The organism is Alcaligenes sp. Me129 (assembly GCF_050487245.1).
Taxonomy (GTDB): domain Bacteria; phylum Pseudomonadota; class Gammaproteobacteria; order Burkholderiales; family Burkholderiaceae_B; genus Alcaligenes; species Alcaligenes phenolicus.
The window spans coordinates 1-55813 of sequence record NZ_JBKQGX010000021.1; the positions used below are offsets into that span (position 1 = coordinate 1).

Consider the following 55813-nt stretch of genomic DNA (forward strand, 5'->3'; position numbering starts at 1 on the left):
TTTTGGAAAAGAAAAAAAAAAAATTCTTTTTTATAACAGTGTTTGGTTCCCACCCCGAAAAACCACTTAAAAAAAAAAGAAAAGAGGGGGGGGGGGGGGGGGGGGGGCGTCCCCCTCAAGGCCTTATTGTCTGTGTGGGACATGCCTGTTCAGGACGTGCCTGTTCAGGACATGCCTGTTCAGGACATGCCTGTTCAGGACATGCCTTGTCAGGACGAGTGGCTCGCACAGGATCTGCTTGTTTCGGTCTGTCTTGCGCAGTTGCTTGGTGCGCTGTGTCATCAAGAACTGGCTAGACAAAATAGAGGCTTTGCGCGTTGCTTTAATCCTTTGATGGGGTTTACACAGCAGTCTGGCAAAGTCTGCATCAATATCCCGGTTTTGCTCGTGCTATTTCACGCAATACGCGCAGCATGGACGGCCTGAGAGGGAACGGAATTAATCATGATAGCGTCATCAGAAACTATGGCGCCGCCGCCCTTGGTTCCGGTGCTGGCGATCGTCGGAGTCGGTTTGATTGGCGGCTCTTTGGCTCTGGCGCTCAAGCGCTCCGGGGCGGTAGGAAAAGTGCTGGGCGTAGGTCGGCAGCTGAAAAGCTTGCGACGTGCCCAAGAACTGGGCCTGATCGACGAGGTCGCCACGCTTGAGCAAGCCGCGCAGCAAGCGGACCTGATTGTGTTGGCTACGCCTATCGGGGCCATGGCCTCGGTATTGAAAACCTTGCGACCCCATCTGCGTGACGACACCTTGATCAGCGACGCAGGTAGCACCAAGGTCGATGTGGTCAGTGTGGCGCGTGATGCGCTGGGTGATCGTATCAGCCAGTTTGTTCCCGGCCACCCCATCGCCGGTGCGGAGACCGTAGGTCCCGAAGCGGCGCGTGCTGATCTGTATGACGGTCGCAACGTCATCTTGACCCCCCTGGAAGAAAACAGTGCCAGCGCACGCGAGCGTTTGATTGCCGTGTGGGAGGCTTGCGGGGCGCGTGTCATGTTGATGGACCCGGCTACGCATGACGAAGTGCTGGCATCGGTCAGTCATGTGCCGCACTTTTTATCCTCGGTTTTTATGTGGCAGGTGGCCTCCAGTGCCAACTCGGATCAGCGCTTTGCCTTGGCAGGAACTGGCTTTCGGGACTTCACCCGCATTGCAGCCGGATCAGCCGAAGTGTGGCGCGACATTTTTCTGAGCAACCGCGAGGCTGTCTTGGGCCAATTGCAGGAAGTACGTCAGGCCCTGGATCAGGCCGAGCAGGCTTTGCAGGACCAGGATGGTCAGGCTTTATACGAATTTTTAGAGCGTGCTGCCTTGGCGCGCCGTTTTTGGGCAAGTAGGAGTGGTTTGCAATGAGCCAAAGCGACAGTCTTGTTTTGAACCCCGTCAGCCGCGCTAGCGGACAACTGCAATTGCCAGGGTCCAAGAGCATTTCTAATCGAGCCCTGTTGTTGGCCGCCTTGGCTCAAGGGCAAACACGCCTGGAAGGCTTGCTGCATTCGGACGATACCCGCGTCATGATGGCCGCTCTGCAGCAAATGGGCGTGGCTGTGCAGGACCTGGGGCAGGGCACGGTAGTGATCGACGGTGGGGTTCCTTTTGCGCATCGCGATGCGGATCTGTTTTTGGGTAATGCCGGTACGGCTTTCCGCTCCTTGACCGCTGCTTTGGGCTTGATGGGTGGTCGCTTCAACCTTAGCGGTATTGCTCGCATGCACGAGCGCCCCATTGGGGATCTGGTGGATGCGCTGCGCAGCCTGGGAGCTGAGGTGCAATATCTGGGGGCAGAGGGATATCCTCCCTTGGCGATTGGTGAGTTGGTACAGGCTGATCAGCGTCGTGTGTCGGTGAAAGGCTCGGTATCCAGCCAGTTCCTGACAGCCTTGTTAATGGCCGCTCCCTTGTTGACTGCTCGTACGGGCCAGCCTTTGCGTATCGAGGTGGAAGGGGAGTTGATCTCTCAGCCTTATATTGAAATCACGCTGGCCATGATGGCGCGTTTCGGTGTGCAGGTGGAGCGCGACGGCTGGAGCAGCTTTACTGTCCCCGCCGATGCGGCTTATGTCAGCCCCGGCTTGTACGTGGTGGAGGGCGATGCCTCGTCCGCTTCGTATTTCATTGCTTTGGGAGCTATTGGCGGTGGCCCGCTACGTATTCAGGGCGTGGGTACAGAAAGTCTGCAAGGCGATATTCAGTTTGCGGATGTGGCCCAAGCCATGGGTGCTCGTATCGAGCGTCATGCCAATGAGCTGATCGTTTCTGGTCAGTGCGTAGCCAAGGGCGACAAGCTCAAGGCCTTTGATCTGGATTTCAACCATATTCCTGACGCCGCCATGACGGCAGCTGCCATGGCCATGTTTGCTGATGGTCCTTGCACCTTGCGCAATATCGCCAGCTGGCGCGTGAAGGAGACAGACCGTATTGATGCCATGCAGGCCGAATTGCGCAAGCTGGGGGCAACAGTAGAATCCGGGCCGGACTGGCTGACTGTGCATCCTATTGCCGCCGATCAATGGCGTTCGGCCAGCATCGAAACGTATGATGACCACCGCATTGCCATGTGTTTTTCACTGGCCAGCTTTGGCCCGGTGCCGGTCACCATTCTGGATCCCGGCTGTGTCAGCAAGACGTTCCCCGAGTATTTTTCTGTTTTTGAACAATTGGTGCAGGCATGACAGAGCAGAGCATTCCCGTCATAACCATTGATGGCCCTACCGCTTCCGGTAAAGGGACGATTGCTTCCCTGGTCGCGCAGCGGCTGGGCTGGCATACGCTGGACAGCGGTGCCTTGTATCGCCTGACCGCCTTGTCCTGCCTGCGTCGCGGCGTGGATGTCCAGGACGAGGCCCAGGTCCAGCATGCGGCCCAGAGCCTGAACGTGCAGTTTGACTACCCCCATATCTACATGGATGGCGATGACGTCAGCGACGCCATTCGCCAGGAAGAGGTAGGAAATCTGGCCTCTCAGGTGGCGGCCTTGCCTCTGGTGCGTGAGGCACTTTTGCAACGGCAGCGGGATTTTCGCGTTGCCCCCGGTTTGGTGGGCGATGGGCGCGATATGGGCACAGTTGTGTTCCCGGACGCACCTTTAAAGATATTTTTGCTGGCAGATGCGGAGGTGCGGGCCCAAAGACGCTGTAAACAGTTGAGCGAAAAGGGTATTTCTGCTAATCTTACGAGTCTTTTGGCGGACTTGCGTGCGCGCGACGAACGTGATCGTTCTCGAGCTCATGCTCCGCTTGTGCCTGCGCCGGGTGCCCACATTGTGGATTCTTCCCAGCTCAGCATCCAGGAAGTTGTAAATAAGGTGCTCGACCTTTGGTCGGGCATTGCGGTCCCGACAGCCTAATCCCGTGCTGATCGGGCTTTGTTCACTCCACCGGGTTCTGCCTGGTGTGTTTTTTATGGCCATTTTGGCTAACGGATTGATTTAATGTCCACTAACCTTCACACAGACGCAACGGGCGGCGAAAGCTTTGCCGATTTGTTTGCAGAAAGCATTAAAAACCAAGACCTGAAAAGCGGCGAAGTTATCTCCGCCGAGGTTCTGCGTATTGACCACAACTACGTTCTGGTCAATGCTGGCCTGAAGTCCGAAGCACTGATCCCTCTGGAAGAGTTCCTGAACGATCAGGGCGAACTGGAAGTTCAAGCTGGTGACTTTGTTTCCGTGGCAATCGACGCCTTCGAAAACGGCTACGGTGACACCATTCTGTCCCGCGACCGCGCCAAGCGTCTGTCGGCCTGGTTGTCCCTCGAGCAAGCGCTTGAGTCCGGCGAACTGGTCAACGGTACCATCACTGGTAAGGTCAAGGGCGGTCTGACCGTCATGACCAACGGCATCCGCGCCTTCTTGCCCGGTTCGCTGGTTGATCTGCGTCCTGTCAAGGACACCACGCCATACGAAGGCAAGACCCTGGAATTCAAGGTCATCAAGCTCGATCGCAAGCGTAACAACGTCGTGTTGTCGCGTCGCGCTGTGCTGGAAGCCTCCATGGGCGAAGAGCGTCAGAAACTGCTGGAAACCCTGTCCGAAGGCGCTATCGTCAAAGGTATCGTCAAGAACATCACCGATTACGGTGCGTTCGTGGATCTGGGCGGCATCGACGGTCTGCTGCACATCACCGATATGGCATGGCGCCGTGTTCGTCACCCATCCGAAGTTCTGCAGGTGGGTCAGGAAATCGAAGCCAAGGTCCTCAAGTTCGATCAGGAAAAGAGCCGCGTCTCCCTGGGCGTCAAGCAGCTGGGCGAAGATCCATGGATCGGTCTGGCACGTCGCTACCCACAAAACACCCGTCTGTTCGGCAAGGTTACCAACCTGACCGACTACGGTGCATTTGTTGAAGTGGAAGACGGTATCGAAGGTCTGGTTCACGTATCCGAAATGGATTGGACCAACAAGAACGTTGACCCACGCAAGGTTGTGACCTTGGGTGAAGAAGTCGAAGTCATGGTTCTGGAAATCGACGAAGATCGTCGTCGTATCTCCTTGGGCATGAAACAGTGCCGTGCCAACCCATGGGAAGATTTCGCCATCAACTTCAAGCGCGGCGACAAGGTTCGCGGTGGCATCAAGTCCATCACCGACTTCGGCGTGTTTGTTGGCCTGCCTGGCGGCATCGACGGTCTGGTTCACCTGTCCGACCTGTCCTGGTCCGAGACTGGCGAAGAAGCCGTTCGCAACTTCAAGAAGGGCGACGAAGTTGACGCCGTGGTTCTGGGCATCGACACCGACAAAGAGCGCATTTCCCTGGGTATCAAACAGCTGGAAGGCGATCCGTTCAACAACTTCGTAGCAACCTACGACAAGGGTGCCGTGGTTAGCGGCGTCGTCAAGTCCGTGGAAGCCAAGGGTGCTGTTGTAACTCTGTCGCTGGACGTTGAAGGCTACCTGCGCGCCTCCGAGATCTCCTCGGGCCGTGTTGAAGATGCCACGACGGCTCTGAAAGAAGGTCAGGAAATCGAAACCATGATCTTGAGCGTGGATCGCAAGACCCGTTCGATTCAGTTGTCCATCAAGGCTCGTGATACCGCCGAAACCGCTCAATCCATGGCCCGCCTGACCGAAGCCAGCGCTTCGTCCGGTACGACCAATCTGGGTGCTCTGCTGCGTGCCAAGCTGGACCAGCAGCAACGTGACGACGGTTAATCAGCGTGACAAAGTCTGAGCTGATCGCGTTGTTGGCCAGCCGCTATCCGCAGCTGGCTCTGCGCGATATGGATTTCGCCGTGAAAACGGTTTTGGATTCTATGACCCAGGCCCTGGCCAGTGGTCAACGGATCGAAATCCGAGGGTTTGGCAGCTTTTCGCTCTCTACCCGCTCGCCGCGGGTAGGGCGCAATCCCAAATCGGGTGAAAAAGTGATGGTGCCTGGCAAACAGGTGCCGCACTTCAAAGCCGGCAAGGAATTGCGCGAGCGAGTCGATTCTGTCTTTCTCGAGCAAGAGCAAATCGAAGCAGACGACCAGTCGTCTGCCTTCGAGCAGCTCAATGCGAGAGTCCGTCACGGTTAAGACCTACTTGCATACTGATTACACAGGCCCTTTTCAGGGCCTGTTTTGCGTGTGCGCTAAATTCCGCTTGCACGTACAATCAGACATTATAAAAACACTGTTGGAGCCCTAAAAATGCGCTATCTAGTCTGGGTACTGCGTCTGCTCGTTTTTGTGATCGTGCTGCTGTTCGCACTGAAAAACACGGAACCGGTGCAAGTCAGCTTTTTCGCCGAGCATATTATTCAAGACGTTCCGCTGATCGTCGTAATGCTGGCCGCGTTTATTTTAGGTTTGGTGTTGGGGCTGCTTTTGATGGTGGGCGCGGTGATGCGCCGCCGTCGCGAGGTCAACCGCCTGCGCCGCGAAATGGACCGTCTGCAAGACAGACTGGAGCAAGCGCAGCAATCGCCCGTGAATACGGCTGCTGTGGCGCCCGAGACCGTCGCCCCGCTGGCGCCTTTGTAAGTCCTTGGAGTAAACAGTGGATTTTGAAACCTGGTGGTTGGTTTTTGTACCAATTCTATTTGCCTTGGGCTGGGTCGCCGCGCGGGTGGATTTTCGGCAGATGATGTCCGAAACTCGCACCTTGCCGGACTCCTATTTCAAGGGTTTGAACTTCCTGCTCAATGAAGAGCCGGATCGTGCCATTGACGCCTTTGTGGAAGTGGCCAAGCTGGACCCCGAAACCACCGAGCTGCACTTTGCACTGGGTAGCCTGTTTCGCCGTCGTGGTGAAATGGAGCGCGCCATCCGAGTGCATCAAAGTCTGCTGTCGCGCGCTGATCTGCCGGTTGCAGATCGTGAAAATGCCCAGTTTCAGATTGCCCAGGATTTCCTGAAAGCTGGCATGCTGGACCGGGCCGAGGCCGCTTTTGAAGCGGTGCGTGAAACGCGCTTTGCTATTCCGGCCATGCGCGCCTTGATCCGTATTTATGAGTCCGAGCACGATTGGCCGCGTGCCATTGAAGCGGTGCGCCGTTTGCGTGCCTTGGTCGATGAGCCTGTGCCGCAACTGGTGCATTACCAGTGTGAGCAGGCTGAAGGGGCGTTGCAAGGCAAGCAGCCTGATTTTGAACGGGCTGCCAAAGCTTTGGACGAGGCGGATAATGCCATTCGCAAGCTGGGCACGGGCCAAGGCATGTATGCTTCTCAGGCGCGGGTTGCCGGTTTGCGTGCTCGTGTGGCGCGTATGCAAGGCCAGAGCGAGCAGGAGCGGGCTTACCTGGTTTCCATTTTGAGCAGCGCGCCTGAATATGTGGGCCTGTACGCGACCGAGCTGCTGGACAGTTACCGCAAGCTGGGTCGGGGCGAAGAGGGCGTTGCCATGCTGCGCAGTCATTATCAGCAGCATCCCAGCCTGGATATTTTCAATGTGCTGTTCCGTGTTCTGCGCGAACAGGAAGGCCATTTGCAGGCTTGGGCGTTTGCCCGTGATGCCTTGCGTGCCCATCCTTCTTTATTGGGTCTGGACAAGATGCTGGAAGTTGAACTCCAGGATCAAGGGCAGGGCAAGGAAAGTACCGAAGGCGCGGAGGCTGTCGGTGTCGATCAGATTATTGCAGGTGCGGATTTAAGCCTGCTGCGTTCCTTGATACATCGTCACACCCAGCGTCTGGATCGTTATTCCTGCAGTTCTTGCGGTTTTGAGGCTCGCCATTTCTATTGGCAATGCCCCGGCTGCAACTCCTGGGAAACCTATGCCCCTCGCCGTCTGGAGGAGCTGAAATGATGACTTTTCCTGGTGAAGCCGTCGCGGCCAGCCGTGTGCTGGTCGTGGGTGACGTCATGCTGGACCGTTACTGGTTTGGCGATGTGGATCGTATCTCCCCCGAAGCACCCGTTCCTGTGGTCAAGATGGGGCGGGTAGAGGACCGTCTGGGTGGTGCCGCCAACGTGGCACGCAATATTGCCGCTTTGGGTGCCCAGGCCAGTCTCTTGGGCGTGATTGGGCAGGACGAAGCGGGCAAGACTGTGCGTGAACTGGCTGAAGCGGACCATGTTCAGGCGCATTGGGTGCAAGATCCGGTCATGCCCACATCGCTGAAGCTGCGCGTGCTGGGGCGTCAGCAACAATTGCTGCGTGTGGATTTTGAAGAAAGCCCGGCCAGCAGCGCTTTGGATCAGTTGCAGCAAAACATGAGCGACTTACTGGATCAGCATCAGGTGCTGGTCTTGTCGGACTATGCGAAAGGCGCTTTGGCCCAGGTAGAAAGTTTGATTGCGTTGGCACGATCGAAGAACATTCCTGTTCTGGTCGATCCCAAAGGCAAAACCTACGAGCGCTATCAAGGGGCCACTATTCTGACGCCGAATCGTTCGGAAATGCAGGAAGCCGTGGGCGCCTGGAAAGATGAAGATGATTTGATGCGACGCGCTCAAGATTTGCGTCGCAAGCTGAATTTGGAATGCTTGCTGATTACCCGTTCCGAACAAGGGATGACCTTGTTCACCGAGCAGGGGCGTGAGCATGTGGATGCGCAGGCACAAGAGGTGTTCGATGTCTCGGGTGCCGGGGACACGGTATTGGCAACGCTGGCGGTGATGCGAGCGGCGGGTCTGGACTGGTTGCAGGCCATGCGCTGGGCGAACCGCGCGGGTGGTATCGTGGTCGGAAAATTGGGTACGTCCATTGTGACGGCAAAGGAATTGGCATGATCGTAGTGACCGGTGGCGCTGGCTTTATTGGCAGCAATTTGGTGAAAGGCCTGAACCAGCAGGGTGTGACTGACATTCTGGTGGTGGACGACCTGAGCGATGGCGACAAGTTCGTCAATCTGGTGCATGGCCAAATTGCCGACTATATGGACAAGGACGATTTCCGTGCCCGGTTGGCGCGCGACGAGTTCTCCAATATTGAAGCTGTGTTGCACCAGGGCGCATGTTCGGATACGACCGAGCGCAATGGTCAGTTCATGATGGACAACAACTACCGCGTGACGCTGGAAATCTTCGAGTACTGCCAGGCCAAGCGTATTCCTCTCTTGTATGCTTCGTCCGCCGCTGTTTACGGTGCGGGTCCCTTGTATGCCGAGGACCTCAGCAACGAAGCGCCGTTGAACGTCTACGGCTATTCCAAGTTTCTGTTCGACCAAGTGCTGCGTCGTCATCTGGATAGTCTGCGTGCGCCAGTGGTCGGCCTGCGTTACTTCAATGTCTATGGTCCACAAGAGCAGCACAAAGGTCGTATGGCCTCGGTGGCTTATCACAATATGCTGCAATACCGTCGCGACGGTCATGTACTCTTGTTTGGTGGCTGGGATGGCTATGTGGATGGCGGTCAGCAACGTGACTTCGTCTTTATTGATGATGTCGTGTCGGTGAATCTGCATTTCCTGGGTCAGGACAAGCAGTCGGGCGTGTTCAACTGCGGTTCGGGACGTGCCCAGCCGTTCAATGATGTAGCCCAGACCGTCGTCAACACCTTGCGTGAGCATGATGGCTTGCCTGCCCTGACATTGGAAGAGTTGGTGACGCAGCAGTTTCTGCAATACATCCCGTTTCCCGATGATCTGAAAGGCCGTTATCAAAGCCACACCCAGGCAGACCTGACACAGCTGCGTGCGGCTGGTTACGACAAGCCTTTCCACGATGTACAGACGGGTGTCGCTGAGTACGTACGCCGTCTGCTGCAGTCGGGGGCTCTGCGCTAAGCAGCAGGGCTTTAACGTCCATGCGGGCTGCCACGCATGGCTAAATGCGGTCTCCGGCCCGCTTTTGCATTCATCCAGGCAGCACCATAAAGGCTTCTTTCCAAGGAGCCTTTATCATGTCTACCTCCCTGATCTTGTCCCCCGTTTCCCATCGCTGGTTGCACTCAATGCAAGGTTGGCGTGCATCCGTTCTTCGCTTTCTGCTTGCCCTATGTTTATTGGGGCCCTGGAGCTTGGCTGCCGCGGTGGATTTGAATACGGCTGATGCTCAACAATTGCAGCAAATTAAAGGTATAGGCCCCCGCACGGCCGAGTTGATTCTGGAGGAGCGCCAGCGGGGTGGCCCTTTCGACTCTTTGCAGGATTTGGCGGACCGGGTCAAAGGGATAGGCGCGAAAAAGATCGTTACGATGGAGCAGTCGGGCCTGAAAGTGGAGCCTGCCAAAGCCGCCAGCAAGGCGGTTTCCAATACGGTCGATGCGGATATAAGAAGAAAGCCGTAGCCCTGGGCGTAGACTCGCTTTAAGCTAGTAGTTTGTTTAGTCTGCATGGGCAGTCAGTGCGAGCTGGCTGCCTTCTTGCTCAAGGTAAGAGATTGATCGATGAAAAACTATCCCACCATTGAAGATACCGTTGGCCAAACCCCCTTGGTTCGCTTGCAGCGTATTCCAGGCGAGTTTGGGCAGGCACGCGGTAATGTCGTGTTGGCCAAGCTGGAAGGCAATAACCCTGCCGGTTCGGTGAAAGACCGTGCTGCCAGTTCCATGATTCAAGAGGCCGAGCGCCGCGGTGATATCAAGCCGGGAGACACCTTGATCGAGGCCACCAGTGGCAATACTGGTATTGCCCTGGCCATGATTGCGGCCGTGCGTGGCTACAAAATGATTTTGATCATGCCCGATAACCTGTCGCTGGAACGTCGTGCTTCCATGACAGCCTATGGCGCGAAGTTGATTCTGACGCCTGCGGATCAAGGCGGTATGGAATATGCCCGTGATCTGGCGTTGAAGATGCAGGCTGAAGGGCAGGGCAAGGTGCTGGATCAGTTTGCCAACAAGGATAATCCAGCGGCGCACGTGCATAGCACCGGCCCGGAAATCTGGCAGCAAACCGATGGTCAGGTCACTCACTTTGTCAGCGCCATGGGCACGACGGGCACCATCATGGGGGTGGGTAATTACTTGCGCAGCCAGAACAGCGGCATAGTGGTGGTGGGGGCTCAGCCTGCACCAGGGGCGCAAATTGCCGGCATTCGTAAATGGCCAGAAGAGTATCTGCCCAAAATTTACGATCCCTCCAAAGTGGATATGTTCGAGGAAATTGGCCAGCAAGAGGCCGAGATCATGACGCGCCGTATGGCCGCTGAAGAGGGGATCTGTGCCGGTATTTCGTCCGGCGGTGCCTTGGTGGCTGCCATGCGCGTTGCTCAGCGCGTAGAAAACGCCACGATCGTGTTTATTGTGTGCGACCGTGGCGACCGTTACCTGTCTACCGGCATCTTTAATTAATTAGGGTTGCCATAGCCCATTTGTTTGGCCAGTTCGGAAGCCAGATCGGCGACCGAGCTGGCATAAAAGTAACTGCGGTTGTAATGGGTAATGGCAAAGAAGTTGGGCGTGCCCAGGCGATACTCGGTGGTATTGCGTGGCTCGTCCACCAGGTTCACTACACCTAATTGAGCCTGCTGCCAGGGGCCTGCGTTCTGGCTCTGACCTTTCACCGTCGCACCGGCATTATTCAATTGTGCCCAACTAAGTTTGGGATAAATGCCGCCGTCCACCATCGCTTTACTTGCGTTGCTCAATTCGACCGGAGCGAAAACCGGCAGGCCGGGTTCCCAGCCGTGTGCACGCAAGAAGTTGGCAATCGACGCCATGGCATCGGCTGGGTTATTGCGCAGATCAATACGGCCATCTCCATCGCCATCGACGGCATAGCGTATCAAGCTGCCGGGCATGAACTGGGACATACCCATAGCGCCTGCGAACGAGCCTTGAACAATACGTGCGTCCAGCTCGCCTTGATAATGCAATTCGATCAGGTCCGCTAATTGATCACGGAACAACTGGCCACGCTCGGGACGGCTGTCATCCGGATAGGCAAAGCCCAGCGTAAACAAGGCATCCAGCACTTTGAAGTCGCCCATGATTTTGCCGTAGACGGTTTCCACGCCCAGGATGGCCACAATAATAGAGGGCGGTACACCATAGTCTTTGGAAATCTGGTCCAAGGCCAGGCGATGTTTTTGCCAGAACTGGACGCCACCTTGAATGCGGGCCGGGTCTACATTGCGTTTTTTATACGTTACCCAACTGCGCTTGATGCGCCCTTTGGTGGGGCGCATTAATTTGGCGGCGGTCTCGTTATATTGAGCTTGCTGCAACATATCGGTGACGACATCCAGCGGGATCTTGCGTACTGTCGCCACTTCCTGGGCGTAGCTCGCAATGTCATCGTTTAATTCACCGTTTAATTTAAAAAATTGTGTCCGACCAGAGCGAGATTCACCGGCCTGAATGGACGCGGGTTCGGCCAAAGCCTTGATTGCGACGGTGCCGGTTTTTTTTGCCGAGGTCTGGAAAGCCGCGCCGCTGCTGGGTTTGGTGTCCGTGGTCGGAGCTTGGGAAGTGGTTGTGGCGCAGCCGGCAGTGCTCAGCGCGATCAGTACTGCTTGCAAAATTCGAGTGGGTCTGAACATAATCCATCCTCATGGAGACACTATATTTTATCCATCCATCATGCCATTTGCATGAGATGGGCCGATGGCATCCGGAAAGTCCGCAGCGACTGGATGCCATAAACGATCAACTGCTATCAAGCGGTCTGGCATCCTATCTGGCTCAGCGACAGGCAAGGCTGGCGACGGATGAGGATATCTTGCGGGTACACGATGCCGCTTATGTGCAAAAGCTCAAAGAGCAATTGCCGCAGCAGGGGTATTTCAATATCGATCCGGACACCTTGATGAACCCGCACACTCTGGAAGCAGCCTATGCCGCTGCCGGAGCGGGCCTGGATGCAGTCGATGGCGTCATGAACGAAGGGGCGACGGGCGCATTTTGTGCGGTACGACCTCCCGGTCATCATGCCGAGCGGGCGCGGGCGATGGGGTTTTGTTTTTTTAACAATATCGCTGTGGCCGTGGCCTATGCGATGGAAAAATATGGCCTCAAGCGTGTGCTGATCGTGGATTTTGATGTGCACCACGGCAATGGAACCGAGCAGATTTTTGCCGGCGACAAGCGGGTTCTGATGTGCAGTTTCTTTCAGTCTCCGTTTTTTCCTGATTCCTTTCAGGACCCGGCGGCGCAAAACATGGTAAATATACCGGTTGAGGCCTACACCAAGTCTGCTCAGATTATCGATCTGTTCAAACAGGTTTGTTTGCCCCGCATAGAGGCGTTTGCCCCTGAAATTGTCTTTTTCTCGGCCGGCTTTGATGCCCACCGTGAAGATGAAATGGGACAGCTCAGCTTGGTTGAGGCCGATTATGCGGAATTGACCGCTATGGTGGTCCAGGCCAGTGCGCCTAGTGCCGGACAACGTCTGGTCAGTATGCTGGAAGGGGGGTACGATCCCTCGTCCCTGGGGCGCAGCGTGGTGGCTCACATCAAGGCCTTCGCCGGGCTTTAGGCGAGTGGCTTCGGGCTTTGGAATTCTTCTAAAGCCTTATTTCAACAGAATAATTTTTATTTAAGACTGCACTGGAGAACATTACATGAAGGTGTTAGTACCCGTGAAACGCGTAGTTGACTATAACGTCAAGGTGCGCGTGAAATCTGACCAAACCGGGGTGGACATTGCCAATGTGAAAATGTCCATGAACCCCTTTGACGAAATCGCTGTCGAAGAGGCCACTCGCCTCAAAGAAAGCGGTGCAGCCACTGAAGTGATCGCTCTTTCTTGCGGCGTTGCACAAAGCCAGGAAACGCTGCGCACGGCCTTGGCCATTGGTGCGGATCGGGCCACCCTGGTGCAAACCGACGCTGAATTGCAGCCCTTGGCCGTGGCCAAGCTGATCAAGGCCGTGGTGGACAAAGAGCAGCCTCAGCTCGTGATCCTGGGTAAACAGGCGATCGACGACGACGCTAACCAGACTGGTCAAATGCTGGCTGCCTTGCTGGACTGGCCACAAGCCACTTTTGCCAGCAAAGTTGAAGTTTCGGGCGACAGTGTGTCGGTCACTCGTGAAGTGGACGGCGGTCTGGAAACACTGAAACTGAGCTTGCCCGCTGTGATCACCACCGACCTGCGCCTGAACGAGCCTCGTTACGTGACACTGCCCAACATCATGAAGGCCAAGAAAAAGCCTTTGGAAACCCTGACTCCCGAAGAGCTGGGCATTGATGTGGCTCCTCGTATCAAAACTCTGAAAGTGACTGAGCCTCCAGCTCGTGCTGCCGGCATTATGGTGCCCGATGTTGCCACACTGGTCGAGAAACTGAAGAACGAAGCGAAGGTGATTTAAATGGCTATTCTTGTTATTGCCGAGCACGACAATCAGCAGCTGAAGGCTGCAACGCTCAACGCCCTGGCTGCCTCTCAGAAGATCGGCGGTGATGTGCATGTTCTGGTCGCAGGTAACCAGGCTGCTGGCGTGGCCCAGGCGGCTGCCAAGGCTCAGGGTGTCAGCAAAGTCCTGTTGGCCGATGGTCCTGCATTGGCTGAAGGACTGGCCGAGAACGTGGCTGCCCAAGTGCTGGCCATCGCCTCCAATTACAGCCACATCCTGTTCCCGGCAACCGCTTCGGGCAAGAACATTGCCCCTCGCGTTGCGGCCAAGCTGGATGTTGCCCAAGTGTCGGACATTTTGTCCGTGGAGTCGGCGGATACCTTCACCCGTCCTATTTATGCCGGTAATGCTGTGGCGACCGTTCAGTCCAGCGATGCCGTTAAAGTGATCACCGTGCGTACCACCGCCTTTGACGCTGTGGCCGCTGAAGGTGGTAGCGCCGCTGTTGAAGAGCTGAGCGCCGTGGCTGATTCGGGCCGTTCTACGTTCGTCAGCCGTGAAGTGGCCAAGAGCGACCGTCCTGAGCTGGCGGGTGCCGGTGTGGTCGTGTCCGGTGGTCGCGGTATGGGCAGCGCCGAAAACTTCAAATTGCTGGACGGTCTGGCTGACAAGCTGGGTGCCGCACTGGGTGCTTCGCGCGCTGCAGTGGACGCCGGCTATGCTCCGAACGACTGGCAGGTGGGTCAGACAGGCAAGATCGTGGCTCCTCAGCTGTACGTGGCCGTGGGTATTTCCGGTGCCATCCAGCACTTGGCTGGCATGAAAGACTCCAAGGTTATCGTGGCGATCAACAAAGATCCCGAAGCGCCTATTTTTGGCGTGGCCGACTACGGTTTGGTCGCGGATCTGTTTGAAGCTGTGCCTGAGTTAGAAAAAGCGCTCTAAGCGCCCATCGGCCTGCTGGGGACTTCTCCAGCAGGCTTTTTTTCAGTGCGTATATCCTAGGGGCCTGATTGTGGCTTCGGTCCTTTTTGTTTCTGTGTAGGAGTGTTCATGACGTATCGTGTACCCACCCAAGACATCCGCTTTGCACTTACAGAGCTGGCTGATCTACCTGGTGTGCTGGAATTGCCTGGCTTTGAGGATTTCTCGGCCGAGTTGATCGATGCCATTATTGATGAGAACGCCCGCTTCGTTGAGCAGGAAGTAGCACCTTTGAACCGCGCCGGTGATCAGAATGGCGCCAAGTGGAATGATGGTGTGGTCACCACCACACCCGGCTTCAAGAAAGCCTTTGAAGAATTTGCAAAAGCTGGCTGGCAGGGTTTGCAGCACGAAGCCGAACTGGGTGGCCAAGGCTTGCCCAAGCTGATCGGCGCCGTGGCATGTGAAAACATCAATGCTGCCAACCTGGCTTTTTCCCTGTGTCCTTTGCTGACCGACGGCGTAATCGAAGCCGTGTCCATGGTTGGCTCGGAAGAACAGAAACAACGTTTCCTGCCTCCTTTGCTGGAAGGCCGCTGGACCGGCACCATGAACTTGACCGAGCCTCAGGCCGGTTCGGATCTGGCCCAGGTTGCCAGCCGTGCTGTTCCTCAGGATGACGGCAGCTACCGCATCAGCGGTCAAAAGATTTTCATCACCTACGGTGAGCACGATATGGCCGAGAACATCGTCCATCTGGTGCTGGCTCGTACGCCTGATGCGCCTGCCGGTGTGAAAGGGATCTCGCTTTTCATCGTGCCCAAGTTCATGGTGAACGACGATGGTTCCGTGGGCGCGCGTAACGATGTCTGGTGTGCTTCGCTGGAGCACAAACTGGGCATCCACGGTAGCCCAACCGCTGTGCTGCTGTACGGCTCGGGCAAGGGTGATGTGGGCGAGGGTGCCGTCGGCTACCTGGTCGGTAAGGAAAACGAAGGCCTGAAGTACATGTTCATCATGATGAACGCGGCCCGTTATGCGGTGGGTGTGCAAGGTATCGCCGTGGCCGAACGTGCATTCCAGCAGGCTCTTGAATACGCCAACGAGCGTGTACAGGGTGCGCCTCTGACTGGCGGCAAGGCCGTGTCGATTGCCCATCACCCCGACGTGCAGCGCATGCTGGTGCAAATGCGTGCTCTGACGGAAGGCTCCCGTGCCTTGGCTTACTTTGCTGCCGGTGTGAACGACAAGGCGCGTCACAGTGCTGACGAAAATGCCCGCAAGCGCTACCAGGCCCTGTACGAGTTCCTGGTGCCTGTGGTCAAGGGTTTCAGCACTGAAATGTCCCTGGAAGTGACTTCCCTGGGCGTGCAGGTGCACGGTGGTATGGGCTTTATCGAGGAAACTGGTGCGGCCCAGCATTACCGCGACTCGCGCATTCTGCCTATCTACGAAGGGACAACCGCGATTCAGGCCAATGACTTCATCGGTCGCAAGGTTCTGCGTGATGCCGGCGCTGTGATCCAGGGCCTGGCTCCCGAGTTGGGCGCAACTGTTGCCAAGTTGCGTGAACGTGCGGCTCAAGGCGGTGATCACAAAGCGGCCTTGACCCTGATCGCCGATCGTCTGGAAGCCGGTGTGAAGAGCGTGGAACGCGCTGCCATGTTCACTCTGATGAACGCTCAGAAAGACCTGCCTGCCGTGTTCCTGGGCAGCGTGCCATTCCTGATGCTGTCCGGCTATGTGCTGACTGGCTGGCAAATGGCCCGTGCCGCTTTGGCTGCGGAGAAAGCATTGAGCGAAGGCAGTCAGGATCCATTCCTGCGCCGCAAGCTCTCGACCAGCGTGTTCTTTGCCAGCCACTTGCTGCCACGTGCCGGTGCCTTGGCACAGTCCGTAGCGGATGGTGTGGAGCTGACTCCTTACCTGTCGACTGAGCTGCTGTAACTCGATCAGCCCCAAGGCATGAAGGCCCGCGCAGCTTCTTTGGCTGCCGGGCCTTTTTTGGGTATATTGATATAACGTTTAATTATTTGAAACGTACTCTTTATACTGACAAAATCATCTGACTAGTCCTGATTATTTAAGTCGGTGATCTCCTGATCGCGGCTGCATTTCGAAAAGAGGAACGTAATGGCTACACTTCGTCTGGGTGACCTGGCCCCTGATTTTGAACAAAAATCCTCCGCTGGCACCATCAAGTTTCACGAGTTCTTGGGTAATAGCTGGGGCGTTCTGTTCTCCCACCCAGCCGACTTTACGCCTGTGTGCACCACCGAACTGGGTTACACCGCCAAGCTGGCGGATGAGTTCGCCAAGCGCGGCGTGAAAGTGATTGCCGTTTCCGTTGACGACGTTGATTCCCACGGCAAGTGGATTGATGACATCAACGAAACTCAAAAAACCACCGTTAACTTCCCCATCCTGGCTGATGCTGACCGCAAGGTGTCGGATCTGTACGATATGATCCACCCCAACGCCAGCACCACCGTGACAGTGCGTTCGGTGTTCATCATCGACCCGGCCAAGAAAGTGCGTCTGATCATCACTTACCCAGCCAGCACGGGCCGCAACTTCAACGAGATCCTGCGCGTGATCGATTCCCTGCAACTGACCGACAGCCACAGCGTGGCCACGCCAGTGAACTGGGAAGACGGCGACGACGTGATCATCGTTCCCAGCCTGAAAGATCCGGAAGTTCTGAAGCAGAAATTCCCCAAAGGCTACACCGAGATCCGTCCTTACCTGCGTGTGACGCCTCAGCCTAACAAGTAATCGCCACTTGGCCTTTAGGCTCAGACAAAAAGCCCTCCTGCTTATGGCACGAGGGCTTTTTTGTGGGTACAGCCTTTTCAGGTAGACGGCTCTCGCTTGGGCTCAGCGCATCAGTGGACAAGGCGCAACATCAGCGCAGGTACTAATTGCACTCGATGCTGGTTTTAAGTACAGTGCTGTATAAGAAAACAGTAAACGGAGTTAGCCATGTCCAGTCCGAGCCGTCATTACCGTCCTCAAGCCACTCCACGTTTCCGTGGCCCTGTCCGTTCCGCGGCCTCGTCCAGCCCATTTACCAAGCCTCTGTCTTTCAAGGCCAAGGTCATGGATGTATGTTTGGTTGCCGTGTGGGGTGCCAGTATTCCTGGCTTGTTGTGGTTGGGCAGCATGGGCGGGTTTTAAGGCCACGCCCTTGTGCTGTTCCAAGGGGCGATCAGGGCACCAGTTGTGTCCAGTCGTTTGACAGGAAACGGTCGCGTGCCAGTTTTTCGGCCTGCTCCAGTGTGGGTGTTTCCAGTGTGCGGGGTTGAAGTGCCGTCTTTTTGCGGAACACGTCCAGCATGGCTTCAATCACAGCCTCGCGGCTCATGCCGGTTTGACTGCGGATAGGGTCCACGCGTTTCTTGGCGCTGGTGGTGCCTTTGTCCGAGAGTTTTTCCTTACCGATGCGCAGGACTTCCAGCATCTTGTCAGCATCAATATCGTAGGCCATGGTCACATGGTGCAAGACAGCATTGCCACGGCGTGCTTGTGCGGCGCCGCCAATTTTTCCACCAGCACTGGTAATGTCGTTCAGCGGTTGGTACCAGGCATCAATACCAATTTCGCGCAGGGCTTCGATCACCCAGGAATCCAGAAACTCGTAGGACTCCTGAAACGTCATGCCGGCTACAAACTGCTTGGGTACGCTAAGCGAATACGTTATGGTGTTGCCTGGCTCGATGAACATGGCACCACCGCCACTGATACGGCGCACGACGCGTATACCGTGACGGGCAGCTGCCTCGGCTTCAATTTCATTGCGCAAGGACTGGAAACGCCCAATCACCACTGCCGCTTCCTGCCACTCCCAGATGCGCAGGGTGGGGGCGCGGGTGCCTTCACTGACTTCCTGGGTGATGATTTCATCCAGGGCCATATGCAGGGCAGCGGGTTGCGGCTCCATATGGACCAGTTCCCAGGGCAACTCGTTCCAGCTCATCATGCCAAGGCCCTCCGCACGACCACGCCAATGGCTTGCGGGTCCAGACCGAACATTTCAATGTCCTTGGGCAGGGCGCGGCTAACGTGAGCCGCAATTTCTTCGGCACTGCTGTTGACGGACAGACCCTGCAGGGCCTGGTTGATCAGGCTCAGTGCTTCGGGGGGTTCCAGAAAAAAGTCGCCGCTCAATCGTGCTTGTTCGATCATATGGTCTTTGACATCCAGATCGATCACGACCAGCTTGCCGCCAGGGACTTTGTATTCAGCATGCATAGACTGTGTCCTTTGATAAGGTCGGCCCCTTTTTGCCAAGGGGAGGGCGAAGCGAGTAAATTTCCGCCTTTGCTGCGTTTAATACGGGGGCACCGTGCCCAAAGTGTCGTATTTTAGCGTAGTTAAACGCCGGGAAACGACGCTGCGATCAGTCAAAAAGCTTGGTAATTCAGGCTTTTTGCTGATAGAATCATGGGCTAATCATTTTTTCATCCTCTGTCAGCGCGATTTTTATAATGTGTGCGGCTGATACGATGGTTTTGGAGTCAATCGTGGATTTGATCGCTATTCTTGAGCAAGAAGAAATCCAGCGCCTGACCGGTGGCAAGCTGCCTCCCGAGTTCGGTCCTGGTGACACTGTTGTTGTGAACGTAAACGTGGTTGAAGGTACGCGTAAGCGTGTCCAGGCTTACGAAGGCGTGGTTATCGGCCGTCGCAATCGTGGTCTGAACTCTTCTTTCATCGTTCGCAAGATTTCTTCGGGCGAAGCTGTTGAGCGTACATTCCAGCTGTATTCCCCTCAGATCGCCAGCATCGAAGTCAAGCGTCGTGGCGCTGTGCGTCGTGCTAAACTGTACTATCTGCGCGATCGCTCGGGTAAAGCCGCTCGCATCAAAGAAAAACTCGTTCGTCGTTCGGGTAACTAATTCCCAAGCGAACAGCGATGCAAAGGCACCCAGGCGGGTGCCTTTGTTTTTATGTGGGATCACATACCAGTTCTTATGGATAAGCCTCGTATCAGGCCCGTTATCGTTCCTGGATTCGACCCTCGCAGCCAGCCTCTGGTTGCATTAGATTCTTTGCCTGAATTGCCTGCTCAGGCCCAGCAACTGGATTTTCTGCGTAGCGCTTTTGCCCAGCCCATACAGTGGCAGGTCGAGCCTTTGTTTCGCAGCTCCTTTTATCCAGAGTTTTTGCCCGGTTCCATGAATGTGCGCTCCGCCGTCTGTATTGGCGTGATGCAGCGCCCCGAAGGGCCTACCGTCATTTTTACGCGTCGGGCCATGCACCTGCACAATCATGCGGGGCAGATCAGTTTTCCCGGTGGACGTATTGAAGCCTCGGATCTGGGGCCGGTCGAAGCCGCCTTGCGTGAAACCCAGGAAGAGATCGGCATCGAGCCGCGCTTTGTGCGTTATCTGGGTCAGCATCCTATTTTTGTGACCAGTACCCAGTTTGCGATGCGCCCCATTATTGGCGAGCTGCAAGAGGGTTTTCAGGTGTTGCCCGATAGCTCTGAAGTGGCCGAGGTCTTTGAAGTGCCCTTGTCGGTCCTGCTGGACCCGCAGCGTCATCAATTGCATCACGCCGATTTGCTGGACGGGGCAGGGCGTTACTACTTCTCCATCCCTTGGGGGCCGTACTTTATCTGGGGTGCTACGGCGGTCTTGATCCGTAATCTTTATCACCACTTGTCGGCTGCCTGGGTGCAGTTGTCTGCCGGTGGGGATACTCACGCCAAAGGCCTGTAATCAGGCCTGACAGGCGGGCGCTTTGCAGCGTATCCCGCCTTCACAAAAAAGGGGCGTTTTGCTTTGCCCCTTGTTCCCTTAATAGCGTGGCTTGTTTTCGTGCTCGGCCAGCAAACGCTGGTATAGCGCGTGCCGTTCAGGGTGAATGCTGCCTGCTTCGATGGCCGCCAGCACGCCACAGCCCGGTTCATGCCTGTGGGTGCAGTTATAAAAGCGGCAGGACTCCACCGCTTTTCGGAAATCGGGGAAGCCGTGCGCAATATCTTCCTGTGTCATATGCGACAGGCCAAAGGCCTGGAAGCCGGGGCTGTCGATCAGGTCGCCGCTATTGGGCAGGTGATACAGGCGGGTGCTGGTGGTCGTGTGTCGGCCCGCACCCAAGGCTTGCGAGTATTCCTGGGTCAGTGCGCCGGCATCCGGGACCAGAGCATTGAGCAGGGTGGATTTACCCATGCCACTTTGCCCCAGCAGCAATGTGCGCTTGTTCGCCAGCCAGGGAGCCAGGGCTTCCCGTGTCTGTTCTGGCTCCAGCGCCACCATTTCCAGAATAGGGACGCCCAGGGCGGCGATAGGGGCCAGCTTGGTGCGTGCCCGTTCCAGGTGGGTGCTCAGATCGGCCTTGTTCAGAATAATCACCGGCTCAATATCCACACTCCAGGCCGCGACCAGGGCACGCCCCAGCAGGTCTTCGGAGTACACGGGTTCCGGTGCCACCACAATCAGAAGCTGATCAATATTGGCGGCAAACTGCTTGGTGCGGAAGTCGTCAGAGCGATACAGCAGATTGCGCCGTTCCTGCACCGCCTCAATAGAGCCTTCCCCTTTGGCTTGCATCAACACATCGACTTGATCGCCCACTGCAATCCCGGCTTTTTTTCCACGAGGGAAGCACTTGATCGTTTCGCCATCAGGCAGTTCGACAAAGTAGTGACGACCGTGGGCGGCGGTCACCAGACCGCTAATGTATTTAGATGTCATGCCAGGCTTTTCAGGTGTCGAATGCGATCAATCGCGTTGGGGTGGCTATCGTAAAAGGCAGAGTGCATAGGGTCGGGCGTCAAGGTTGCGGCATTGTCGTTATAGAGCTTGAGCAAGGCGCTGATCAAGTCCTGGGCCTGGCTGTGCTGGGCGGCAAAGCTGTCGGCCTGATATTCGTCCCGGCGCGAGAGCAGGGCGCTCAAGGGGCCCATCCAGAAGGTGAAGGTAGGCACCACCATAAAGAACAGGATCAGGGCCAGGGCGTCGTTGGGGCGACCTAACTGGGGAATCACGCCCAGCTCGGTATAAAAGCCCACCTTGCCCCAGGCCCAGCCGGCCAGCAGAAAAAAGATCAGGGATGTGAATACGCTGATCAGCAGACGGCGTTGGATATGGCGATGCTTGAAGTGGCCCAGTTCATGCGCCAGCACGGCTTCCACTTCTTCGGGCTGGAGCTTGTTCAGCAAGGTATCAAAAAACACGATGCGCTTTTGGCGACCCAGGCCGGTGAAGTATGCATTGCCATGGGCAGAGCGGCGCGAGCCATCCATCACATACAAGCCATTGGTTTGAAAGCCGCAACGTTGCGCCAGGGCATTGATGCGTTCACGCAGGCTGGCATCTTCCAGTGGTTTGAAGGTATTGAAAATAGGGGCGATAACGCGCGGGTACAGCCACAGTACCAGCAGATTGAAAACCAGCCACAGACCCCAGCCGTACCAGGGCCATGAAGGGCCGGCCCAATCCATCAGACTGAGCAGGGCGGCACACAAGGGTGTACCCAGAATCAGGACGATGATCAGAGTTTTGGCGGTATCGGCAAAGAACAGGGCAGGCTTCATGCGGTTAAAACCAAAGCGCGCTTCCAGTACAAACTTGCGATACCAGGCAAAAGGCAGGCCCACGACACCCATAATCGCCAGGACCGTGCCAATCAGGGTTAGCTGACGCAGCAGTTCATGACTGATCCAGTTGCCCAGCGTGACATCCAGCCATTGCAGACCGCCCAGCAGCGTAAAGCCCAGCAAGACCAGGGCCTCTACCAGACGCTCGCTTAAACCCAGCCGGGTACGTGCAATGGTGTAGCGTGCCGCACGTTGATGGCTATGCAGGCCAATGCGTTCGGAAAACTCGGCCGGCACCTCGTTCTGATGACGATAAACGTGCCGGATCTGCCGCAGGCCTAAATAAAAGCGCAGCAAAACGTCTGCAAGCAGAAAGATAATGAACAACAAAGTCAGCATGTAGGCGGCTATATGTAAAATGGGCGTTTTGAGGAATGATTATATGGCGGTTCATACACAGCGTCTGGTCTGGCTCGATATGGAGATGACAGGACTGGATCCGGATAAAGAGCGCATCATCGAAGTTGCGGTCGTGGTAACAGAAGCAGACTTGACTCTGGTGGCGGAAGGTCCGGTTCTGGTGGTTCATCAAAGCAATGCATTGCTCGATGGCATGGACGCCTGGAACAAGGGTACGCATGGCCGTAGCGGCCTGATCGACAAGGTCAAAGCTTCTACCCTGACCGAAGCGCAAGCCGAGGATCAGTTGCTGGAATTCCTGAAAGAGCACGTACCGGCTGGCAAGTCGCCCCTGTGTGGCAACACCATCAGCCAGGACCGTCGTTTCATGTACCGCTACATGCCTCGTCTGGAGGCTTTCTTCCACTATCGCAATCTGGATGTCAGCACTCTGAAAGAACTGGCTTTGCGTTGGAAGCCTGAAGTGGTTAAAAGTTTCGTCAAGCAAAGCCGCCACGAGGCCTTGGCCGATATTTACGAGTCCATTGACGAGCTGAAACACTACCGCGAGCACTTCATCCGTCTGTAAACGGGAAGGGCAGGCAGGGCGGAAGGGATGCGGGTCCCGGCACGGTTCGTGAGCGCGCTGCAGCTGTAGGCGGGGACACATTGGCAGGATCAAAACCGAGGATAGCGATTTGTCGCACCTCGGTTTTTTTACGTCTAAGTATTTACCCTTAAAGTATCTGCTTCAAGGCCATATGATACGGTTTTACGATTGACATCACATTTTTCGTATTAAATAATGAAGTGTATATGGTTTGCGTCGAAACAAATTTGTTTGGGCGCTTTCTGCACTCTTACCGGGGATGGTCATGTATGCACAACTTGTAGAGACAGGCGTCAAGCAGGTCCAGGATATCGAGCAGATGTCCGACGAAGAGCGTCGGTTCCAAGAGCGCATCGATGAGGGTGTCCGCATCGAAGCCAGGGACTGGATGCCCGAAGCCTATCGCAAAACCTTGGTTCGCCAGATTTCTCAGCACGCACACTCCGAGGTTGTCGGGATGCTGCCCGAAGGTAACTGGATTACTCGTGCCCCTTCGCTCAAGCGCAAAGCCATCTTGATGGCCAAGGTGCAGGACGAGGCCGGTCACGGTCTGTACCTGTACAGCGCGGCCGAAACGCTGGGCGTAAGCCGTGACAAACTGGTCGACGATCTGCTGTCGGGCAAAGCCAAGTACTCCAGTATTTTTAACTACCCAACATTGAACTGGGCCGATATCGGCATGATCGGCTGGCTGGTCGATGGCTCGGCCATCATCAACCAGATTCCGCTGTGCCGCTGCTCCTACGGTCCTTATGCCCGTGCCATGGTGCGCGTGTGCAAGGAAGAGTCCTTCCACCAGCGCCAGGGTTACGACTTGCTGATTCAGATGTGCTTGCACGGTACGCCGGAGCAAAAGGCCATGGTTCAGGATTCCATCAACCGCTGGTGGTGGCCTGCCTTGATGATGTTCGGTCCTTCGGATGCGGACTCTACCAACAGCGCCCAGTCCATGCAGTGGAAGATCAAGCTGTTCTCCAACGACGAACTGCGCCAGAAGATGGTGGACCAGACCGTGCCTCAGGCCGAGTACCTGGGTCTGACCATTCCTGACCCTGATCTGCGCTGGAACGAAGAGCGCGGTCACTACGACTTTGGCGAGATCGACTGGGAAGAATTCTGGGCGGTGATCAAGGGCAATGGTCCCTGTAATCGTGAGCGACTCGAAGCCCGAGTCCAGGCCCACGAGAACGGCGCCTGGTTCCGTGATGCACTGGATGCACATGCCCAAAAGCAGGAAGCCGTCCGCAAGGTGGCCTGATCAAGAAGGCTAGGAAACCAGCACGGTTTCTGATTCGATCCGATTCGCAGCAGGCGCTTTGACAGCGCCGCTGCACAGCAAGGAATTTTCAGTTATGAGCAAGAACGATTGGCCCCTGTGGGAAGTTTTCATTCGCAGCCAGCATGGCTTGGCCCACAAGCACGTAGGCAGCCTGCATGCTCCGGACGCCGAAATGGCCATCAACAATGCCCGTGATGTGTACACCCGCCGTAACGAAGGCGTGAGCATCTGGGTCGTACGTGCAGCCGATATCGCTGCTTCCAGCCCTGGTGACAAAGGCCCGCTGTTCGAGCCATCCAACACCAAGGTCTACCGTCACCCTACGTTTTTCCCCATGCCTGACGGCATCAATATGTAGGAACTGGTATGGACAAAGCTTTGTTTTCCTACGCCCTGCGCATGGGCGATTCCACCCTGGTGCTGGCTCAGCGCCTGGGTGAGTGGACTGGCCACGGCCCGGCTCTGGAAGAAGAACTGGCCTGTGCCAATACGGCACTGGACTTGCTGGGCCAGGCCCGTATGTGGCTGACACTGGCAGGTGAGACCGAAGGTCAGGGCCGGGACGAAGATCGTCTGGCCTATCACCGAGACGTCCACGAGTACACCAACTACTTGTTGGTGGAGCGTGAGAATGGTCACTACGGCGACACGCTGGCACGTCAGTTCCTGTTTGATGCCTGGCATTGCTTCCTGCTGGAGCAGTTGATCGAATCCAGCGACGAGCAGATTCGCGAGATTGCCCAGAAGGCGCATAAAGAAGTGCTGTATCACCTGCGCCGCTCGACCGACTTGATCGTGCGCCTGGGTGATGGCACCCCGGAAAGCCACAAGCGCATGCAAAAAGCCATTGATGATGCCTGGTTCTACCTGGGTGAGCTGTTCCTGGATGACGAGGTCACCGAGGAACTGGCTCAGCGTCAGGCTGTGCCGTTGATGGCCAGCCTGTGGCAGCCTTGCCTGGAGTACATCCAGAATGCGCTGGAGCGCGCCACCTTGCGTTGCCCGGCCGAGCAGGATGCTCAGCACAAGGCCTACCGTGGTGGTCCGCAAGGCCGTCACACGGAAGCGTTAGGGTTTCTGTTGGCAGAAATGCAGCACCTGCCACGTATGTATCCTGACGCCACTTGGTGATCGCCATGACACAGACCTGGAGCACCGAGCAGGTCATGCAAGTGCTGGCCACGGTTCCAGACCCGGAGATCCCCGTGATCTCCCTGCTGGACCTGGGCATTGTGCGTGACGTGAGTTGGGAGCAGGACGTGTGTGTGGTCACCATCACACCGACCTACTCCGGTTGTCCGGCGATGTACGAAATGAGCCACTCGATTGAACAGGCCTTGCAACAGGCCGGTATCGAGCAGGTTCGGGTGGATACCAAGTTGTCACCGGCCTGGACGACCGATTGGATGAGCGAGCAGGGCAAGCTGGCCTTGCGCGACTACGGTATCGCTCCTCCGGCCCAAAGTGCGGTTGATATTTCTGGTTTGCTGCGTCAGCCCGAGGCGCCCGTGGTGGCCTGTCCTCAATGCAGCTCCACGCATACACGGGTGATCAGCCAGTTTGGCTCCACACCCTGTAAAGCGCTGTATCGCTGCATCAGCTGCGGTGAACCATTCGATTACTTTAAGGCGCATTAGTCCTATGAGTCAGTTTTATTCTCTTCCTGTGGCCTCGGTCTCCCGCAGCACCCGCGACGCCGTGGTGGTGGCCTTTACCGTGCCCGAGGATTTGCAGGATGTGTTTCAGTTTCGTCCCGGTCAGTACCTGACCTTGCGCACTCACCTGGATGGCCAGGAATTGCGCCGCTCCTACTCGATCTGTGCGGCTCCGCACGATCGGTTGCTGCGCGTGGCGATCAAGCGTGTGAATGATGGCGCTTTCTCCACCTGGGCCAATAGTCATCTGGAAGCGGGCGCCACCCTGGAAGTGATGCCGCCTGATGGCAACTTCACCGTGGACTTTGATCCCAGCCAGGCTCACCGTTACGCCGCCTTTGCGGTCGGTAGTGGCATTACACCGATTCTGTCGCTGGTAAAAACCGCGCTGGATACCGAGCCCAAGTCCACTTTCACGCTGTTTTTCGGTAACCGTGCTTCCTCGGCCATCATGTTCCGCGAAGAGATCGAGGACCTGAAAAACACCTATATGGAACGTTTCTCCATCGTGTATATCATGAGCCGGGAAACGCAGGATATCGACCTGTTCAACGGCCGTCTGGATGGCGAAAAAGTGCGCCAGCTGATGCAGCAATGGTTTGACCCGGCCAGTGTGGACGTGGCCTTTGTGTGTGGTCCCCAGGACATGAGCGAGCAGGTGGTTGCTGCCTTGCAGGAAAACGGCCTGGAAAAATCCCAGATCAAGTTCGAGCTGTTCGGCGCTCCCAAAGGCCCACGTGCACTGCGTACGGGCGAAGAGTCGCGCAAGGCTCCGGGCAAGGAAGAGTGCGAGCTGACCGTGATTCAGGACGGCATTACCCGCAACCTGACTATCAGCAAAAGCAACAGCAGCATTCTGGACGCGGCACTGGAGCAAGGGCTGGAATTGCCTTACTCCTGTAAAGGTGGGGTTTGTTCTACCTGCCGTTGCAAAGTGGTAGAGGGCGAAGTGGACATGGACGCCAACTTTGCATTGGAAGATTACGAAGTAGCCCGCGGTTTCGTGCTCAGTTGCCAAAGCTTTCCGGTTACCGACCGGGTGGTGATTGACTTCGATCAGGAAACCTAAGACCGCAGCAAAATAGCGGTTTTTCAAGAATCTGGACGCCAGCTTCCCAGCTTGGCGTCCTACTAGTTTCAGGAGCACATTGTATGGCAGCAGATTTTTTCAAGACGCATCAGGCAACGCTGGATCAGGCTTTGAGCAGTATTCTGGAGCGCAACTTCTGGAGCGCTTATCCTGAAAATCCCAGCCCGCGCGCCTACGGTGAAACCGCGGCTCAGGATGGTCAGGCTGCTTTTGAAGCCTACCGTGGCAAAGCCTTTCCCTTGACGCTGGAAGGCGCACAAGGTGAAGTCGGCAACGAGCAATCGCCTTTTGGTTTTGATCTGGGCATTAGCTACCCCAAAGTGCCGGTGGACCAATTGCTGGCTCAGTCGCAACTGGCGTTGGACAGCTGGCGCGATGCTGGCCCGCAAGCCTGGGTTGGCATTTGCCTGGAAATCCTGCATCGCTTGAATCAGCGCAGCTTCGAGATCGCTCACGCTGTGCAGCACACCACGGGTCAGGGCTTCATGATGGCCTTCCAGGCCGGTGGCCCTCACGCCCAGGAGCGTGCGCTGGAAGCCGTGGCCTACGCCTGGCAGGAAATGTCCCGTATCCCCGGTCTGGTTGACTGGATCAAGCCCCAGGGCAAGCACGATCCCATCCAGATGAAGAAACAGTTCAAAGTCGTGCCCCGTGGCATTGGTCTGGTGATTGGTTGCTCCACTTTCCCGACCTGGAACGGTTACCCCGGTCTGTTTGCCTCGCTGGCAACCGGTAACACCGTAATTGTGAAGCCGCACCCTGGCGCGATTCTGCCTCTGGCCATTACCGTTGCTGTCGCCCGCGAAGTGCTGGCCGAAGCCGGCTTCAATCCTAATGTGGTCTTGCTGGCCGCTCACGAGCCATCGGAAGACACCGCCCAGCAACTGGCACTGAACAAGGCCGTCAAGCTGATCGACTTTACCGGCAGCAGCCAGAACGGTAACTGGTTGGAAGAAAATGCTCGCCACGCCTTGGTCTACACCGAAAAAGCTGGTGTGAATCAGGTGATTATTGATTCGGTTGAGGATTTCAAGGCGGTTGCCCGCAACCTGGCGTTCTCCTTTGCGCTGTACTCCGGCCAGATGTGTACCGCCCCTCAAAACATTTACGTGCCTCGTGACGGTATCCGTACTGCCGATGGCGTGATGAGCTTTGACGAAGTGGCTCAAGGTCTGGCCCAGGCAGTGCAAAAGCTGGTGTCCGATCCGGCCCGTGCCGTTGAAATTACGGGTGCCGTGCAAAACGAAGCCTGCGCACAGCGTATTGATCAGGCTCGCCAATTGGGCATGCCTATCCTGGCTGATAGCCAAACGCTGGAACACCCCGCATTCCCCGGTGCCCGCGTACGTACACCGCTGGTCTTGCAGGCCCGTGTGGATCAGCCCGAGATTCAACAAGAATGGTTCGGCCCCATCGTTTTTGTGGTGCAAACCGATTCGACCGAGCAAAGCATTGAAGTGGCAGGTCGCAACGTGATCGAGCACGGCGCACTGACCTTGTCGGCTTACAGCACCGATGATGCCGTGACCGCCAAGATTCAGCGCATGGCCGAGCGTTCCGGCGTATCCCTGTCCCTGAACCTGACCGGCGCTGTGTTCATCAACCAGACCGCAGCCTATAGCGACTTCCACGGCACTGGCGCCAACCCGGCTGCCAACGCATCCCTGTCGGATTCGGCCTATGTTGCTAACCGCTTCCGTGTCGTTCAGACTCGCTGGCATTTCTAAAGGAGGGTGGCCAGGTGACTGACCAAAGTATTCAATTTCAGCTGGAAAATGGCGTAGCACGCATTACCTTGAATCGTCCCGACAAGCTCAACAGCTTCACGGCCGATATGCACGGCGAGCTGGCTCAGGCTCTGGATAAAGTGGAACAGTGCGCGGATCTGCGTGTGCTGATTCTGACCGGTAATGGCCGTGGCTTTTGCGCCGGCCAGGACCTGTCCGAGCGTCAGATGAGCGCGGGCGATGCCCCCGTGGATCTGGGTGCCACCATTGAAAAATTCTACGCACCGCTGGTGCGCCGTCTGCGTGCGCTGGCGGCCCCTGTGGTGGTGGGTGTCAATGGTGTGGCCGCCGGTGCTGGCGCGAACCTGGCTCTGGCCGGTGACATCGTGATCGCCACTCGTTCGGCCAGCTTCATCCAGCCATTCTGCCGCCTGGGCTTGCTGCCTGACACTGGCGGTACCTTCTTCCTGCCTCGTCTGGTGGGCACGGCACGCGCGATGGGCCTGTCTTTGCTGGGTGACAAGCTCTCGGCCGAGCAGGCAGCGCAGTGGGGCCTGATCTGGGAGTGCGTGGACGATGAAGCTTTCCAGGCTCGCCTGAACGAACTGGCCGCCCATTTTGCGCAGGCCCCGACCAAAGGTCTGGCCTATGCCAAGAAAGCGATTTATGCCAGTGATGCCCATTCGCTTGATCAACAGTTGGATCTGGAGCGCGACTTGATGCGTGAACTGGGTGCATCCGAGGATTACCGCGAGGGTGTTAATGCATTCCTGGGCAAGCGTGCCCCCCAATTTAAAGGAAAGTAATGCAAAGCAACGCAATGGCTGTTGAAGACCCACAAGCACTGGCCGAGCAGGTCAGTGACCATATGTATGGCAATGACCAGGCATCTCAGGCTTTGGGCCTGAGCCTGGATAGCGTGGCACCGGGCAAGGCCGACATGAGCATGACGGTGCGCGCCGACATGCTCAACGGGCACAAGACCTGTCACGGTGGTTTCATTTTTGCGTTGGCTGACAGCACCTTTGCGTTTGCCTGCAATTCTCGCAATGCACCGACTGTTGCGTCCGGCTGCACTATCGATTACCTGGCTCCTGCCTTTGAAGGGGACGTCCTGACCGCTCGTGCGGTCGAGGCCTCCCTGGCCGGTCGCACCGGGGTGTATGACATCGAGGTGGTCAACCAGAACAACAAGCGCGTTGCCTTGTTCCGTGGGCGCTCGTACCGGCTGAATGGCACGGTACTGGGCGGGATTGAAAAAAAATAATTTTTTGACGATACATACCCTGTAGACCCGGGGGGGGCGGAAGTACCACACCAGCGGCAGGGCAGGAGTACACCATGACAGCAATTAAAGAACAGGTTGGCCGCGATGCCATTGAGCATGCAAGTGTTGACGAAATCCGCAACTTGCAGCTGGAGCGTCTGAAATGGACGCTAAAGCATGCTTACGAGAATGTGCCGCACTATCGGCAGAAATTTGACGAAGCGGGCGTGCACCCCGACGACTTGAAGCAGTTGTCGGACATTTCCAAGTTCCCTTTCACGACCAAGCAGGACCTGCGTGACAACTACCCCTTCAAGATGTTTGCGGTTCCCCGTGAACAGGTAGCACGCGTGCATGCTTCCAGTGGCACCACGGGCAAGCCAACCGTGGTGGGTTATACCGCCAATGACATCTCCACCTGGGCCGATCTGTTTGCCCGTTCCATGTGGGCGGCCGGTGCCCGCCCCGGTGATATTGCCCACGTGGCTTACGGCTACGGCCTGTTCACCGGCGGTCTGGGTGCGCACTACGGTGCCGAGCGCTTGGGTTGTACCGTGGTTCCCATGTCCGGCGGCCAGACTGAAAAACAAGTTCAGCTGATTCAGGATTTCCGTCCTGACGTGATTCTGGTTACCCCTTCGTACTTCTGCAATATCGTCGAAGAGATCGAGCGCCAGGGCATGGACCCCCGCGATACCTCCTTGCGTATCGGTATTTTTGGTGCCGAGCCCTGGACCGGCCAGATGCGTCTGGATATTGAGCAGCGCGCTGGCATCGACGCCGTGGACATCTACGGTCTGTCCGAAGTGATGGGCCCGGGCGTGGCCATGGAGTGTGTGGAAAGCAAGGACGGCCCAGTGGTATGGGAAGACCATTTCTACCCCGAAATCATCAACCCTGAAACCGGCGAGCCTGTGGCTGAGGGTGAAAGTGGCGAACTGGTCTTTACCTCGCTGAGCAAGGAAGCCATGCCCGTCATTCGCTACCGCACTCGCGACCTGACACAACTGTTGCCGCCCACTTCGCGCAGCATGCGCCGTATTGGCAAGATTACGGGCCGCAGCGACGATATGGTCATTGTGCGTGGCGTGAACCTGTTCCCGACCCAGGTCGAAGAACTGGTTCTGAAGATGCCCGAGCTGGCCGCCCAGTATCAGTTGGTATTGAGCCGTAACGGCAATATGGACGAACTGGAAATTCTGGTTGAAGTGCGTCCCGAGTTCAATCACCTGAACGACGCCGAGCGTGAGCAAATGGCCCGTCGTCTGAGCCACTCCATCAAGACCTTTATCGGTGTCAGCGCACGAATTCGTGTGCAGTCCTCCGGCATGGTCGAGCGTACTGTGACGGGCAAAGCCAAACGTGTGATCGACAAGCGCGCGTTCTAAGTCTGGCGGATTGACGTCAAAAAAACGGCTCTGCTCTGGCAGGGCCGTTTTTGTATTCCGCGCTCTCACGGTATCATTGCAAGCTGGTAGGCGGCCCAGGCCGCTTTTGCGGTATTTTTTCTGATGACATCATGCCCCCAATACCGTCCGGTTTGATTGCCGGCATCGGCACCGACCTGATCCGTATCGAGCGGATCGAGCGCGCCTTGGCTCGTCATGGTGATCGCTTTGTAAAGCGCATTCTGGGCGAGCAGGAGCGAGAGGTCTATGCCCGCCGTCAGGCACGCGACCCGGTGCGCGGCCTGCGCTATCTGGCCACCCGCTTCGCAGCCAAGGAAGCTTTTTCCAAAGCGGTGGGGCTGGGCATGCGCATGCCTATGGCCTGGTCACGCATGCAAACCTTGAACGCGCCTGGTGGCCGCCCGGTAGTGCGCCTGTCTGCTGATTTGCAAGACTGGTTTGACGCCCGCTTCGGGGCCGTTCATATTTCCCTGACAGATGAATCCGATATGGCCATGGCCTTTGTGGTGCTGGAAGCCAAAGCGCCTGCCATTCCTTCCTTATCCTTAGCTGAGTCTGATACTAAATGAGTTCTTCCTCGCAAGCAGTGCTGCCTCCGGGCCCGGTCATGGTGGACGTGCAGGGCATGGTCCTGACGGATCAGGAGCGTGAGCGCCTGCGTCACCCTCTGGTCGGTGGCGTGATCCTGTTCAGCCGCAACTTTGAAAATCGTGCTCAGCTGACCGCCCTGTGCCAGTCCATTCACGAAGCGCGGGATGAGCCTTTGCTGATCGCCGTGGACCACGAGGGGGGGCGGGTACAGCGTTTCCGCGAGGATGGCTTTACCACGCTGCCCGCCATGAGCCAGTTGGGGCAACTGTGGACGCGCGATGCGGTCAAGGCCGCTGCTGTTGCCGCCGATACGGGCTATGTGCTGGCGGCCGAGCTGCGCGCTTGCGGCGTGGATATGAGCTTTACGCCGGTACTGGATCTGGACTGGGGTGTCAGCAAGGTGATTGGTGATCGCTCTTTCCACCGTAATCCCCGTGCCGTCTCCATGTTGGCGGCCGGCTTGATCCGTGGTCTGAACAAGGCCGGTATGGCTGCCTGCGGCAAGCACTTTCCTGGCCATGGCGGCGTAGAGGCAGATTCGCATCACGAGATTCCCGTTGACGACCGTACGCTGGAAGAGATTCTGGACGAGGATGCCGCTCCTTATGGCTGGCTGGGCACCTTGCAGCTACCTTCGGTGATGCCGGCACACGTGATTTATTCCAAAGTGGACCCGCTGCCAGCCGGCTTTTCGCCATACTGGATTCAGCGTGTGCTGCGCAAGGCCCTGGCTTATGACGGCGTGATTTTTTCCGACGACCTGACCATGGAAGGCGCCACTGTCGTGGGCGATATCCTGGCACGTGCTCAGGCCGCCTTGGGGGCCGGTTGCGACATGGTGCTGGTATGCAATCGTCCCGATCTGGCCGACGATCTGCTCTCGCGCCTGGATTTCACGATTTCCGAGGAATCACAAAATCGCATCCGTCGTCTGATGCCGACGACGCCAGCCTTGGATTGGGACGCTTTGCAAGCGGATGAACACTATCAATATGCCCGCGGACTTCAATCTAAAATCCTTTCTGTCTGATTTGCCGAATCTGCCGGGCGTGTACCGGCATATCGACGAACAGGGCGAGGTACTGTATGTGGGCAAGGCGCGTGATCTCAAGCGCCGTGTCAGCTCGTACTTCCAGAAAACGCTGAGCAGTCCCCGTATTGCCCATATGGTGGCGCGCGTCGCGCGCATCGAGGTAACTGTTACCCGCAGCGAGGCCGAGGCCTTGCTGTTGGAAAACAACCTTATCAAGCGTCTGCGGCCGCGCTACAACATTCTTTTCCGGGACGACAAGTCCTACCCCTACCTGATGATCAGCGCCCATCAGGCGCCGCGTATTGCCTATTACCGGGGCAGCACCAGCGGGAAAGGGCATTTTTTCGGCCCTTATCCCAACTCCTGGGCGGTGCGTGAAACCATTCAGATCCTGCAACGGGTGTTTCGTTTGCGGACCTGTGAAGACAGCGTTTACGCCAACCGCAGCCGTCCCTGTTTGCTGCATCAGATCGGGCGCTGTTCGGCCCCCTGTGTGAACTTGATCGCGCCCGAGCAGTATCAGCTGGATGTGCAGCGCGCCATCAGCTTTCTGGACGGGAATACCTCTGAAATTCTGGGCGAGCTGCAAGAGCGCATGATGCAGGCTTCGGACTCGCTGGATTTCGAGCAGGCAGCGATTTTGCGCGACCAGATGAAAGCCCTGTCCGCCGTACTGCAGCAGCAAAGCATGGAGCAGGTGGGCAAGGAAGACGTAGACATTATTGTGGTGCTGAACGCCGGTGGTAAGTTCTGTGTGAACCTGGCCATGGTGCGTGGCGGTCGTCACTTGGGTGACCGTGCTTTCTTCCCCACCCAAATCAACGATGACACCCCTAGCGATGTGCTGGCCGCGTTTATCGCCCAGCACTATCTGGAGCGCCGCATGCCGCCGGTTCTGGTCTGTTCGCACGCTTTGCCCGATGCAGACCTGATGCCATTGCTGGCTGAGCAAACCGGTGTGAAGGCGCGTGTGGTGGTGCGCCCCCAAGGGGTACGCAAGATCTGGCTGGAGCAGGCCACCAAGAATGCCGGCCTGGCCTTGGCCCGTGTGCTGAGCGAATCCACCGCTCGTGCTGACCGTACCCGAGCCCTGGCCGAAGCCCTGCAACTGGACCTGGATGAGGCCCAGCTTGATACCCTGCACATTGAATGTTTCGATATCAGCCATACCGCAGGGGAGGCCACCCAAGCCTCGTGTGTGGTTTATAAACACCACGAGATGCAGAACTCGCTTTATCGCCGCTACAACATTGCAGGCATCACGCCCGGCGATGATTATGCGGCCATGCGCCAAGTGCTGAACCGACGTTTCTCGCGGGTTGCCGAAGGTTTGGCGCCTTTGCCCGACATTGTGTTGATCGACGGTGGCAAGGGGCAGGTGGAAATTGCCCGCCAGGTTTTTGTGGAACTGGGCCTGGATATTCACGTCCTGGTCGGCGTTGCCAAGGGTGAAAAGCGTAAAGTAGGTCTGGAAACCCTGGTATTTGCCGATGATCGCCCGCCTGTGGCTTTGGGTGTGGAGTCGGCGGCACTGATGCTGGTCGCTCAGGTGCGTGACGAAGCGCACCGTTTTGCCATTACGGGCATGCGTGCCCAACGTGCCAAAACGCGCAATGTGTCACGCCTGGAAGATATTGACGGGATTGGCGCCAAACGGCGTCAGCGTCTGCTGGCTCGCTTTGGTGGTTTTAGTGGCGTTGCGGACGCAAGTATTGATGAGCTTAGTGCGGTTGATGGAATATCCACTGAACTGGCCGAACGCATTTATCATGCTTTACGATAGGCGAGAGCCTTTGTTTTAAATTAGGTTGGTATCCAAGCTATGCCTTTTAATCTGCCCATAGCCCTGACGTGGCTTCGCATCGTTCTGATCCCCTTGATCGTCGCCCTGTTTTATCTGCCAGCGGATTGGCTGAGCATGGAAACACGCGATCTGTGGGCCGCTTCGGTGTTTATCGTGGCCGCCGCAACGGATTGGTTTGACGGCTGGCTGGCTCGCCGCTGGAACCAGACGTCCTCATTCGGGGCCTTCCTGGACCCGGTTGCGGACAAACTCATGGTCAGTGCCGCTTTGCTGGTCTTGCTGGATTTGGGCCGTGTGGATGCTTTTATCGCCCTGATTATTATTGGCCGTGAAATCACCATTTCGGCATTGCGGGAATGGATGGCCAAGATTGGTGCCAGTGGTAGTGTGGCAGTTCATCGCTTGGGTAAATTCAAAACCGCCGCGCAAATGGTTGCCATTCCTTGTTTGTTGTACTGGTCGCCTGTCATGGGCCTGCCGACACGGATTATTGGGCAAGCCCTGATTATTGTGGCCGCGGTTCTCACGGTCTGGTCCATGTGCTATTACTTGCAGAAGGCCTGGCCGGAAATCAAGAAAAAGCAGCTCTAAGATAAATGGCTAATTCATCAACAACGACGCTGGATGGGGCGGGGCCTGACGGTTCACAGGACTGGCGGGTTATTGGCGTTATCGGTATCGCACACGCCAGTTCGCACTTCTTTCAGCTGATTCTGCCCACACTGTATATTTCCCTTGGCCAAGAGTTCGGTTACGACTTCCTGACCTTGGGTGGTCTGGTGACCACCTTTTATCTGGTGTCCTGTTTTGGGCAGGCCTCTTCCGGTTTTCTGGTTGACCGTATCGGAGCCTTGCCGGTCCTGAAAGTGGGTCTGTCCTGTTTTGTGGTGGCGGCCTTGCTGATCGGGACGGCCAATGGCTATGGAATGCTGTTGGCAGCTGCCTTGATCGGTGGCGTGGGCAATGCCGTGTTCCACCCGGTGGATTACTCCATCCTGAATCATCGTGTCAGCCCGGCTCGTTTGGGCCACGCTTTTAGCGCACATGGTTTGACGGGGAATCTGGGCTGGGCCTTGACGCCGGTCTTTATTACCACGCTGACCATCTATTTCAACTGGCGCGTTGCTGTACTGTCGGCGGCAGCCCTGATTGCGGCCATTCTGGTGCTGGTTCTGATGAACCGGGATGCCTTGGCGGGACGTACAGCCTCGGGAACAGCGCCTGCACGTCCACAGAGCAAGGAATCGGTTTGGACGACGCTATCTACCTTGCTGTCGCGTCCTTCCCTGTGGGGTGCCTTCCTGTTCTTTGCCTTTGCTACAGCAGCGATGGCCGTGGTGCAGAATTACACCATCCCTATGCTGCATAACACCTATAGCATTGATAAGGTAACGGCGGGTACGGCCTTGTCCGGCTTCATGCTGGCTTCGGCAGCGGGCATGTTTGTGGGTGGTTTTATTGCTTCCACGACACCACGTTCTGAATTGATTGTGTTTGTGTCCCTGTGCGTATCGGGCGCTTTGTTGCTAGTACTGGGGGCAGGTTGGGTCATGCCTTCGCTGGCTTTGTTTGTGGTGGGGGCGGCTGGTTTCTGCTCGGGCATTGCCTCGCCATCGCGGGACATGCTGATACGCCGTGTTACCCCCAAAGGGTCTACCGGCGCAGTGTATGGCCTAGTGTACTCGGGCATGGACGTAGGTTCTTCCCTGGCACCAGTGGGCTTTGGTTTGCTGCTGGACGTGGGTCTGACCCAGGCTCCCTGGTATGGTGCCGCCATCGGGTATTGGACCGCGGCCGGTTTGGCTGTGTATGTGGCCTCTACAGTAAGCCGCGCGACCAAGTCCTGATCTGCTTACTGCTATGCAAGGCCTCTTCGCAAGGCCATAAAAGAAAACCCCAAAAACCTATCAAGGTTTTGGGGTTTTTTCTTGCCTTGCCTTAAAGCTGGTCTCTTGTAGTCGCGAACCTGGAAAAGCATATTGGCTTTTCCGGTTCACGCTTTTCTATATAGCTATATAGAGACTACTGACGCGCCAGGCGTGGTTCTTCCACGCTATCAGCATGGCTGCTGCGCCAGGGGTTGATATCCAGGCCCCCACGGCGGGTGTAGCGCGCATACACCAGCAAACGCTCAGGCTTGCAGCTTTGCTGAATATCGCTGTAGAGACGTTCCACGCAATGTTCATGGAACTCGGTGTGACGGCGCAGTGAGACGATATAGCGCAGCAAGGAAGCGGGATCAATCTGTGGGCCGGTATAGCGTACTTGCACACTGCCCCAGTCGGGTTGACCGGTAACGGGGCAATTGGACTTGAGCAAATCAGAGACCAGAGACTCGGTCACGATGGGGGCGTCTGGCAAGCATTGCAGCAAGTCGCTTTGTGGGGTGTAGTCTTGAATGCTGATGTCCAGCTCATCAATGCAGTGGCCTTCCAACTGGCTGATAGGCTGACCGTTCAAGGCCTTGAGCGGAATCAGCGTCACATTGACAGCGGCACCGGCAACCGCGCTCAAGTCTTGCTCCATGCGCTGTACAAGGCTGGCCATATCTTCCACCACTTCATCATTAAACGAGTTCAGATAAAGCTTGAAGGATTTGGACTCGATGATGCGTGGGCTATTCCAGGGAATAACAAAGCGCGCCAGGGCGACGACAGGTTTGCCTTTGGGATTGAGCCAGGAGATCTCGTAACCGTTCCAGATATCGGCGCCATACCATTGCTCGGGAACCTGAAGCGCCTGGCGGTTCAGGGAGCGCTCAATACCAAACAGGACACTGGGGTCGTACTGTGTGGGATAAACCACATCGTGCCCAAGAGGCGAGTCTTTAAGAGGGGAGTTGTTGCTCATTGACGGGTGCTGCAGCAATAAAACGGAAAACCGGTGCAGCGAGCAGGCGCTCACCGGGCGGTATAAAGGCGATTATCCCACATTGTGAAATCCTTGTCTCAGTATGCAAAAAACGGCTTGCGCGCCGCACAGTTTTTCATTTCACAAACAGGTAAGTCATTTCATATCTCGAAATTAATTATATATCTATATGATTTTTAAAAGAAAAATATTTACTCTTATATAAGATAGAAAACATGGATGCGGTGCAGCATTTGGGTAGACTGTAGTCATCTTGTTCACTGTTAAATCCATCTTAGGAGTTCACCATGAATGCTCGAGAAACTGAGATCCGCAATTTGCAAAAACGCTGGGCAGAAGACCCACGCTGGCAAGGTATCAAGCGTGGTTACACCGCTGAGGAAGTGATTCGTTTGCGTGGTTCTCTGGTCGAGGAGCACACCCTGGCTCGCCGTGGTGCTGAGCGTCTGTGGCAATCCATCAATCAGGAACCCTTTGTGAACGCACTGGGCGCCCTGACGGGTAACCAGGCCATGCAACAGGTCAAGGCCGGTTTGAAAGCGATTTACCTGTCGGGTTGGCAAGTGGCTGGCGACGCTAACAGCGCTGGCGAAATGTACCCTGACCAGTCGCTGTACCCCGTCAACTCGGTGCCATCCGTGGTGCGTCGCATCAACAACTCCCTGGCCCGCTGTGATCAGATCCAGTGGATGGAAGGGGTGAACCCGGGTGACGAAGGCTACGTGGATTACTTCGCTCCTATCGTGGCCGACGCGGAAGCCGGTTTCGGTGGTGTGCTGAACGCATTTGAACTGATGAAGGCCATGATTGTGGCTGGCGCTGCTGGCGTTCACTTCGAGGACCAACTGGCTTCGGCCAAGAAGTGTGGTCACTTGGGTGGCAAAGTGCTGGTACCAACTCGTGAGGCCATCTCCAAACTGGTGGCTGCTCGTCTGGCTGCTGACGTTCTGGACGTTCCCACCATTCTGGTTGCCCGTACGGATGCGGATGCAGCGGACCTGATCACCAGCGATGTGGACGAGTACGATCGCCCCTTCATTCTGGATGAGCGTACGGTGGAAGGTTTCTACCGCACCCGTGCCGGTCTGGATCAAGCCATTGCCCGTGGTCTGGCCTACGCTCCTTACGCCGACCTGGTCTGGTGCGAAACCTCCACACCGGATCTGGAGTACGCCCGCCGCTTCGCGGAAGCCATCCACCGTCAGTTCCCTGGCAAGCTGCTGTCCTACAACTGCTCGCCATCGTTCAACTGGAAGAAGAACCTGGACGACGCCACGATTGCCAAGTTCCAGCGCGAGCTGGGCGCCATGGGCTACAAGTTCCAGTTCATCACTCTGGCTGGTTTCCACGCACTGAACTACGGCATGTTCGAGCTGGCCCACGGCTACGCCCGCAACCAGATGAGCGCCTTCGTTCAACTGCAGGAAAAAGAGTTCGCCGCTGCACCCCTGGGCTTTACCGCTGTGAAACACCAGCGCGAAGTGGGTACAGGCTACTTTGACGCTGTCACTCAGACAGTTGAAGCCGGTAAGTCCTCGACGACCGCACTGGCCGGCTCCACAGAAGCCGAGCAGTTTGCGCCCTCCGAGGCATAAGCAGGACAGGGAAGGGTAGATAGCCCCTTCTCTGGTTGCAGGCAGCCCACCGTACGCTCCAGTCGGTGGGCTGCTTTTTTATTGGCACACTTTTTTGCTTAAAAACTACATATTTCAAATGTCAAATTTGAAGGCTTGATATTTGGTGGCAGCTGTTTTGAACAGACTTTGAAAGTATGGAAAGAGGGAGCGGAAACAAGCCCGAAAAGGCTTGCAAAGCGGGTGGTCAGACCTGCTTGTTCTTCAATTCAAGGTGCACGTTTGCGTGGATTGATTTGCATTCACAGCGCTACATTATTTCGTCATGAAAAGTCTTGATAATCAAGGCATTCTCATAGGGGAAAGGCGTGGTAGACTTTGGCCGCGCAAGGGACGCACAAGCAGTGCGAAATCCTTGCCCTGTGTTGCGGATGGAATAAAAAAAAGGCTGCCAATAAGCAGCCTTGAAAGCATTGAACAGTTAGCGCCGCGTTGGGGGGGTAACGGCCTGAACAAGATGCATAAGGACAACGATATAGGATCGAAGCAAAGTCGTATTGATTTAAATCAAGAATGAAGAAATATCAGTGGCTTATAGTCCTTCCATGCGCGCATATTCGATTTTTTCTCTTCCAAAGCCCCTCACCGATGAGCAGCGGTCACGTCGGCGACACACATTAGCCCGTTTGGGCCTGTCCTGGCTGGCTGCCATGCAGGTGATGATGTTTGCTTTCCCCGGCTATATGCGCTCTTTCAGCACTCGCGCTGAAGACATTGAATCTCTCTCGCAAGTCATTGTGCTCATGAATTGGGCGGGCCTGTGCTTGACCATGCCTGTCGTGCTGTACTGTGCCTGGCCCATCCTGAAAGGGGCTGTCAAAAGCTTGTCCGAAGGTCGTGTAGGCATGGATGTGCCGGTGGCCTTGGGTATTGTGGGTGCCTTCCTGCCTAGTGTGTACAACACCTGGATCCAGCAGGGCGAGGTGTACTACGACTCGGTCACGATGTTCGTGGCCTTTTTGCTGACTGCCCGTTATCTGGAGCTTTGCGCCCGCCAGTCGGTGACGCAGTCCGCATCCCATGACCTGATCGAACGCTTTCGCCAGTCCGTGACAGGTCATGCCAATACTCTGGCATTCTGGTTTGTCAGCATTCAGCTGGTATTGGCCGCCGCCTTTGGTCTGGTCTGGTACTGGATGGACCCTTCGCATGTCGTTCCTGTTGTGGTTGCCATGCTGGTCATGAGCTGTCCCTGTGCCATGTCCATGTCGGTTCCCTCCGCCGTCGCTTCGGCGCATGCCGGCTTGCTGGCCCGACCTGCCAGGAATGAATTTGAAGTTGTACAACTGACCCAGCAAACTGGCCGCATCGCCCGTCAAAACCTGTACGGTTCGATTGTCTGGCACTTGCTCATGACTCCTTTGGCGGCCTTGGGCATTGTGGCTCCCTGGCTGGCCGCCGTCAGCATGCTGGTGTCCTCTTTGGCCGTGGCGGCCAACTCCTGGCGCATCTATCGCAGCCGCACCCGCGAGGTGCCGGCTCAGTGGACCGGTCCAGCAGCAAGGCAGGGCTGATATGTTTGGCTCTTTGCTGGTCCTGATCCCCATCTCCATTTTTCTGGTCATTGTTATCGGTGTCTCTTTCTGGTGGGCCATTTTTGCTGGCCAGTTTGAAGATACGGGCAATGCGGCTGATTCCATCTTGCTGGACGACGACTCCACAGCGGGTTTGTCGGGAGCAGAGCGTCCACCCGATTCCTGATACCTTCCAATTTTTTTGTTTTTTAGCCCTGCAAATGGTCGGCGACACACAGTCTGCGGGGCGGAAACACGCGCGAGCGCGTGCTTTCCGAAGTTTTTTGATAAGCATCAAGTAGCAGATTACCGACTTGCTGGATGATGTAGCTTGTTGTCGCTTGTATTAACAATGTTTGTTTAGGGGAAGCAAATGGGCACTTCCGATGCAGTCGGAAATAACGCCGAAGTCTTCAATTACGGGATTGTGAGGCAGTTCGCCATCATGACCGTATTTTGGGGCGTCATCGGCATGGCAATAGGCCTTTTTATTGCCTTGCAGTTGATTTGGCCAGAACTCAATTTCGACACACCGTGGCTTAGTTTTGGACGTCTGCGTCCACTGCATACGAACGCTGTGATTTTTGCCTTTGGTGGCACCGGCTTGTTCGCGACATCCTACTATGTCGTGCAGCGTACCTGTCAGGCCCGTTTGTTCTGCGACAAGCTGGCAGCCTTTACCTTCTGGGGCTGGCAAGCCGTGCTGGTGGCCGCGGTCATTACCCTGCCTATGGGTTACACCAGCTCCAAAGAGTACGCCGAACTGGAATGGCCGATTGACATCCTGATCACGCTGGTCTGGGTGGCTTACGCCATTGTGTTCTTTGGCACGATCGTCAAGCGCCGTGTGCGTCACATTTATGTGGCCAACTGGTTCTTTGGCTCCTACATCGTCACCATCGCTGTACTGCACATTTTCAATAACCTGGAACTGCCAGTCAGCTTCATGAAGTCCTACTCGGCCTACGCCGGTGTGCAGGACGCCATGGTGCAGTGGTGGTACGGCCATAACGCCGTGGGCTTTTTCCTGACCACGTCCTTCCTGGGCATGATGTACTACTTCATCCCCAAACAGGCCAACCGCCCCATCTACTCCTACCGTTTGTCCATCGTTCACTTCTGGGCTCTGGGCTTTACGTACATGTGGGCAGGTCCTCACCACTTGCTGTACACCTCCTTGCCAGACTGGACTCAGTCCCTGGGCATGACTTTCTCCCTGATTCTGCTGGCTCCCTCCTGGGGCGGCATGATCAACGGCATCATGACTTTGTCGGGTGCCTGGCACAAGCTGCGTACTGACGCGATCCTGAAGTTCATGGTTGTGGCTCTGTCCTTCTACGGTATGTCTACCTTTGAAGGTTCCATGATGGCTATCCGTACGGTGAACGCGCTGTCGCACTACACCGATTGGACTATTGGTCACGTGCACTCCGGCGCGTTGGGCTGGGTTGCCATGATTACCTTCGGTTCTCTGTACTACCTGATCCCACGTCTGTACGGCCGTACAGAAATGGCTCGTCCTCGTCTGATCGACCTGCACTTCTGGCTGGCTACCCTGGGCGTGGTGCTGTATATCGCCGCGATGTGGATTGCCGGTGTGATGCAAGGTCTGATGTGGCGTGCTACCGGTGTTGATGGCACCTTGACGTACAGCTTTGTGGAAGTCGTGAAAGCTACTTACCCCTTCTACGCAATCCGTGCTCTGGGCGGCGCCTTCTTTGTGGCCGGTATCTTGCTGATGTCCTGGAACGTGTTCCTGACCATCCGTGCAGGCGAGAAAGGCATCAACCCTGTTGTGCCCCTCAAGAACCCAGACGCCCGCGATCCAGCCCTGGTGGGTCCAACCCCTGTGCTGGCCTAAGGAGTAAATCATGGCTAATGACACTAAAAAGCGCTTTTCACACGCCACGATCGAGAAAAATACCGGGTTGTTGATCATCCTGAGCATCTTGGTGATCTCGTTCGCAGGTCTGGTTCAGATTGTGCCCTTGTTCTTTCAACACTCGACCACGCAGCCTACCGAAGGCATCCAGCCATACGAACCTTTGCGACTGATTGGTCGTGACATCTACATCCGTGAAGGATGTGTGGGCTGTCACTCCCAGCAGATCCGTATGCTGCAGTCCGAAGTGCAGCGCTACGGTCCTTACTCGCTGGCCGGTGAGTCCGTGTACGACCACCCCTTCCTGTGGGGCTCCAAGCGTACCGGTCCTGACCTGGCCCGCGTAGGTCAGCGTTACAGCGACGAATGGCACCGCATTCACTTGCGTAACCCACGTAACGTGGTCAAAGAGTCCAATATGCCCGCCTACCCATGGCTGCAGAAGAACTCGGTGGAAGGTGAAAACGTGCAGGATCGCATGAAGGTGCTGCGTACCCTGGGCGTGCCGTACACGCAGGAACAAATTGATGCTGCTCCTCAGGAGCTGGTAGGCAAGACCGAAGAAGATGCAGTGGTTGCTTACTTGCAGGGCCTGGGCGTAGCCAGTCGCGACGCAGCCGCCAAGGCTGTGGAGCAGGGGAGCCACTAAATGCTAGCCATCATCAACGCTGTTGTGACCGCTTTGGCGATGGCTACCTTCCTTGGCATTTGCTGGTGGGCGTTCTCTCGGGGACGCCGCCAGGCCAACGAAGAAGCAGCGCTTCTGCCTTTCGCCTTGCCCGACGAGGGAATCAACGATAAAAACCCTGGGGGTTCCGAATGAGTGACTTTTTTAACAATGGCTGGAGCCTCTGGATTTCCGGCATCGCCTTGTTAGGCATCATATTTTGTTTGTGGCTGTTATTTACTCAGCGTGCATTTCTGGGCAAGACGGTCGATGTGGAAGAAACCGGCCACGTCTGGGATGGTGACCTGACCGAGCTGAACACGCCGGTGCCTCGCTGGTGGACCGTGATGTACATCGGTTTGTGTGTGTTTGCCTTGGGTTACCTGGTGCTGTATCCCGGCCTGGGCAGTTTCAAGGGCACATTGGGTTTTAGTTCCGGCCAGCAGGTCAAGCAGCAACAGGCCGAGATCAATGCTCGCCTGGAGCCTGTGTACGCCCGTTACCGCGAAATGCCTATTGAAGAGATCGCTCGCGATCAGGAGGCCCGCGAAATTGGTCAGCGCCTGTTCCTGAATAACTGCGCCCAGTGTCACGGTTCCGATGCACAAGGTGCTCCCAGCTTCCCTAACCTGGCCAATAAAGCCTGGTTGTGGGGTGGCGAGCCCGAGCAGATTCTGCACACCATTACCGAAGGTCGTACCGGGATGATGCCGCCACAAGCGCAATTCACCCCCGCTCAAGCCTCCGACGTGGCTCAGTATGTGCGTTCCTTGTCCGGCCTGGCTGCAGATCCTCTGCGTCTGGTGGCTGGTAAGCGTGTTTATGACAGCGCATGTTTTGCCTGTCACGGTGCGGATGCCAAGGGCAACACCTTGTTGGGCGCTCCTGATCTGACGGACGATTACTGGTTGTATGGCAGCTCCGAAGCCACCATCGTTCAGACCGTCTTGCAGGGTCGTACCAACCAGATGCCGGCTCAGAAAGCCACTTTGACTCCTGAGCAGATTCGTTTGCTGGCGGGTTGGGTCTGGGGCTTGTCGAACAATGCCGAGCCTGCCCAGGCTAACTAATGTGTTTTAAATTGATCTGACGCCTTCAGGACTTGCAATGAGTAGTGATTCTTCCCAACCCAGCGCTGATAACGCGCAGGGAACTGTGCCCAAGTGGCAACCTCCACGTAACACCAAGGGAGCGGGTGGAACCTCTCCGCAAGTCGAGAAGGCTCTGGTCGATGTACGCAGCAAAATCTATCCACGATCCGTCAAGGGCGTATTCGCCCGCTGGCGGATCTGGATGGTGTATTTCACGCAGATCATTTTCTATGGTCTGCCCTGGTTGGAATGGCATGGCCGTCAGGCCGTGCTGTTTGACCTGCTGGAACGCAAGTTCTACATCTTTGGCATGATTTTGTGGCCCCAGGACGTTATTTACCTGACGGTGCTGCTCCTGATATCTGCCTTCTCCTTATTCCTTTTCACCGCCATGGCCGGACGCTTGTTCTGTGGCTATGCCTGTCCGCAGACGGTCTACACCGAGATCTTCATGTGGGTCGAGCGCAAGGTGGAAGGGGACCGTCTGGCGCGTATCCGCTTGGATGAGCAAGCCTGGAACGCCCGCAAACTACGTCTCAAAGCAACCAAGCACTTCCTGTGGATCGTGATTGCTTTGTGGACCGGCTTTACCTTTATCGGCTACTTCGCTCCTATCCGTGAACTGGGTGGCGAGCTGATCGCCCTGTCTCTGGGCCCTTGGCAGTGGTTCTGGCTCTTGTTCTACGCCTTTGCCACCTGGGGTAACGCCGGTTTCATGCGTGAAGCCGTCTGTAAGTACATGTGCCCCTACGCACGCTTCCAAAGTGCCATGGTGGACAGCGATACCTTTGTGGTGACCTACGACTTTGTGCGTGGTGAAACCCGCGGTGGTCGATCTCGCAAGATTGACCACAAAGAAGCCGGTATGGGCGACTGTGTGGACTGCAGCCTCTGTGTTCAGGTCTGTCCGACCGGTATTGATATTCGTGATGGCCTGCAATACATGTGTATTGGCTGTGGCGCCTGTGTGGACGTCTGTGACCAGGTCATGGACAAGATGGGCTATGAGAAGGGCCTGATCCGCTACACCTCGGAGCGCGCCATTAAAGAGCGCATGACGCAATCGCAGGTGCGACGTCGCATGCTGCGCCCGCGCGTGCTGTCTTATATCCTGATTCTGGCCGTCATTTGCGGTGCCTTCGTCTACACCTTGGCAACCCGTACCCCGATGCGTGTGGACGTGATTCGTGACCGTGGTGCTCTGGGCCGTGAAGTGCCTGGCGGCATGATCGAAAACGTGTTCCGTCTGCAAGTCATCAATACCTCGGAAGAGGCGATGGAGTTGCAGTTGTCCGTAACAGGTCTGGAAGGTGCACGCATTCACTTGACCGAGAACGGCCAGGATCACATTCATGTGGCCCCTGCAGGCAATAGATTGTTGCCTGTCGTGGTGCAAGTCCCAATTAGTAGTGCCAAGCCAGGCCTGTATGATATTTCCATCCAGGCAGTCGGCGAGCATGAAGGCGGCCGCAAGACCTACGTGAATGAACGCAGTAGTTTCTATATTCCTCAGTAACTTTATAAAGAGCAAAACATGGACGAATCAAAGGACAGTGGACCCTGGTGGCGTGAGCCGTGGCCCTGGTTGTTGATGGCCGGCCCGGCTCTGGCTATCGTGGGCTGCGTCATTACCATTGTGCTGGCGTTCCAGAACTTCAGTAATCAGGGAGTGACGGACGGCGGCGTCAAGCAAGGTCTGGTCGTCACCAAAGGCGAGCCTGCCCGCGAGCAGCGCTAAAAGTAGTTGATACACCGTTACGCTAGGGTTGAGAGAAGTATGTTTCCGTTCAAGAAGGGGGTACGAATGACCATCCGATCGTTGATGTGGATACTGTGGCCTTCATTCCTGGTCGCTGGGGTACTGAGTGCAATCGTGTTTGCTTTGGTAGACCCGTTGGACATCGTTGTGCTTGGACATATGCAAGTAGATCGACTGACCTTTTATACGGTGGCGTTTTTTCTGTTCTGGGTGGCCGCTGCGGTGGCTTGTACGCTTAGCCTGTATATGTCCTCTGGTTCGCCAGCGGTACTGGCTGAACCGGCAGATAGTCTGGACTGATTTCGACAAGCGCCAAAAGACAAAAAAGCACATGCAAACTGCATGTGCTTTTTTTTGTGCGCGCTTGGTGCTGGGGAGTGATGCAGCAGGCCCTAGAGACGTTCAGAGCCTTGCGTAAGCCCTAGGCAATACCAGGTAAAGCAAGTAGCCTTAATCGCACTCCGTGCCTGCCAGAGTGCGCAGGGCAGCCAGATCCAGCAAGTGGACTTCACGCTGGGAGATTTTCAGCAGACCTTCGCGCGCAAAACGCGAGAACAGGCGGCTGACCGTTTCCAGTGTCAGGCCCAGGAAGTTGCCGATTTCTTCGCGGCTCATGCGCAGAATGAATTCGTAAGGGGAGTAGCCAAGCAGCGACAGGCGCTGGGACAGGTTCAGCAAGAAGGCGGCCAGGCGCTGCTCGGAACGCAGTCCGGCCAAGGTCATCATCAGTTGATGGGCGCGGTTGATTTCCTTGCTCATCAAGCGACGGAATTGTTGTTGCAAGATAGGCAGTTGGGCCGACAGGCGGTCCAGATCATCAAGGCGGATCACACAGACCTCGCTGTCTTCCAGGGCGATGGCATGGGAGACATGGCGGTTTTCAACCAGGCTATCCATGCCAAGGATTTCTCCTGGTAATAAAAAGCCCGTAATCTGGATGTGGCCGGTGGAATCTTCCAGCTGCATCTTGATAGAACCAGAGCGCAGACCATAGATTCCCTCGACTGAGTCGGCCAGTCGAAACAGCACGCCGCCCTTGGGGATGCGGATGCGCTCCTTGACTAATTCGTCCAACCGCTCCATTTCATGCTTAGGCATCCCAAGAGGTAGACATACCTCATTGAGCATACAGCTGGAGCAGCGTATGGAGTCAGCGGTAACCGAGATACGTTTTTGCATAAGGAATAATGTCAGATGGCGAAACGCTAAATCTTTGAGTCAAATCAAGTGTAATTGTAGCTTTTTATTGGTTGGTATTCCCGCTAATCCTTAATATGTTTAGTTCTTAAGGGCCGCGCCATGCGGGAAGCGGCTGCCCATGCCGGGTACAGCGCGGTCAGACTGCTCTTGTCAGGTTGTTGTTTAAAAGCGATCCAAACACTTGAATACTTGGTTTTTGTCCTTATCTTCAATTCATCCTGTTATTTGTTGCGAGATCTGGGCGAGCAGTATTTAGTAACTGTTTGCTTTAGCTTATCGCATATTTTCTCAAGTGAAAATTCTATGCGAATCGATAAATTGACAACGAAGTTTCAACAGGCTCTAGCCGATGCGCAGAGCCTGGCTGTTCGCGAAGACAACCCCTATCTGGAACCCGCCCACGTACTGGTCGCCTTGCTGGCCGATGCCGATTCCGGCACTGGCAGCTTGCTGGCTCGTGCGGGCGTCGCCATTCCCCGTCTGGAAAATGAGCTTAACCGCCTGATCTCCAATCTGCCCAAGGTACAAGGGGCGGAAGGTCAGCAGCAGCTCAGCTCGGCTCTGCAAGCCGCTTTGGCGAAAACCGACAAGGAAGCTGCCCAGCGCGGTGATACCTATATCGCCAGCGAGTTGTTCCTGCTGGCCCTGGCGGACGACAAAGGCGAAACCGGTCGTGCCCTGCGCGATGCCGGCTTGCAGCGCCGTGCCTTGGAAGCGGCCATCGAGGCCGTACGCGGTGGTGCCAATGTGAATGATGCCGAAGGTGATAGCAACCGTGAGGCGCTGGACAAGTACACCACTGACCTGACCGAGCGTGCTCGTCTGGGCAAGCTGGACCCGGTGATTGGCCGTGACGACGAAATTCGTCGCACTATCCAGATTCTGCAGCGTCGCACCAAGAACAACCCCGTGTTGATTGGTGAGCCTGGTGTGGGTAAGACCGCGATTGTGGAAGGCTTGGCGCAGCGTATCGTGAACAACGAAGTGCCCGAAACCCTGAAGGGCAAGCGTGTTCTGGTGCTGGACCTGGCTGCCTTGCTGGCGGGTGCCAAGTACCGTGGCGAATTTGAAGAGCGTCTGAAAGCCGTCTTGAAAGAGCTGTCCAAGGACGATGGCAAAACCATTGTCTTTATTGACGAGTTGCACACCATGGTGGGCGCCGGTAAGGCCGAAGGTGCCATGGATGCCGGCAATATGCTCAAACCCGCCTTGTCGCGCGGCGAGCTGCACTGTATCGGTGCTACTACGCTGAACGAGTACCGCCAGTACATCGAGAAAGACGCGGCTCTGGAGCGTCGTTTCCAGAAAGTGCTGGTTAACGAACCGGACATGGAGTCCACCATTGCGATTCTGCGTGGTTTGCAGGAGCGCTACGAGCTGCACCACGGTGTGGCGATTACCGACCCGGCCATTGTGGCTGCGGCCGAGCTGTCGCAGCGCTACATTACGGACCGTTTCCTGCCCGATAAGGCCATTGACCTGATCGACGAGGCCGCGGCCCGTATCCGTATGGAGATCGACTCCAAGCCCGAGGTCATGGACAAGCTGGATCGCCGCATCATTCAGCTGAAGATCGAGCGTGAAGCGGTCATCAAGGACACGGACGAGGCCTCTCAGCGCCGTTTGCAGGCCATCAATGACGAGATGGAGAAGCTGCAGCGTGAGTACAACGACTATGAAGAGATCTGGAAAGCCGAAAAAGCGGCAGTTCAGGGCTCGCAAGTTGTTAAAGAGGAAATCGAGAAGGTTCGCGCCGAAATGGCCGAGCTGCAACGCAAGGGCCAGTTCGACAAGTTGGCCGAGCTGCAATACGGCAAGCTGCCCGAACTGGAAGAGCGCCTGAAAGCGGCTGAAGCCAATATGGACAAGGCGGATCAGGACAAGCCTCGCTTGTTGCGTACACAGGTTGGTGCCGAGGAAATCGCGGAAGTGGTTTCGCGTGCAACCGGTATTCCTGTGTCCAAGATGATGCAGGGCGAGCGTGAAAAGCTCTTGCAGATGGAAGACTACTTGCACAAGCGTGTGGTCGGCCAAGGTGAAGCCGTACGTTTGGTGTCGGATGCCATCCGTCGCTCGCGCGCCGGTCTGTCTGATCCGTCCCGCCCTTATGGTTCCTTCCTGTTCCTGGGGCCAACCGGTGTGGGTAAGACCGAACTGACCAAGGCATTGGCCAACTTCCTCTTTGATTCCGAGGATCACATGATTCGTATCGACATGAGCGAATTCATGGAGAAACACTCGGTGGCTCGTTTGATCGGGGCGCCTCCCGGCTACGTGGGCTATGAAGAGGGCGGTTACCTGACCGAGGCCGTGCGTCGCAAACCTTATTCGGTGATTTTGCTGGATGAGGTCGAGAAAGCACACCCCGACGTCTTTAACGTGCTCTTGCAGGTGCTGGACGATGGTCGTTTGACCGATGGTCAGGGCCGTACGGTGGACTTCCGCAATACGGTGATCATCATGACCTCCAACCTGGGTTCGCAGCATATCCAGCGTTTGTCGGGCGAACCTTACGATGTGATCAAGGAAGTGGTGTGGGAAGAAGTGAAGCAGCATTTCCGCCCCGAGTTCCTGAACCGTATCGACGAAGTAGTGGTATTCCACGGTCTGGAAGCAGAACACATCGAGTCCATTGCTCGTATCCAGCTTGAACGTCTGGATCAGCGTCTGGCTCAACGTGACATGCATCTGGAAGTCAGCGAGGCTGCTTTGGCTCAGTTGGCCAAGGCCGGGTTTGACCCTGTGTTTGGCGCACGTCCTTTGAAACGTGCCATTCAGCAGCACATTGAGAACCCGGTGGCACGCTTGATTCTGGAAGGCCGCTTTGGTCCTAAGGATGTGGTGCCTGTGGACTGGAAGGACGGCGAGTTTACGTTCACCCGCAGTATCCAGTAATGAGCAGGCTCTGATTACTGCTGTGCTGGTGAGCGTTGAGCAGTAGAGCGGACCAGCGCATGCAGTAAGCCTTAGTTGAAACGGCAGTAAAAAAAGCGCCTTGGTTGCCCAAGGCGCTTTTTCTTTGGCTCGACGGATTGTTTCAAGCTTGGGTTGCTTTACCTGTGATCTGTGCCACCCACTTGGGTTTTAGCAAAGACGAAGCTATTCAGAATCTTGGTGTGGCTCAGCCATGCAGTGTTTGTATAAAGGGTAGCTTTCAAGCAGAGACTGTCTTAGTCACGTGTACTGAGACCGTAAGGACGACCGTTCAGGCCTCGCTTAGGCGTTCTCGTGCGCCGGTGCTGGGGGCGGAGTCAGGTCCAGTTCATCCTTGCCGTAGAACTTCACACCGATCTCGACACGAGGGCGGCCTTGCGAGCGGCGGTGGCGGTTGGTGTCGCGCAGCGAGTACACGCAGCCGCAATATTCCTGCTGATAGAAGTTCTCGCGCTTGCTGATCTCCAGCATGCGTTGCGAGCCGCCACCTTTGCGCCAGTTGTAGGTCCAGTATTTCATCTCCGGATAACGGGCTGCGGCGCGTTCGCCACAGTCGTTGATCTGGTTCATGTCTTTCCAGCGCGAGATACCCAGGACGCTGGAGATGATGTCGTAGCCATTTTCATGGGCGTAGAGGGCTGTGCGCTCAAAGCGCATGTCAAAGCAGACCGTACAACGCTCGCCGCGCTCGGGGGCGTGTTCCAGACCGCGTACGCGTTCAAACCAGTTATCCACGTCGTAGTCGGCATCAATAAATTCGATACCGTGCTGTTCGGCAAAGCGGATGTTTTCCTGCTTGCGCAGTTCATATTCGCGCACCGGATGGATATTGGGGTTGTAGAAGAAAACGGTGTATTCAATCCCCGAGGCGTGCAAGGCCTCCATCACCTCGCCCGAACAGGGGGCGCAGCAGGAGTGCAGCAGCAATTTCTCGCGCTTTTCCGGCATGGTTAAAACTGGACGATTGAGCTGAGTGGACATGAATCTGAATCCGAGAAAAAGGGCGTCCCGAGTCGGTCGCACAATAAATCAATGCGACTATTGTAGATTCTTGGCAAAGTTTAGTGAAATCAATCTGTTGCCTTAGTACCCCAGGACCTCGTCCCATAGTCGCGTCACGGCTTGCCGTTCCTGAGTCAGTTCGGTCTGCGGGACACGGGCTTTTTCCGCCCCTTCCAGACGTAATGCGTGCTGACGACGGCGCAGGGCACGGTAGGCATCGGCCACCTCCTGAGCATGGTCGACCGCGATCAGGCCCGCTTGCGCGGCAATGCCCAGCAAGGCGATATTGCCCAGGTTTTCCAGCAGCTTGGGATGCTCTCGGCTATGGCACAGCACCAGATATTGGGTGATGAACTCCACATCCACCATGCCGCCACGGTCGTGCTTCAAATCAAACAGCTCGCTGCGGTTGGGGTGCCCGGCACTGATCTTGTCACGCATGTCCAGAATGTCTGCGCGCAGTTTGCGACGGTCGCGTTCCATCAACAAGATGGAGCGGCGGATTTCATCGAAGCGTTCCTTGATCTGGGCATCCCCGGTCACAAAACGGGCACGGGTAATGGCTTGATGCTCCCAGGACCAAGCGCTACGGGTTTGATACTGCTCGAAGGCATCCACACTGACGGCCAGCAAACCGGCATCGCCATCCGGGCGCAAACGCAGGTCAATATCGTAGAGACGACCGGAGGAGGTCATGGCCGACAACCAGCTGGTCATGCGGCGAGCCAGTTTGATGTAGCGCTCCACATTATCCTGGCTGGGGTCGTCATAGAGAAACACCAGATCCAGGTCCGAGGCGTAGCCAATTTCCTTGCCGCCCAGCTTGCCGTAGGCGATGACGGCAAAGCGGGGCGGGGTGTCGTGTTCAGGGCCCAGACTGCGGGGGCGCGTCAGAGGCCAGGTACGCTCCAGCGTCTCGGCCAGCATCATGTCGGCCAGGGCCGAGAGCTGGTCGGCCAAGGCTTCCACCGTCAGCACGCCTTCCAGGTCCTGAGCCAGTAATTGGAAGGTGATCTGGTGCTGCCAGTCGCGCATCATGTTCATTTGCTGTTCGACATCGGCCTGGCCATCGGGCAGACGGCAGGCGTCCAGGTCGCGGCACATTTGCTCGGACAGGGCCGCAAAGTCCGGAATTTCCATTAGCGAATGCCATTCGATCAGGCTGTCCAGCAGGAGCGGGTACTGAGCCAGATACTGGGCGGCCCAAGGGCTGGCCGAGACAATACGGGCGACGCGGGCCAGCGTATCGGGGTATTCAGCCAGCAAAGCCAGATAAGCACTGCGTTGGGCGATCAGCTCGATCAGGTTAAAGAGCCGTGTCGCTGTCATTTCCGGGTTTTCGGAGCGGTAGGCGTAGTCCTCAGCCAAGGGGATCAAGCGTTGTACGCGATCCAGGCTGGCATTGGGCAGGCTGCGCAGGCGATGGCTGTTCAAAAGGGCCTGACGTAATTGTTCGATGCGTTCCTGCAAAGCCTGATCTTGCTCGGCGCTGTTGACTTCGAGGGTGGGGGCTGCCGCTACAGGAGGCTCGGTACTGGCTTCTTCCCCCATACCAGCGAGACGGAAGGCATTGCGGAAGGTATGCGACACAAACTTTCTGTGCTGGCCTAACTGTTCAGCGAAGTCGGGCAGGCTCAGGCCCAAGGTGGCGGCCAGCTCGGTGCGCAGTTCCTCGTCCTGGGGCAGCAAATGGGTTTGTTCGTCTTCGCGGTACTGCAAGCGGTGTTCGACACGTCGCAAGAAAGTATAGGCGGCCAGCAGCTTGTCGCAGACCTCCTGGTCCAGCAGACCGGCCGCGCATTGACCGCGCAGAGCCTTGTGCAGGCTGGTGGTTTGCAGGGAAGGTTGCCGTCCACCGCGTATCAGTTGATTGAGCTGGACCACAAACTCAATTTCTCGAATCCCGCCATCCCCCAGCTTGATGTTGTGCCAGGTCTCCACGCCATTGCGGTTCAGGGCGCGGCGTGTCCAGTCCTGACGGATGCGCTCGCGCAGGCCGCGCAGGGCGGACAGGGCATCAAAGTCAAAATACTTGCGATACACAAAAGGGGTACGCAGCGCTTCGAAGTGATGTATATCGCCGGCGCTACGGCTGCCTTCAAAGGCCTGGGCCTTGATGGGGCGCGCCTTGATCCAGGCATAGCGTTCCCACTCCCGGCCTTGATTGACCAGATAGTTTTCCAGGGCCTGCATGCTCCAGGCCAGCGGTCCCGAATCACCGTCCGGGCGCAGGCGCAAGTCGGTGCGAAACACCTGGCCGAAGGCGTCAGTATCAGACAGCACGGGCATCATGCGCTGGGTCACTTTGCCGTAAAACTCGTGATAGCTCAGGGGGCGGCGACCCTCGGTTTCGCCGTCCTCGTCGTAGAGCATGATCAGGTCAATGTCCGAGGAAACGTTTAATTCCCCCCCGCCCAGCTTGCCCATACCCAAAATAATCATCTCTTGGGGCAGGCCGGTTTCCGAGTTTCTAGGAATACCGTGTACGTCAGCCAGTTGCCGGGTCACGGTCTCATAGGCTTGCGCCACGGCCAGATCAGCCAGGCTGCTCATGGCCTGCATGACTTCTTCCAGTGGCGCCAAGCCATTGATATCGCGGATCATCAGCACCAGAAAGACCCGTTCGCGCAGTTGGCGCAAGGCCTGGCGCACTTGTGCCAGACGATCATTATCGGGCTCGGGCAGCAAAGTCCTATACCATTGCGTAATCAATGCGGGGGTGACAGGGTGTTGGGCTTGCTCTTCCAGCCACGCTCCAAATTGCGGCTGAGCGTTTACTTTTCGACGCAAGGGGCCGGACCATTGCATCACGGGCTTCAATATAATGGACTGGCTCATACGATAAGAGGCTTTTCGGATAAGGGGAACGACAAGTGAAATGACTTGTCTGACTAGGCCGGAAATGACCGCATCTAACTATACTCGGGAATTGATTGCATGGTAGTTCGAGGGCTTGTGCGACTGGCGCTAGTGCTCTATTTTGCGCTGATGCTAGGCCTTGTCGGGCTACGTTACTTGCTCGTGCCGCAACTGGACAATCTGCGTCCCTATCTGGTGCAGAAAATCAGTGAGCAAACCGGCCTGCAAGTCCAGATCCAAGAATTAAAAGGCGACTGGCAGGGCTGGAATCCCCATCTTTCCGTGACAAACCTGTCGCTGGCAGAACCTGGGCAGGAGCCCATGTTGCAGCTGCCCAAACTGCAAGCCGATATCAGCTGGAAGTCCTTGTTCAGCGGCTCGCTGCAATTGCGCCAGCTGGATGTGCAAGGTTTGACGATCCCGGTGCGGCGCGACCCCCAGGGTCAGATTCTGGTGATGGGTCAGGTGCTGGATCTGAATGATGAGAGTGCCCCGTCCGAACCCGAAGCCTGGCAAGGACCGGTTCGCTGGTTGCTGGAGCAGCGCGGCATTCGCATTCAAGGTACGTCCTTGCAATGGCAGGATGATCTGCGTGGCGCGCCTGTCTTGAGTCTGCCTTCGATTGAATTGCAGATCGGCTACAGGCAGGGCTGGCACGAGGTCAGTCTGGCTACCGCCTTGCCCGCCAATTTGGGCGAGTCCCTGGCTTTGGCCTTGCGTGTGCAGGGCAAGCGTCGTCTGCCCGAGAATGTGGATGTGATGGACCTGCCCTGGGAACTGACGGTTCAGGCTAAAGGGGTGGATGCTCCTGCGCTGCGCCCGTGGCTGGATGTGCCTGTGGCCCTGGACAAGGGCTGGGTCGATGTGCGCGCTCAAGCCACTCAGCCTAAAGCGGCCCAGACCGTACAGATGCAGATGGCCGCCCAGTTGCGTGATGTGGCGGTGCTCACCGATAGCGATGATCGCCTGCAACTGCAGCAAGCCAATCTGGAACTGGCGGGGGGGCTGAATGATATGCAGGCGCTGGCCCAAGGCAAGCAAAGTGGCGATGTGCAGTGGGCCTTGTCGATGAACAGTTTTGGTCTGCGTGTGCCGGATTTGTTTGCTCAGTATTTGGCTGTGGATCAGCTCAATGCTCAAGGCACCGTCCACCGGGATGAGCAGGCCAGACTGAGCGTCAGCAAAATGAATCTGGCTTTGCGTAATCCTGATCTGGATGCACAGTTGACAGGTAGCTGGCGCGAGGATGCCACGTTCGAGGCCGGTGTGGCTGACTGGCAGGGGCAGTTCAAACACCTGAATCTGGCGGCTTTGGTGAATTACCTGCCATTGACGGTCAATCCTCTGGCGCGTGAATGGATGCAAGCCGGACTGGTGCAGGGGGCGGTACGAGACGGGACAATCCGTCTGCAAGGCGGCCTGGATACCTTCCCGTATGGCTTGAGTCCGGAGGATGGCAGCTTTGAAGTG

Annotated in this window: 56 protein-coding genes (1 of these 56 cut by a window edge); 47 read left to right on the forward strand and 9 right to left on the reverse strand. The window is 56.5% G+C overall.

Annotation, left to right across the window (positions count from 1 at the left end; genetic code table 11):
• Window positions 1-141 precede the first annotated feature (141 nt).
• From ACLPGZ_RS17300 to cysM, 12 genes are all read left to right on the forward strand, one after another.
• Entirely contained in the window at window positions 142-426 is a 285-nt protein-coding gene (locus ACLPGZ_RS17300) for a hypothetical protein (RefSeq protein WP_239054446.1), read from the forward strand.
• Window positions 427-465: 39 nt separating this feature from the next.
• Window positions 466-1350, forward strand: coding sequence for a prephenate dehydrogenase (locus tag ACLPGZ_RS17305; RefSeq protein WP_088450366.1), 885 nt, complete (start codon window positions 466-468; stop codon window positions 1348-1350).
• The gene (aroA, locus tag ACLPGZ_RS17310; protein ID WP_239054445.1) at window positions 1347-2669 is read left to right on the forward strand and encodes a 3-phosphoshikimate 1-carboxyvinyltransferase; all 1323 of its coding nucleotides are present in this window, start codon (window positions 1347-1349) and stop codon (window positions 2667-2669) included. Before ACLPGZ_RS17305 ends, aroA begins: the two co-directional genes overlap by 4 nt.
• Window positions 2666-3343: a (d)CMP kinase gene (cmk, locus tag ACLPGZ_RS17315; RefSeq protein WP_239054444.1), complete on the forward strand. Its 678-nt coding sequence runs from the start codon at window positions 2666-2668 to the stop codon at window positions 3341-3343. Before aroA ends, cmk begins: the two co-directional genes overlap by 4 nt.
• Before the next feature lie 84 nt (window positions 3344-3427).
• Window positions 3428-5146: a 30S ribosomal protein S1 gene (rpsA, locus tag ACLPGZ_RS17320; protein WP_022983279.1), complete on the forward strand. Its 1719-nt coding sequence runs from the start codon at window positions 3428-3430 to the stop codon at window positions 5144-5146.
• A gap of 5 nt (window positions 5147-5151) precedes the next feature.
• Window positions 5152-5511 carry an integration host factor subunit beta gene (locus ACLPGZ_RS17325; protein ID WP_026482971.1) on the forward strand — a complete coding sequence of 120 codons (360 nt, stop codon included), beginning with the start codon at window positions 5152-5154 and terminating at the stop codon, window positions 5509-5511.
• 114 nt (window positions 5512-5625) lie between these two features.
• Window positions 5626-5958, forward strand: a complete 333-nt coding sequence (locus ACLPGZ_RS17330) for a lipopolysaccharide assembly protein LapA domain-containing protein (protein WP_009456012.1) — start codon at window positions 5626-5628, stop codon at window positions 5956-5958.
• A 16-nt stretch (window positions 5959-5974) separates the two neighbouring features.
• Window positions 5975-7222: a lipopolysaccharide assembly protein LapB gene (gene lapB, locus ACLPGZ_RS17335; RefSeq protein ID WP_009456011.1), complete on the forward strand. Its 1248-nt coding sequence runs from the start codon at window positions 5975-5977 to the stop codon at window positions 7220-7222.
• On the forward strand, window positions 7219-8148 hold the full coding sequence (gene rfaE1, locus ACLPGZ_RS17340) for a D-glycero-beta-D-manno-heptose-7-phosphate kinase (protein ID WP_022983278.1): 930 nt from the start codon (window positions 7219-7221) through the stop codon (window positions 8146-8148). The genes lapB and rfaE1 overlap by 4 nt, the downstream gene beginning before the upstream one ends.
• The gene (gene rfaD / locus ACLPGZ_RS17345; protein WP_088450358.1) at window positions 8145-9143 is read left to right on the forward strand and encodes an ADP-glyceromanno-heptose 6-epimerase; all 999 of its coding nucleotides are present in this window, start codon (window positions 8145-8147) and stop codon (window positions 9141-9143) included. The genes rfaE1 and rfaD overlap by 4 nt, the downstream gene beginning before the upstream one ends.
• 116 nt (window positions 9144-9259) lie before the next feature.
• Window positions 9260-9646 carry a ComEA family DNA-binding protein gene (locus tag ACLPGZ_RS17350; protein ID WP_083053347.1) on the forward strand — a complete coding sequence of 129 codons (387 nt, stop codon included), beginning with the start codon at window positions 9260-9262 and terminating at the stop codon, window positions 9644-9646.
• A gap of 99 nt (window positions 9647-9745) precedes the next feature.
• On the forward strand, window positions 9746-10651 hold the full coding sequence (gene cysM, locus ACLPGZ_RS17355; RefSeq protein ID WP_009456005.1) for a cysteine synthase CysM: 906 nt from the start codon (window positions 9746-9748) through the stop codon (window positions 10649-10651).
• Here the strand turns inward: cysM and mltB are convergent.
• The gene (gene mltB / locus ACLPGZ_RS17360) at window positions 10648-11841 is read right to left on the reverse strand and encodes a lytic murein transglycosylase B (protein ID WP_239054443.1); all 1194 of its coding nucleotides are present in this window, start codon (window positions 11839-11841) and stop codon (window positions 10648-10650) included. The two genes, cysM and mltB, sit on opposite strands and share 4 nt — an antisense overlap.
• Before the next feature lie 11 nt (window positions 11842-11852).
• Here mltB and ACLPGZ_RS17365 point away from each other — a divergent pair, with 11 nt between their 5' ends.
• The 6 genes from ACLPGZ_RS17365 to ACLPGZ_RS17390 all read left to right on the forward strand — a co-directional run bounded on the left by ACLPGZ_RS17365 (window position 11853) and on the right by ACLPGZ_RS17390 (window position 17697).
• Window positions 11853-12776, forward strand: a complete 924-nt coding sequence (locus ACLPGZ_RS17365; protein ID WP_198317621.1) for a histone deacetylase family protein — start codon at window positions 11853-11855, stop codon at window positions 12774-12776.
• A gap of 85 nt (window positions 12777-12861) precedes the next feature.
• Window positions 12862-13611, forward strand: coding sequence for an electron transfer flavoprotein subunit beta/FixA family protein (locus tag ACLPGZ_RS17370; protein WP_009456000.1), 750 nt, complete (start codon window positions 12862-12864; stop codon window positions 13609-13611).
• Window positions 13612-14541, forward strand: a complete 930-nt coding sequence (locus ACLPGZ_RS17375) for an electron transfer flavoprotein subunit alpha/FixB family protein (RefSeq protein ID WP_321290478.1) — start codon at window positions 13612-13614, stop codon at window positions 14539-14541.
• 108 nt (window positions 14542-14649) lie between these two features.
• A complete protein-coding gene (locus ACLPGZ_RS17380) occupies window positions 14650-16467 on the forward strand; it encodes an acyl-CoA dehydrogenase (protein WP_083053350.1) in 1818 nt (605 codons plus the stop codon).
• A 186-nt stretch (window positions 16468-16653) separates the two neighbouring features.
• Window positions 16654-17295 carry a peroxiredoxin gene (locus ACLPGZ_RS17385; RefSeq protein WP_009455994.1) on the forward strand — a complete coding sequence of 214 codons (642 nt, stop codon included), beginning with the start codon at window positions 16654-16656 and terminating at the stop codon, window positions 17293-17295.
• A gap of 207 nt (window positions 17296-17502) precedes the next feature.
• Window positions 17503-17697, forward strand: a complete 195-nt coding sequence (locus ACLPGZ_RS17390; RefSeq protein ID WP_026482961.1) for a hypothetical protein — start codon at window positions 17503-17505, stop codon at window positions 17695-17697.
• Between the two features lie 31 nt (window positions 17698-17728).
• Here ACLPGZ_RS17390 and ACLPGZ_RS17395 read toward each other — a convergent pair whose 3' ends face one another.
• Together ACLPGZ_RS17395 and ACLPGZ_RS17400 are read right to left on the reverse strand one after the other, a co-directional pair.
• The gene (locus ACLPGZ_RS17395; protein WP_035272697.1) at window positions 17729-18499 is read right to left on the reverse strand and encodes a lipoate--protein ligase family protein; all 771 of its coding nucleotides are present in this window, start codon (window positions 18497-18499) and stop codon (window positions 17729-17731) included.
• Window positions 18496-18771, reverse strand: coding sequence for a lipoate protein ligase C-terminal domain-containing protein (locus tag ACLPGZ_RS17400; protein WP_035272700.1), 276 nt, complete (start codon window positions 18769-18771; stop codon window positions 18496-18498). Before ACLPGZ_RS17400 ends, ACLPGZ_RS17395 begins: the two co-directional genes overlap by 4 nt.
• Before the next feature lie 272 nt (window positions 18772-19043).
• On the opposite strand from ACLPGZ_RS17400, the gene rplS reads away from it, so the two are divergent.
• Window positions 19044-19418 (forward strand): 50S ribosomal protein L19, encoded by a 375-nt coding sequence (rplS, locus tag ACLPGZ_RS17405; protein WP_003799181.1) that lies wholly within the window; start codon window positions 19044-19046, stop codon window positions 19416-19418.
• Window positions 19419-19571: 153 nt separating this feature from the next.
• The gene (locus ACLPGZ_RS17410) at window positions 19572-20243 is read left to right on the forward strand and encodes an NUDIX hydrolase (RefSeq protein ID WP_429641752.1); all 672 of its coding nucleotides are present in this window, start codon (window positions 19572-19574) and stop codon (window positions 20241-20243) included.
• 78 nt (window positions 20244-20321) lie between these two features.
• On the opposite strand, the gene rsgA is transcribed toward ACLPGZ_RS17410, so the two are convergent.
• The gene (gene rsgA / locus ACLPGZ_RS17415; protein WP_115633857.1) at window positions 20322-21221 is read right to left on the reverse strand and encodes a ribosome small subunit-dependent GTPase A; all 900 of its coding nucleotides are present in this window, start codon (window positions 21219-21221) and stop codon (window positions 20322-20324) included.
• A complete protein-coding gene (locus ACLPGZ_RS17420; protein WP_429641749.1) occupies window positions 21218-22465 on the reverse strand; it encodes a M48 family metallopeptidase in 1248 nt (415 codons plus the stop codon). The genes rsgA and ACLPGZ_RS17420 overlap by 4 nt, the downstream gene beginning before the upstream one ends.
• Window positions 22466-22508: 43 nt before the next feature.
• Between ACLPGZ_RS17420 and orn the strand changes: the two genes are divergently transcribed.
• The 15 genes from orn to ACLPGZ_RS17495 all read left to right on the forward strand — a co-directional run bounded on the left by orn (window position 22509) and on the right by ACLPGZ_RS17495 (window position 36777).
• The gene (orn, locus tag ACLPGZ_RS17425; RefSeq protein ID WP_009455985.1) at window positions 22509-23054 is read left to right on the forward strand and encodes an oligoribonuclease; all 546 of its coding nucleotides are present in this window, start codon (window positions 22509-22511) and stop codon (window positions 23052-23054) included.
• 286 nt (window positions 23055-23340) lie between these two features.
• The gene (gene paaA, locus ACLPGZ_RS17430) at window positions 23341-24333 is read left to right on the forward strand and encodes a 1,2-phenylacetyl-CoA epoxidase subunit PaaA (RefSeq protein ID WP_009455984.1); all 993 of its coding nucleotides are present in this window, start codon (window positions 23341-23343) and stop codon (window positions 24331-24333) included.
• Between the two features lie 94 nt (window positions 24334-24427).
• A complete protein-coding gene (gene paaB / locus ACLPGZ_RS17435) occupies window positions 24428-24712 on the forward strand; it encodes a 1,2-phenylacetyl-CoA epoxidase subunit PaaB (RefSeq protein ID WP_003799192.1) in 285 nt (94 codons plus the stop codon).
• Between the two features lie 8 nt (window positions 24713-24720).
• The gene (paaC, locus tag ACLPGZ_RS17440; RefSeq protein WP_035272706.1) at window positions 24721-25485 is read left to right on the forward strand and encodes a 1,2-phenylacetyl-CoA epoxidase subunit PaaC; all 765 of its coding nucleotides are present in this window, start codon (window positions 24721-24723) and stop codon (window positions 25483-25485) included.
• 5 nt (window positions 25486-25490) lie between these two features.
• Window positions 25491-25991, forward strand: coding sequence for a 1,2-phenylacetyl-CoA epoxidase subunit PaaD (gene paaD, locus ACLPGZ_RS17445; protein ID WP_060185316.1), 501 nt, complete (start codon window positions 25491-25493; stop codon window positions 25989-25991).
• 4 nt (window positions 25992-25995) lie between these two features.
• Entirely contained in the window at window positions 25996-27078 is a 1083-nt protein-coding gene (gene paaE / locus ACLPGZ_RS17450; RefSeq protein WP_009455981.1) for a 1,2-phenylacetyl-CoA epoxidase subunit PaaE, read from the forward strand.
• Window positions 27079-27161: 83 nt separating this feature from the next.
• Window positions 27162-28826, forward strand: a complete 1665-nt coding sequence (gene paaN, locus ACLPGZ_RS17455) for a phenylacetic acid degradation protein PaaN (RefSeq protein ID WP_022983271.1) — start codon at window positions 27162-27164, stop codon at window positions 28824-28826.
• 14 nt (window positions 28827-28840) lie between these two features.
• Entirely contained in the window at window positions 28841-29632 is a 792-nt protein-coding gene (gene paaG / locus ACLPGZ_RS17460) for a 2-(1,2-epoxy-1,2-dihydrophenyl)acetyl-CoA isomerase PaaG (RefSeq protein ID WP_026482952.1), read from the forward strand.
• Window positions 29632-30093: a hydroxyphenylacetyl-CoA thioesterase PaaI gene (gene paaI, locus ACLPGZ_RS17465; protein WP_009455979.1), complete on the forward strand. Its 462-nt coding sequence runs from the start codon at window positions 29632-29634 to the stop codon at window positions 30091-30093. The genes paaG and paaI overlap by 1 nt, the downstream gene beginning before the upstream one ends.
• A gap of 74 nt (window positions 30094-30167) precedes the next feature.
• Complete coding sequence (gene paaK / locus ACLPGZ_RS17470; protein WP_009455971.1) at window positions 30168-31481, forward strand: phenylacetate--CoA ligase PaaK; 1314 nt, start codon at window positions 30168-30170, stop codon at window positions 31479-31481.
• A gap of 131 nt (window positions 31482-31612) precedes the next feature.
• The gene (gene acpS / locus ACLPGZ_RS17475; RefSeq protein ID WP_060185274.1) at window positions 31613-32071 is read left to right on the forward strand and encodes a holo-ACP synthase; all 459 of its coding nucleotides are present in this window, start codon (window positions 31613-31615) and stop codon (window positions 32069-32071) included.
• A complete protein-coding gene (nagZ, locus tag ACLPGZ_RS17480; RefSeq protein WP_035272713.1) occupies window positions 32068-33123 on the forward strand; it encodes a beta-N-acetylhexosaminidase in 1056 nt (351 codons plus the stop codon). The genes acpS and nagZ overlap by 4 nt, the downstream gene beginning before the upstream one ends.
• The gene (gene uvrC / locus ACLPGZ_RS17485; protein ID WP_035272716.1) at window positions 33086-34909 is read left to right on the forward strand and encodes an excinuclease ABC subunit UvrC; all 1824 of its coding nucleotides are present in this window, start codon (window positions 33086-33088) and stop codon (window positions 34907-34909) included. Before nagZ ends, uvrC begins: the two co-directional genes overlap by 38 nt.
• A 39-nt stretch (window positions 34910-34948) precedes the next feature.
• Entirely contained in the window at window positions 34949-35521 is a 573-nt protein-coding gene (gene pgsA, locus ACLPGZ_RS17490) for a CDP-diacylglycerol--glycerol-3-phosphate 3-phosphatidyltransferase (RefSeq protein WP_026482947.1), read from the forward strand.
• Window positions 35522-35526: 5 nt separating this feature from the next.
• On the forward strand, window positions 35527-36777 hold the full coding sequence (locus ACLPGZ_RS17495) for an MFS transporter (protein ID WP_060185272.1): 1251 nt from the start codon (window positions 35527-35529) through the stop codon (window positions 36775-36777).
• A gap of 175 nt (window positions 36778-36952) precedes the next feature.
• Here the strand turns inward: ACLPGZ_RS17495 and queF are convergent, their stop codons facing one another.
• On the reverse strand, window positions 36953-37780 hold the full coding sequence (queF, locus tag ACLPGZ_RS17500; RefSeq protein ID WP_203145671.1) for an NADPH-dependent 7-cyano-7-deazaguanine reductase QueF: 828 nt from the start codon (window positions 37778-37780) through the stop codon (window positions 36953-36955).
• Between the two features lie 308 nt (window positions 37781-38088).
• Between queF and aceA the strand changes: the two genes are divergently transcribed.
• From aceA to ACLPGZ_RS17550, 10 genes are all read left to right on the forward strand, one after another.
• Window positions 38089-39396 (forward strand): isocitrate lyase, encoded by a 1308-nt coding sequence (gene aceA / locus ACLPGZ_RS17505; RefSeq protein ID WP_009455950.1) that lies wholly within the window; start codon window positions 38089-38091, stop codon window positions 39394-39396.
• Between the two features lie 584 nt (window positions 39397-39980).
• On the forward strand, window positions 39981-40949 hold the full coding sequence (locus ACLPGZ_RS17510) for a hypothetical protein (protein ID WP_051359093.1): 969 nt from the start codon (window positions 39981-39983) through the stop codon (window positions 40947-40949).
• 1 nt (window position 40950) lies between these two features.
• Window positions 40951-41136: a cbb3-type cytochrome oxidase assembly protein CcoS gene (gene ccoS, locus ACLPGZ_RS17515; protein WP_009455947.1), complete on the forward strand. Its 186-nt coding sequence runs from the start codon at window positions 40951-40953 to the stop codon at window positions 41134-41136.
• A gap of 186 nt (window positions 41137-41322) precedes the next feature.
• The gene (ccoN, locus tag ACLPGZ_RS17520) at window positions 41323-42810 is read left to right on the forward strand and encodes a cytochrome-c oxidase, cbb3-type subunit I (RefSeq protein ID WP_021446465.1); all 1488 of its coding nucleotides are present in this window, start codon (window positions 41323-41325) and stop codon (window positions 42808-42810) included.
• 10 nt (window positions 42811-42820) lie between these two features.
• Complete coding sequence (gene ccoO / locus ACLPGZ_RS17525) at window positions 42821-43480, forward strand: cytochrome-c oxidase, cbb3-type subunit II (protein WP_060185270.1); 660 nt, start codon at window positions 42821-42823, stop codon at window positions 43478-43480.
• Window positions 43481-43654, forward strand: a complete 174-nt coding sequence (locus tag ACLPGZ_RS17530; protein WP_035272721.1) for a cbb3-type cytochrome oxidase subunit 3 — start codon at window positions 43481-43483, stop codon at window positions 43652-43654.
• Window positions 43651-44568, forward strand: coding sequence for a cytochrome-c oxidase, cbb3-type subunit III (ccoP, locus tag ACLPGZ_RS17535; protein WP_035272722.1), 918 nt, complete (start codon window positions 43651-43653; stop codon window positions 44566-44568). The genes ACLPGZ_RS17530 and ccoP overlap by 4 nt, the downstream gene beginning before the upstream one ends.
• Before the next feature lie 37 nt (window positions 44569-44605).
• On the forward strand, window positions 44606-46105 hold the full coding sequence (ccoG, locus tag ACLPGZ_RS17540; RefSeq protein WP_026482942.1) for a cytochrome c oxidase accessory protein CcoG: 1500 nt from the start codon (window positions 44606-44608) through the stop codon (window positions 46103-46105).
• Between the two features lie 18 nt (window positions 46106-46123).
• Complete coding sequence (locus ACLPGZ_RS17545; protein ID WP_009455940.1) at window positions 46124-46327, forward strand: FixH family protein; 204 nt, start codon at window positions 46124-46126, stop codon at window positions 46325-46327.
• Window positions 46328-46393: 66 nt separating this feature from the next.
• A complete protein-coding gene (locus ACLPGZ_RS17550; RefSeq protein WP_022983138.1) occupies window positions 46394-46648 on the forward strand; it encodes a hypothetical protein in 255 nt (84 codons plus the stop codon).
• A gap of 150 nt (window positions 46649-46798) precedes the next feature.
• On the opposite strand, the gene ACLPGZ_RS17555 is transcribed toward ACLPGZ_RS17550, so the two are convergent.
• A complete protein-coding gene (locus tag ACLPGZ_RS17555; protein WP_009455938.1) occupies window positions 46799-47527 on the reverse strand; it encodes a helix-turn-helix domain-containing protein in 729 nt (242 codons plus the stop codon).
• 324 nt (window positions 47528-47851) lie between these two features.
• On the opposite strand from ACLPGZ_RS17555, the gene clpB reads away from it, so the two are divergent.
• Window positions 47852-50443: an ATP-dependent chaperone ClpB gene (clpB, locus tag ACLPGZ_RS17560; protein WP_009455937.1), complete on the forward strand. Its 2592-nt coding sequence runs from the start codon at window positions 47852-47854 to the stop codon at window positions 50441-50443.
• A gap of 321 nt (window positions 50444-50764) precedes the next feature.
• On the opposite strand, the gene ACLPGZ_RS17565 is transcribed toward clpB, so the two are convergent.
• Both ACLPGZ_RS17565 and glnE read right to left on the reverse strand, forming a co-directional pair.
• The gene (locus tag ACLPGZ_RS17565; RefSeq protein WP_026483517.1) at window positions 50765-51463 is read right to left on the reverse strand and encodes an epoxyqueuosine reductase QueH; all 699 of its coding nucleotides are present in this window, start codon (window positions 51461-51463) and stop codon (window positions 50765-50767) included.
• A 102-nt stretch (window positions 51464-51565) separates the two neighbouring features.
• Window positions 51566-54322: a bifunctional [glutamate--ammonia ligase]-adenylyl-L-tyrosine phosphorylase/[glutamate--ammonia-ligase] adenylyltransferase gene (glnE, locus tag ACLPGZ_RS17570; protein WP_268380075.1), complete on the reverse strand. Its 2757-nt coding sequence runs from the start codon at window positions 54320-54322 to the stop codon at window positions 51566-51568.
• Window positions 54323-54421: 99 nt separating this feature from the next.
• On the opposite strand from glnE, the gene ACLPGZ_RS17575 reads away from it, so the two are divergent.
• Window positions 54422-55813: the 5' end (the start) of a YhdP family protein gene (locus ACLPGZ_RS17575; protein ID WP_368934626.1), read on the forward strand. Its footprint extends 2214 nt past the window's final position; the window shows 1392 of its 3606 coding nt (coding positions 1-1392); its start codon is at window positions 54422-54424; its stop codon lies off the right edge, out of view.

What these genes read in the sequence shown, in the direction of transcription:
- clpB (WP_009455937.1), top strand. Translation starts at nt 47,852, where the DNA reads ATGCGAATCGATAAATTGACAACGAAGTTTCAACAGGCTCTAGCCGAT.
- mltB (WP_239054443.1), bottom strand. Translation starts at nt 11,841, where the DNA reads ATGTTCAGACCCACTCGAATTTTGCAAGCAGTACTGATCGCGCTGAGC.
- ACLPGZ_RS17330 (WP_009456012.1), top strand. Translation starts at nt 5,626, where the DNA reads ATGCGCTATCTAGTCTGGGTACTGCGTCTGCTCGTTTTTGTGATCGTG.
- ACLPGZ_RS17365 (WP_198317621.1), top strand. Translation starts at nt 11,853, where the DNA reads ATGGAGACACTATATTTTATCCATCCATCATGCCATTTGCATGAGATG.
- cmk (WP_239054444.1), top strand. Translation starts at nt 2,666, where the DNA reads ATGACAGAGCAGAGCATTCCCGTCATAACCATTGATGGCCCTACCGCT.
- cysM (WP_009456005.1), top strand. Translation starts at nt 9,746, where the DNA reads ATGAAAAACTATCCCACCATTGAAGATACCGTTGGCCAAACCCCCTTG.
- orn (WP_009455985.1), top strand. Translation starts at nt 22,509, where the DNA reads ATGGCGGTTCATACACAGCGTCTGGTCTGGCTCGATATGGAGATGACA.
- ACLPGZ_RS17380 (WP_083053350.1), top strand. Translation starts at nt 14,650, where the DNA reads ATGACGTATCGTGTACCCACCCAAGACATCCGCTTTGCACTTACAGAG.
- ACLPGZ_RS17390 (WP_026482961.1), top strand. Translation starts at nt 17,503, where the DNA reads ATGTCCAGTCCGAGCCGTCATTACCGTCCTCAAGCCACTCCACGTTTC.
- glnE (WP_268380075.1), bottom strand. Translation starts at nt 54,322, where the DNA reads ATGAGCCAGTCCATTATATTGAAGCCCGTGATGCAATGGTCCGGCCCC.
- ACLPGZ_RS17565 (WP_026483517.1), bottom strand. Translation starts at nt 51,463, where the DNA reads ATGTCCACTCAGCTCAATCGTCCAGTTTTAACCATGCCGGAAAAGCGC.
- paaI (WP_009455979.1), top strand. Translation starts at nt 29,632, where the DNA reads ATGCAAAGCAACGCAATGGCTGTTGAAGACCCACAAGCACTGGCCGAG.
- paaD (WP_060185316.1), top strand. Translation starts at nt 25,491, where the DNA reads ATGACACAGACCTGGAGCACCGAGCAGGTCATGCAAGTGCTGGCCACG.
- ccoS (WP_009455947.1), top strand. Translation starts at nt 40,951, where the DNA reads ATGTTTGGCTCTTTGCTGGTCCTGATCCCCATCTCCATTTTTCTGGTC.
- ACLPGZ_RS17510 (WP_051359093.1), top strand. Translation starts at nt 39,981, where the DNA reads ATGCGCGCATATTCGATTTTTTCTCTTCCAAAGCCCCTCACCGATGAG.
- ccoG (WP_026482942.1), top strand. Translation starts at nt 44,606, where the DNA reads ATGAGTAGTGATTCTTCCCAACCCAGCGCTGATAACGCGCAGGGAACT.
- uvrC (WP_035272716.1), top strand. Translation starts at nt 33,086, where the DNA reads ATGCCCGCGGACTTCAATCTAAAATCCTTTCTGTCTGATTTGCCGAAT.
- rsgA (WP_115633857.1), bottom strand. Translation starts at nt 21,221, where the DNA reads ATGACATCTAAATACATTAGCGGTCTGGTGACCGCCGCCCACGGTCGT.
- paaN (WP_022983271.1), top strand. Translation starts at nt 27,162, where the DNA reads ATGGCAGCAGATTTTTTCAAGACGCATCAGGCAACGCTGGATCAGGCT.
- ACLPGZ_RS17370 (WP_009456000.1), top strand. Translation starts at nt 12,862, where the DNA reads ATGAAGGTGTTAGTACCCGTGAAACGCGTAGTTGACTATAACGTCAAG.
- ccoP (WP_035272722.1), top strand. Translation starts at nt 43,651, where the DNA reads ATGAGTGACTTTTTTAACAATGGCTGGAGCCTCTGGATTTCCGGCATC.
- ACLPGZ_RS17300 (WP_239054446.1), top strand. Translation starts at nt 142, where the DNA reads ATGCCTGTTCAGGACGTGCCTGTTCAGGACATGCCTGTTCAGGACATG.
- ACLPGZ_RS17545 (WP_009455940.1), top strand. Translation starts at nt 46,124, where the DNA reads ATGGACGAATCAAAGGACAGTGGACCCTGGTGGCGTGAGCCGTGGCCC.
- ACLPGZ_RS17555 (WP_009455938.1), bottom strand. Translation starts at nt 47,527, where the DNA reads ATGCAAAAACGTATCTCGGTTACCGCTGACTCCATACGCTGCTCCAGC.
- paaE (WP_009455981.1), top strand. Translation starts at nt 25,996, where the DNA reads ATGAGTCAGTTTTATTCTCTTCCTGTGGCCTCGGTCTCCCGCAGCACC.
- rfaE1 (WP_022983278.1), top strand. Translation starts at nt 7,219, where the DNA reads ATGATGACTTTTCCTGGTGAAGCCGTCGCGGCCAGCCGTGTGCTGGTC.
- ACLPGZ_RS17530 (WP_035272721.1), top strand. Translation starts at nt 43,481, where the DNA reads ATGCTAGCCATCATCAACGCTGTTGTGACCGCTTTGGCGATGGCTACC.
- ccoN (WP_021446465.1), top strand. Translation starts at nt 41,323, where the DNA reads ATGGGCACTTCCGATGCAGTCGGAAATAACGCCGAAGTCTTCAATTAC.
- nagZ (WP_035272713.1), top strand. Translation starts at nt 32,068, where the DNA reads ATGAGTTCTTCCTCGCAAGCAGTGCTGCCTCCGGGCCCGGTCATGGTG.
- acpS (WP_060185274.1), top strand. Translation starts at nt 31,613, where the DNA reads ATGCCCCCAATACCGTCCGGTTTGATTGCCGGCATCGGCACCGACCTG.
- aroA (WP_239054445.1), top strand. Translation starts at nt 1,347, where the DNA reads ATGAGCCAAAGCGACAGTCTTGTTTTGAACCCCGTCAGCCGCGCTAGC.
- ACLPGZ_RS17400 (WP_035272700.1), bottom strand. Translation starts at nt 18,771, where the DNA reads ATGCATGCTGAATACAAAGTCCCTGGCGGCAAGCTGGTCGTGATCGAT.
- paaC (WP_035272706.1), top strand. Translation starts at nt 24,721, where the DNA reads ATGGACAAAGCTTTGTTTTCCTACGCCCTGCGCATGGGCGATTCCACC.
- queF (WP_203145671.1), bottom strand. Translation starts at nt 37,780, where the DNA reads ATGAGCAACAACTCCCCTCTTAAAGACTCGCCTCTTGGGCACGATGTG.
- paaA (WP_009455984.1), top strand. Translation starts at nt 23,341, where the DNA reads ATGTATGCACAACTTGTAGAGACAGGCGTCAAGCAGGTCCAGGATATC.
- aceA (WP_009455950.1), top strand. Translation starts at nt 38,089, where the DNA reads ATGAATGCTCGAGAAACTGAGATCCGCAATTTGCAAAAACGCTGGGCA.
- paaK (WP_009455971.1), top strand. Translation starts at nt 30,168, where the DNA reads ATGACAGCAATTAAAGAACAGGTTGGCCGCGATGCCATTGAGCATGCA.
- rfaD (WP_088450358.1), top strand. Translation starts at nt 8,145, where the DNA reads ATGATCGTAGTGACCGGTGGCGCTGGCTTTATTGGCAGCAATTTGGTG.
- ACLPGZ_RS17420 (WP_429641749.1), bottom strand. Translation starts at nt 22,465, where the DNA reads ATGCTGACTTTGTTGTTCATTATCTTTCTGCTTGCAGACGTTTTGCTG.
- ACLPGZ_RS17385 (WP_009455994.1), top strand. Translation starts at nt 16,654, where the DNA reads ATGGCTACACTTCGTCTGGGTGACCTGGCCCCTGATTTTGAACAAAAA.
- ACLPGZ_RS17395 (WP_035272697.1), bottom strand. Translation starts at nt 18,499, where the DNA reads ATGATGAGCTGGAACGAGTTGCCCTGGGAACTGGTCCATATGGAGCCG.
- ACLPGZ_RS17550 (WP_022983138.1), top strand. Translation starts at nt 46,394, where the DNA reads ATGACCATCCGATCGTTGATGTGGATACTGTGGCCTTCATTCCTGGTC.
- ACLPGZ_RS17305 (WP_088450366.1), top strand. Translation starts at nt 466, where the DNA reads ATGGCGCCGCCGCCCTTGGTTCCGGTGCTGGCGATCGTCGGAGTCGGT.
- ACLPGZ_RS17375 (WP_321290478.1), top strand. Translation starts at nt 13,612, where the DNA reads ATGGCTATTCTTGTTATTGCCGAGCACGACAATCAGCAGCTGAAGGCT.
- rpsA (WP_022983279.1), top strand. Translation starts at nt 3,428, where the DNA reads ATGTCCACTAACCTTCACACAGACGCAACGGGCGGCGAAAGCTTTGCC.
- pgsA (WP_026482947.1), top strand. Translation starts at nt 34,949, where the DNA reads ATGCCTTTTAATCTGCCCATAGCCCTGACGTGGCTTCGCATCGTTCTG.
- paaB (WP_003799192.1), top strand. Translation starts at nt 24,428, where the DNA reads ATGAGCAAGAACGATTGGCCCCTGTGGGAAGTTTTCATTCGCAGCCAG.
- ACLPGZ_RS17350 (WP_083053347.1), top strand. Translation starts at nt 9,260, where the DNA reads ATGTCTACCTCCCTGATCTTGTCCCCCGTTTCCCATCGCTGGTTGCAC.
- ACLPGZ_RS17495 (WP_060185272.1), top strand. Translation starts at nt 35,527, where the DNA reads ATGGCTAATTCATCAACAACGACGCTGGATGGGGCGGGGCCTGACGGT.
- ccoO (WP_060185270.1), top strand. Translation starts at nt 42,821, where the DNA reads ATGGCTAATGACACTAAAAAGCGCTTTTCACACGCCACGATCGAGAAA.